The organism is Mucilaginibacter pineti (genome assembly GCF_900101875.1).
Classification (GTDB): Bacteria; Bacteroidota; Bacteroidia; order Sphingobacteriales; family Sphingobacteriaceae; genus Mucilaginibacter; species Mucilaginibacter pineti.
In genome coordinates, this window is record NZ_FNAI01000002.1 from 288,357 (window position 1) to 346,027 (window position 57,671).

The following is a 57,671-nucleotide window of genomic DNA, read 5'->3' on the forward strand; positions in this document are numbered from 1 at the left end:
TTAATGTACCGCATTTACGGCGAGGATTACCAGCGCAGCATTATAAGGCATAAAGTAAACTTTTTAAAAGAGTACGACCAGATGAGCATTTGCCGGGGCAGTGGTATGGATCTGTACAATGTTAAAACTGCTGGCCAGGATCTGCTGAATGTATCGGGCATGGAAAAAAGGATCTCGCGCCTGCTGGGCTTCACCAATTACAAACGGCAAACGCTTAGCGTGGAAGATTACCTTGTTTTTAAAGCCGACGCCCTGCATTATAACTGGAGCATATCGAAGCTCGGCGTGGTAAAGTTCAAAGGCAACGCCAATTACTTAAAAGAGATAGACGCCTATGAAGACCTCGGCCTTGTATCTGTACTGGCCTGCGACCGTGAAAATTACCGTATATCCCCGGGAGCAACCGCAGGTAAGGTTATTTACAATATAGCCAACGCCCAGGGCACGCTGCTTACCCTTAATGATATGGAGTTTGCACCTGCGGATGTAGAAAGTGCCATAGCCGATCTCATCAACTTTATGTGCAATGATTTTAAAATGGAAGGCATGTACGTAATTGAAAACATACTGCTGCGCCCGCCATTTGATTACACCGGCGATGATGCCACCCATCACCAGTTTATGCCAGCCTGTATTGATGTTAACGGCGAGTATTGTAAACCGCTTGATCCGTACTCGTTCAGGGTGTGTGTTATTATGCCGGGATATAGCATCCGCCTGCGGGATACCGCCTTCCGTACCTATGCGGAGCGTTTGGTGCGCATGGAAACGCCCGCCCATATTTTACCGCGTATTTGCTTCATAGGGCATGATCAGATGGTTGATTTTGAAGCCGCGTACAAGGATTGGCTGCAGGCTAAGCAAGCCTCTGTCCGTAATAATACCCCTATGGATGTTACCATAAACAATAAATTTATTGATATAGTTGAAAAATTGTACACCGTTTACCAGCAGGGTACTTTAGGCGATTGCAACGATGATACTACAGATATCAACCCAATTATATTGAACAGAAGCAGCCTTGGCACTTTGCAGGGCGGTACCATAAACACTACCAATAATACTTAACCTTAATACATTACAGCCATGTCATCAGTAAACAACATAAAACTCGACGATATAACTTTAGAATACAATTCGTTTGTTGACAGCCAGGTGCTTACCGCCAAGCAGCTGAACGATATTGTAGAGTTTTTTGAAGATCAACAGCGCTTAACCCGTACCTGCCTCGTTGGCGTTGGGCTGGTTTGCGGCTTAACTTTCAAAGGCGACCAAAATGGTATTACGGTAAGTAAAGGCTGCGGCGTAACCACCGATGGCGATCTGCTGTATGCGCAGGAAACTACCTATCAGAATTTCAGGCCGTATGATAACTCGCTTATTAAGTATGGGCCTTTTTACCCCCTGGGAACCGATCAGGCCCAAATGGATCTTTGGGAGCTGGTAATACCTGATGCCGACAATAATTTACCGGTTGATAGCCTGCCACTAACAGGTTTCGCCGCCAAAACAGGCAGCGATGTTAAGGACCTGGTAGGTATGCTGTACCTGGAATACTACTCCAAAGAGCCCGATGCCTGTACCGCCATCGATTGCGATAACCAGGGCCGCAAGCAGGTTGCTAAACCCAAAGTGTTGCTGCTTACACCCGCTAACATGGATCAGGTTATCAGTCGTACCGGTGCCGAACTTGTTGCCGATGATCTGTTTAAAAGCTATTTCAATGCTTACATCCAGTATTTTAACCTGCCGGTGATTGGCGCCGGGCGGGTGTTTTTAAAAGATACCGTAACTGTAAGTCCATCGGCATTATCACAGGCTTACGCCAATGTGGTAAAGGCGGGTGCCCCCGGGCTGGTAGGTGCCATAAAAAGCCTGTATGATACATTTAAGTTTGTGGTAGATCCCGATCCTTCAAAAAATGCCAACCTGCCGTTGGCTCAATTGAACGCCATACTTAACCAAACAATAACCACCTTAAAGGCGCAGTATTTATATGATTTTTATAAAGATGTGATAGCCAACTACAACGAGCTGCGCACCCTTTTGGCCGAAATTGTATACCAATGCTGCCCCGATGTTTATTCGTTTCCAAAGCATATTATGTTGGGTGCGCTTAACCCTGTGGTGCAGGCTAAACCGGCAAGTTACCGTCATAGGTTTTATCAATCGCCGGCAGTTACGCAAAATAAGGCCCGGTTAGATGATGCCGTGAGTATGTTGCAGCGTATGTTTTTGCTTATCAGTAACTTCGCAGTGCCAAATACGGGTGCGATATCTAAAATTACTCCCTCGGTAAATTATGATCGTGCGCTGGGCGAGCGGGCCATTCCGTTTTACTATAACAATGCCGCGCAGATAGCTGCCAAATGGAGCTATGGCCGCTGGAAAGTGGGTACAGATCAGCAGGTACTGGGCTACAACGCCAACCTGTATGCCCCGGGAAATGATATGGTAATCAACCCCTTGAGCTACTCTATCGATTCAAATAACTTTTTCAGGATAGAGGGCCACATGGGTAAAACATATACCCAGGCCTTACAGGATGTGGGCAAAATTCAGCAGGACTTTAACCTACCCTTTGATGTGGTGGCTATAGGGCTGGGCGATGTTAATTTAAGCGACATCAACGTAGATGATTACGCCTGCCAGTTTGCCGATCTGGAAGCGATACTGAAAGCTTTTAAAGCCGAGCAGAATTGCCTGTACGCATCGGCCAGTAAGTTTTTCTCCAACTTTGATACCAAAACCGGCTACGCCTATGCCGAAGCTCCTGAAATAGTGTTTAGCAAAGCCACCGAGAACACACGTCTGGCCGATGAGAAAGCCAACATAGACAGAATCACCAAAGAAAACGCGCGGGTTTTAAAAGCCACTAAACCAGGTGCTGCAAGGGCTGCGGAACCATCGGCTGCTGCCGGTATTACGGAAACGCAATATGGTATAAACGTTACCCAGGTAAAGGGTCGGGTACTTTCAGGTACCGATGTTATTGATAATAACGTAGTTTCAATTGAAGGCTCAACAGGCGCATACCTGGAAGCTATACGCATGAGTGGCGCTATGACCATTGCCGATTATGGTGATAAAGTAGCCGCTGCTACAAAAGACCTTGACCTGGGCGATGATGAAAAGATCATTGCGCTTGATATCCCCGTAAGGGTTATAGCCGGCACGCGCATCATTAGTGAGTGGCTGCCGGATAGACTGGTGGATATTGACGACGACGCACTCACAAATTTTTCATCGCGTTTGGATGATCTCTGTAAAGAGGTTAAAAATTCACTTAGTCGCAGCCGAGCCGTTTTTTCAAAAGACGGGTATGTGAAAAAGGGCTATGAAGATGACTACCAGCTTAACCTGCGACAAATAGCCGATAACTGCTGTGCCGGCGAAGCATTAGAGGTTATTATGCAAGAAATACAAACGCGCAAGCAAAACCTGTTAAAGCAGCTTACCTTTTCGGCCTATGCAGCCAGCCATCCGGGACTTGAGCATAAGGCAGGTGCGCCTGCTGGCGGTACCTTTGTAATGGTATATTCATCGGCAGCAGTAACTACCCCTGCACCCACTCAAAGTACTGATAATCCCGATATCCGGTTTAAGGACCTGGATAACAGCCGCGAGTTTTTGCAGGGCTTTGCCAGCGATGAGGATGCTGTAAAATACATCGCCAAAAACGTAGCACCCCAAGATGCCCGCGACGCACTCGTTTACTATCAAAAAAAGTCGGGCCGTAAATACAACCCTAAAAAGACGGAGGAACTGATCCTGGAGGTTCAACGGCTATCGGGCGAGCGCATCAGTACACGTGCCCAGCAAAGTAACGATGAAATAGCTCCCAATGTGGTATTTGCAGACTTTTGCCTGCCTTATATGTGCTGCTCTGATTGTCCGCCGGTTGCATTTATCATACCGCAGCCAAAGGTAACATTGAGTTTGCCAAAAGCGGTTGCCTGTTCTGATGATGGTTTGCAACTGTTTAAAGCAAACCCAACAACGGGCACTATAAAAGCTTCGGCAGGGTTTGAAAACACGGTGGTAATTAAGGATAGTGTACCTTATTTCGATCCAAGCCAGGTTGCCGCAGGTTTATTTGGCAAGGCAATTACATTTACGCTGGACGATCAGCTTACTGATTGCACCATCACCGTAATTAAACATCCTGAAATTAAACCGGCAGCAAAATTGTCTGACACCAACGATCAAATGGTTTTCATAGCCCTTGATGCCACTACCAACCAAAGTGATGGCGATACATTCACCTATACCTGGAGCCTGCCCGACGGGCGCGTGTTTGGTCCGCAAACTACGCCGCAATATGTGGTAACCTTCAATTACGACGATTTGCGCAAGTTGCCTAACGATGGCAAGATACCACCAAACGTTACGCTTACCTTTACGTTAACAGCAACCAACCAGAGTTGCAGCAACTCGCAACCGGTTGACTTTACCGTTACGCTGCCGCAGCAACAGGCTGCATTGGTACTGGCCGCCAGCGCGGTATGTTCAGATAACGGCGCGGTAGCATTCACCACCGTAAAACCCGATGGCGGTGTTGTAGCATCTAAAACAGCGGGTGCAGCCGTTAAGCAACTGGGCGATCAATGGGTGTTCGACCCAACAAACGGGCCTTACAATACGCCTATAAATGACTTTACGGTAGATGGTCAACTCGTTGACAGCTGCGTGATAACCGTTCATGAACACCCACGGCCATCCTTTACCTTTAAACAGGAGGTTGATCCTAAGAACAGGGCTGTAATTGTAGTATTTGAAAATACAACACCAAATGCCGGCAGCTTTAACTTTATATGGAACCTGGGCGATGATGATACTTCAAAAGAGGTGAGTCCTAAAAAAGTGTTCGATATGACCAAATACCCACGCGGCAGGAGTGTACTCATAGCCCTAAGCGCCGCCAATAAAGCCGACGAAAAGTGCCGTGCTGTATTTAACCCCAGAACACCGTTGGTATTACCTGCCGTGAACGGCGAATTTATAATAAAGGTACCAACCAAAGAAGATGTAGTAATACCAACCAGGGAAGTGGTTATACCCACCAAAGAGGTGGTAACCCCTGTTAAAGTTGTAAAAACTCAGAAACCAACAAACCTTAAAACAACCAAACCCGCCCCGAAAAAAGACAAGGGCAAAAAGTAACAGAAACAAAAGCGGTGGCTCTCGCGCGATTCCCCTCTTGAGAGGGGCGGAGGGGTGTATTTCTCGGCGTAATGCAGAGCACACCCCGCCACAACGCAAGCCACCGCACCCCCTCTCAAGAGGGGAATTGAAAAAGAAACTAACAGAAAACAAAAAGCGGAGGTCCTCGCGCGATTCCCCTCTCGAGAGGGGTGGAGGGGTGTGTTATCAGCGAAACGAAAAACAAACATGGCAACCAGCAACCATATCATCCACCGTGTAGTGTTTCATATAGAAATACCCCGGCGCAGTATGGCCAAAAAAGTGCAGGACGAGGTGTCCCGACATTTTGAGGAAGTGTTGCTAAAACAATTGAATCAACTGCTTGATCATATAGATTTCCCCGGCCATGTGCTGATCGATAAGCTCAACCTCGACCTTGGCACCGCGACGTTGGAAAACATCCATACCGGGTTGCCAGCCATTTTAAATAAGGCCCTGCAAGAGGTAATTTACCCGCAATCAATACCAGATACCGATACCGCCGAAATAAGTGTACTTAAACTTACGGAAGATCAAAAAGCTTTCCGGGTGTTTTGTCATTTCCTGCAAACCGGCAGCTTGCCCTGGTATGCGGTGGCAAATAGCTACTGGCTGCAACAGGAGGATGAATGGCTAATACCAATCAGCAAAGTAATGGTGGATAATATAGCCGCCAAAAGGCAATTATTGGATCTCATTAACAATACTCCTATAGCTTTAAGCAGGCTATTTATGCAGTTTGGGCAGGCGTTTATTAAAAAGCTTGTAGCAGTTTTACTGGGTGTTGCCGTTGATGAAGTGCAGCAATATATAGAACGCACTTTAAAGCTTATCCTAACCATGCAGCAAGGCGAAGTTTTGATTTCTGCGGATGAAGTGAAGGCATCGCTGCTGTTTTTTGAGAAATTACTTTTAACCATAACCCTGCTTACGGGTAAACAGGATCTTGCTTTTATGCCCCCTTTACAAAAGTGGATGGTGGCAATTGGCGATACCGTAAATTATACCACCATCAACCCAATTCAAATAGCTGCTGATCTGGTGCGGAGCGCAGGTATAACCCAAACCAGTTCTTCGGGCGAATTGCCAAAGATTAGTCCATCCGGGGTTGATGAGGCCTTCGGACTGGATAAACCATCAAAAATAAACAAGTCTGCCAAGCAGGAAACTCCAGGCGAGGATGATACCCAGGGCATATATGTAGGTCAGGCAGGGCTTGTGATCCTGCATCCTTTTTTAGAATACTTTTTTAAAGATTTTGGTTTGCTGCAAAATAATGATTTTGTCGATGAGCCCGCCAGACAACTGGCGGCGAATCTTTTGCATTACCTGGCAACCGGAAATACCAATTCGTTTGAACACGATTTACAGTTTGAAAAATTCCTTTGTAACTGGCCCCTCTCAAAACCTATTGACCGCCTACTGACGATTCCTGACGGCATGCTGACGGAGGCTGACGGCATGCTACGCACGGTGATAAAGTACTGGAAGTCGTTAAAAAACACTTCGCCCGATGGTTTGCGGGAAGCATTTTTGCAACGTAGCGGCAAGCTTTTGGAGCAGGAAAATCCCGCCCGTATCATCATCGAAAAGAAAGATATGGACATATTGCTGGGCACCTTGCCCTGGGGTTTAGGTGTCATCAAACTACCCTGGATCAGTGAACCTTTTTATGTGGAATGGGCATGAAAACAGCGCAAAAAGGCACACCAGCCAACACCAAACATTCGCCTGCCAATACGCAGGCCAATGGCGAAAAGGGCAATTTCTTCTCCCGTTCGCAGGATGCTGAACACGCTTCGGAGCAGCCTTTTTTTGAGAATACCCCCATCCGCCGCAAAATGACGGTTAATGAACCCGGGGATCATTTTGAAAAACAAGCCGACCAGGTTGCCGACCATGTGGTGCAGCAATTGAGTGCACCAAAACCTGCTGTACCTGCTGCTGCACAATCTGTTGCTGTCCAGAAAAAGGAGGAAAAGCAAGAGGATAAACAAGAAAAAGAGCAGTCAAATGCCGACAAAGAGCTGCAGCGCCAACCCATTTTTGATAGTGATGCCGACCCTAATGAGGGCGATACCTTAAAGCGAAGCGGTGAATCTGCCGCACCAGATGTATCGGCCCAAACCCAGCAACGTATTGAAAGCAGCAAAGGCGGCGGCGAACCCCTGCCCGCCAATACCCGCGAAGAAATGGAAAGCGCCATGGGGGCCGACCTCAGTTCGGTACGCATTCATCATGATAGTGAGGCTGCCGGTCTTAGTCATGATCTTAAAGCACAGGCATTTACGCATGGTAATGATGTGTACTTCGGATCGGGTAAGTATGATACGCAAAGTGCGTCGGGACAGCATCTGCTGGCGCACGAACTGGCGCATACCCAGCAGCAGGGTGCCGCCGCAAAACGTAAGGAAACACCTGCTATACAGCGCGACGGAACCGCGCCTGCTGGCGGCGCACCAGCCGCTGCCCCGGCCGCATCCGACAAGGTTTTTTCCGATCCGGCAATTGGATCCATTGATGTCGACACAAAAAAAATTGAACTGGCAACTTTAAAAGTACCTGCCTTTAAACGCATGTACCACCAGCCCGGCTTAACTGTTCCTCGTAATGCAACTGGCGAAGACAGGCCCAACAACCAAATCTCGGTTTGGAAAGCAGGGATCAGAAGTGAGGCCGAATTTAACGCCAAACTCGATGCGAAAATTCAGCGGGAAAACCCGCCTGCCATCAGGAGCCCGAGCGGTACGCCATTGTATTACATGAAGCTAAAACGGGCTAATAATTACGTGATAGGCTCGCGTACAGATATCAGGAATGCGGCTGTGGTACCTTCATGGAATATCAGCGGCAGCCAGGTAAGTTACGATGTTGATCATAAGAAAGAACTGCAATTGGGCGGCCTCAACGCTTTTGAAAACTTCTGGCTTTTTGATTCGGATGCCAATCAAAGCTCGGGCAGAAATATTAATGGGGAGTTTGTGCGTGCCTTTGGTGCGCTTAAAAACGCTGCTAAAGCCAGTATTAATGAAAGCCTGTTACCTGCCGATCTGCCTGCTGCAAAACAAGGATTTGAGATAAAAATAAACCAGTTTGCTTATAATTTGCCTTTTACCGGTAATCCCGAAAACGTTTGGCAATCATCAGAAGTTACCAGCGGTTTACCCCTTGATGGGTTGAATTTGTTAACGGCAGCGCAAATAGAGGCCGCTGGTCTGCGCGGGCGAAGCGCCGGCGGTACGGTTACACAGCTTACCATCATGTCAAAAAGTACGGGAGGCAGTCTTCAGCGTGTTCCCTGGCATGATGGTGATACGTCGAAGGAGGTGAGTTTTCGTTTCGGACAAAATTTTCATGTAACCAATGTAAATTACACCATTGGCAGCGGCGGTTCAATTACCGGTATCGCTTTTCGTGATCCGGAAGGGCCTGCATTGGTTGATCCGGCATCGTTAACGTTTCAGATAATCGACAGTAAAAATGTTGATTATGGCGGTTATGTATCTGAAGCCAGCGTTCAGCAGCAGGTGGCAAGTATTCTTAAATTAAAGGGTATGAGTCCAATAGTGCTGCAGCAAACCTCGTTTGATGAAAATGGTATCAGCGGTGTTGGTAAGGTATTGCCCACTATTAAACTGTTTGAAGGTGCCGATGTGGATATCGTTATCAATGGTTCAAGCGTCCGCTTGCGGAAGATATTTAATGGTAATGAGATTAAGTTACCACCGCCATTCGCCATAACAAACACCAGTTTGCAGGTATTTGTTGATTCGGCAGCGGGTTTTGGTGCCGAAGGCAACCTGCAATTTGAAATAGCCAATGTAGGTAAAGGCAGCGTAACAGCTTCCGCCTCTACCGGGCATGGTTTTGCTGTTAGGGGAACTTTTGAGTTAGATCCGCGCTATTTCGATTCGAACATAACGGTTGCTTATGCCAATGACCAGCTTACCGTTGAGGGAAACGCCCGCATAGGTGCCGGAAAAATAAAAGGTATAAAGAGTGCCAGTCTTCATTTTAACTATGAAAACAATGTGCTCACGGCAAATGGTACTGCCGAATCTGATATTAAAGGCATAAAAAGCGCTGCGCTCAATGTGTCATTTGGTAATAACCAGTTAGTTATAGGCGGTAGTTTTGTACTTGATGAAAACATACCCGGCATTCAAAGCGGCAGTGGTACAGCGCAGTTAACCCGCGGGGCCGATGGTATATACCACGTAACGGCAAGTGGTACGGCGGTGCCAAAAATACCAAAGATAAATACCTCGCTCTCTATTAATTATGATGATGGTGCGCTTACGCTTGAAGGCACAGCGGCCTATACTGCCGATAGGGTATCGGGTGATGTAAAAGTTGGGGCAACTAACCGTGCCATTGCACCCGATGGTACATTAACCGGACCGGCGGGAGAGCATTTTTCGGCTTATGGTTCAGGCTCGTTAACTTTAAAAGTAACCGATTGGCTGCAAGCCACTGCTGCCGTGAGGGTAACTCCGGCTGGTGAAATAGAGGTTGTTGGTCGTTTGGAACTTCCATCATCGGTTGATGTTTTCCCAAGAAAATCAATCAATAAAAACTTATTCAGGGCGCCAACTATCGAAATTCCGTTGTTTGCCATACCGCTTGGTCCGCGCAGTATTGGTTTAGTAGCCACCATAAATGGCGGGTTGGATTTTGAGGCCGGTGTAGGACCGGGCCAGCTGCGTAATGTTTTTGGGCAGATAGAGTTTAACCCTTCGCATCCCGAAAATACAAGGATCTCTGGTGGTGCTGAATTTGTGATCCCGGCCAATGCAGGCATAAAACTACACGCCGATTTGGGCATAGGCCTTAGCATAGGCGTAGCCAGCGTTACTGGTGGGGTTGAAATACGCGGCGGCCTTGGCCTTGAGGGCGAAGCCAAGGCGCAGGCCGATCTGGCATGGTCGCCAACCACGGGTTTTGAATTTAACGCGCTTGGCGAAATAGAGGTGCACCCCAAATTTACTTTCGATGTAAATGCGTTGTTGCGTGCATCGCTTGATCTGGGATTATTTGATATTTCAAAAGAATGGCGGCATAACCTGGCGTCATTTAGCTTCGGGCCAGAAATGCAGCTGAAAGTTTCGCTGCCGGTACATTATAAAGATGGTGAGCCGTTCGATGTTAAAACTGATGATATAAAAGTAACCTACCCGGATATCAGCATATCTGAAATAGCCGGAGGAATTGCAGACAAAGTTAAAAATGAAATGTTATGAGCAACCAAACAGAATTAACGGAACTAATTAACCTGGGCGCTATGCAGCAAATGCAAGGTAATTTTGATGTTGCCGAAATGTATTACGACAAGGCATCTGCCTTAAATAATCAAAACGTAACCCTGCTTAATAACCGAGGGATGTTGTTTTATCAGCAAAACCGCTTTACTGAAGCTTTGGTGAGTTTTGAGCAGGCTTTACAAATTGATACGCAAAATGCAACGGCCCAGCTTAATCGTGGCAACACATTGGTGCTGCTTAATGAACCCGAACTGGCGCTGAACGCCTATAAGCAAAGCATCCAGATACGGCCCGGCCAGTACGAAGCCTGGGAAGGACTGGCTAAATTGTACATGCTATCGGCCGATATGCAGAGTGCCGAGAACTGTTGGCACAGGGCCATTGAGGCAAATCCTTCAAACCCCGGTTTAACGATGGGGCTGGCACAGGTGTATTTAACGCAAAATAAGTTTAATGAGGCTTTGGAGATTGTTGATTTTGTACAATCGCAATATCCTAATAACCAGCGCGCCTTGCAAACCGCTGGTCTGGCGCATTTGATGCTTAAAAACTATGGACTTGCTATAAATTATCTTCAACGAAGCTTGCTTTTGGTGCCGGATGATACTGCCGTTCGTAACCACCTGGCCGTTGCGTTGCTGCAAAGCGGCGATATGGAGGCCGGGTATGCCGAGTACGAAATGATCCTGAAACTGGAGCCCGAAAATGAAGAGGCGCGTCTTAACGCAGCAATTCTTTGCCTCGGTTTTAACCGTTGGAATGAAACCGTGGCGCATTTAGATCAATTGCTTGAAAAGCATCCGCAGCACGGCAAAGCCGGGTTTTATAGGGGGATTGCATACCTAAAGTTAAATCGTAATGAAGATGCGCGTGAACAGCTTGAGGCGGTGATTAAAGATGATGGCGGCGAATGGGCTTTGCAGGCTCAAAAACAACTTAATATAATGAACAATTTAAATTGATGTACCATGAAAAGTACCAACACCCGTCAGCCATTGCACCAGCCTGCGGCAGATAAAACCGAAAAGCCGTTTTTTAGCGGCAGTCGTGAAAAACAGAAGCAGGGCGATGCCTTTTTTCAGGCTAAAAAGATAGATGGTAACCAGGATACAGCTATGGAACAGGAAGCTGATGCCGTAGCGCAAAAGGTGACCATGGCGCAACAGGCTCCGGTAAAATCATCGCAAAGGATGGGGCAAATGAGTGTACAGAAAAAGGGTGCCAATGAGGAAAAGGATGGAAAGGCCGCGCAAAAAAAGGATAAAAAGGACGAAAAAGACGAGGGCAAAGCCCAAAAGAAAGGCGACGAAGAAAAGAAGGACGAGGGCAAAGCCCAAAAGAAAGGCGACGAAGAAAAGAAGGATGAGGGCAAAGCCCAAAAGAAAGGCGACGAAGAAAAGAAGGATGAGGGCAAAGCCCAAAAGAAAGGCGACGAGGAAAAGAAGGACGAGGGAAAAGTTCAAAAAAAAGAAAAGGGCGACGATAGCGATAAAAAAACCGCCGCGCAGAAACAGGATGATCAACCGGCTGGCGGCGTAGATAAAACCGAGGGCAAAGCAGAAAGTCCGGATGCTAAGTTTGAGCGTTTGCTTAATAAGAGTAAAGATGGCGGCAGTCCGTTGCCGGCTAAGGTTCGTGCCCAGTTAGAGCACCAGATGAATGCCAATTTCGAAAAGGTACGTATCCATACCGGGCAGGAGGCTACGGAGCTTTGCAATATTTCAAAAGCGCAGGCGTTTGCCCATGGTACTGATATCTACTTTAATTCGGCCAGGTTTGATCCTGAAAGCAGCGCGGGTATGAACCTGCTGGCGCATGAACTAACCCATATTATACAACAAAACGGATCGGGGAAATAACGATGAGCGCTAATATTAATCAGCTTAAAACTTACCTGCAATATGTGGCCGGCTGTATGGAAGCCCGCCTGCAACAGGCATTTGGGCAAAGCAATACTTATTTGCCGCCCTTATTGCCGCGCGTTATTAAGCCAGAAGGTGCCATAGAGCAATTAATAGATAAGCATGGCCTTAGCAATACCGAAGTAGTGGTATTTATGTTAGCCTTAGCGCCACATCTGCAAATTGAACTTTTCGATAGTATTATTCAGCCTTATATGGTTAATAGCGGCGATTTTCAACAGATAGGAGGGGTGCGCAGTAAAAATGGCCGCAGTTTTTTACCAACCGGGCAAACCGCCGCGTTTATCCTGGCAGGAGATGACCTGGAGAAACGCCTGCAGGTTGCCGAGCTTTTTCATCATCAACATGTTTTCGCCAGGCAAAATATTTTATACCTGGAGGAGGTACCTGATGGTGAGCCGGCACTTTGTGGCCGCATAGTTTTGCAGCCGGAGTATATTGAGTTGCTGGTTACCGGCACACAAACCATTCCTAAATTGAGCATGAACTTCCCGGCGCAATATTTAGAAACTACGTATATCTGGGAAGATCTGATCCTCAATACCTCCACCCGCCAGCAAATTGTCGAGCTGGAAAACTGGGTAAATTACCAAAAGGTTTTAATGACCGATTGGGGTATGGACAGAAAACTTAAACCGGGTTACCGTGCGCTGTTTCATGGGCCGCCGGGTACGGGTAAAACACTTACGGCATCGTTGTTAGGCAAGTACACCAACAAGCAGGTTTTCAGGATTGATCTTTCGATGATCGTATCTAAATTTATCGGCGAAACGGAGAAAAACCTGTCGCAATTGTTTTTAAAGGCGGAGAACAAAAACTGGATCCTGTTTTTTGACGAGGCCGACGCACTTTTTGGCAAGCGTACCAACGTAAAGGATGCGCATGATAAATACGCCAACCAGGAGGCATCATATCTGCTGCAGCGTATTGAACAGCACGAAGGATTGGTGATACTGGCCACCAACTTTAAAAATAATATTGATGAAGCTTTTATGCGTCGTTTTCAGTCGGTGATCCATTTCCCGCTGCCCAATGCCGAAGAACGCCATGTGATCTGGAAAAAATCGTTTCCGCAAAAGGCTAATCTCAATGGGCATATCAACCTGGAACAAATTGCGCGCAAATATGAACTCAGCGGTTCGGGTATATTAAATGTAGTACAATTTGCCTGCCTGCAAATGTTAGCCAAAAAGGCCGCGCACGTTACCCAGGAAGTTATATTGGAAGGTATTGAACGGGAATATACCAAAGAGAACCGGGTATGGTGAGGCGGATAATCGGTCTTATTTCTTCGGTAACAGAATGCCTGTAATGTGATACACGTTGTGGCCCATTAACCTAACCTGTTGCGATTTATCTATCTGATAAGCCGAATCTGGGAAGTAGCTAAGCTTTTCGGATGTTTCGTACAGCAGGTTTTTGGTGTGATTGAATATCAGCACCCATTTTATTTTACCCTTATTTGTATTGATGATAACTTTGGTAGTACGCAACTCGGGGTCTTTAGCTTTGTAAATCGTTAAATCGCCAAAGTTTGTGGTCAAGTAGCTGTTTTTCCAGGCCGGGCGATTAATATCCGACTGAATGAAGAGGTTCAATTCCTGCCCCCAGTTTGTGATCTGTACGGTGTTATTTTCGCTTACACCGTTGTGGGTGACGGTTTTATCAATCTGGGGATTTAATTTTTTAAGCCTGGCGGTATCGGCTTTAAAGTAGCCAGCAAGGTCAAAGTACTTTTGTACGGCCCCCGTTTGCTTAATATCCGGCCTGCATGACTGCAAGCCGGATAGAAGCATGATGCCACCCAAAAGAGCGGTTATATGTGTTAATTTTAATTTACACCAATACATTACCTGTCATTTCAGGCGGAATAGCCACACCCAGTATATGTAATATGGTTGGTGCTATATCGCCCAGTTTGCCATCTTTTACGGCGGTTATATCTTTATCAATAACAATACAAGGCACCAGGTTAGTGGTATGTGCTGTATTAGGTGTACCATCCTCATTTATCATATAATCGGCATTCCCATGATCGGCAATAATGATGAACGAGTAGCCATTTGCCAGGCCGGCTTCAACCACAGCTTTGGTGCAGGCATCGGCAGTTTCGGCAGCTTTAACAACCGCGCTGAAAACACCGGTGTGGCCAACCATATCAGTATTGGCAAAGTTAAGGCAAACAAAATCGGGCCAGCCGGTTTCCAGCTCGGGAATGATCAGATCGCGGATACCAGCAGCATTCATTTCGGGCTGCAAATCATAAGTAGCCACTTTTGGCGATGGTGCCAGTAAACGTTTTTCGCCGTCAAACTCACGCTCACGACCTCCGGAAAAAAAGAACGTTACGTGCGGATATTTTTCAGTTTCGGCAATACGAATTTGTGTTTTACCTGCATTTTGTAGGATCTCGCCAAGCGTTTTGGTCAGGTCTTCTTTGTTAAACACCACCTGTACGTTCTTAAACGTTTCATCATATGGGGTCATGGTGATGTAACGGATGTTAAGCGGGTGCAGGTTATATTCGGGGAATGATTTTTGGGTTAATGCTATGCTGATCTCGCGGCCCCTGTCGGTACGGAAGTTAAAGCAGATCACCACATCGCCATCTTTAATAACAGCCAGCGGTTTGCCGTCCGAATCAACATTAACCAATGGTTTTATAAACTCATCGGTAACACCTTCTTCGTATGATTTTTTAATGGCATCGGTAATATGCTGTGTGGCTTCGCCTTCGCCATTAACCAGAAGATCATAAGCCAGTTTAACACGTTCCCAGCGGTTATCGCGGTCCATAGCGTAATAGCGGCCAATTGCCGAAGCTATTTTAACGTTTGTACCTTCAATATGCCTTTCAAGCTCAGTTATAAAACCCACGCCCGATTTTGGGTCGGTATCGCGGCCATCCAAAAACGCATGGATGAAAACGTTGTTCAGGTCAAACTGTTTAGCGGCATCGCATAAACCGATTACGTGCCTTATATGTGAGTGTACGCCACCATCAGATACGAGGCCCATGAGGTGTACATTCTTGTTGTTTTGTTTTGCGTATTCAAAAGCATCCTTTAATACCGGGATGGTTGGCAGTTCATTATCATCAACAGCTTTATGGATGCGGCCAAGCTCCTGGTAAACTACACGGCCTGCACCCAGGTTCATGTGCCCAACTTCTGAGTTACCCATTTGACCGGCCGGTAAACCTACGGCAGTGCCAGAAGCTTCTAACTTTGAATTTGGATACTGTTCAAGCATCGAATCAACAAATGGCGTGTTGGCAGCAACTATAGCGTTGGACTGATCATTGCGGCCATAACCCCAGCCGTCAAGAATAATTAATGCGAGTTTTTTTTTATTTTCCACGATGCAAATATAAAGGCAACCCTCACTTTATAATTATAATTTTTTTAATTTAGGTGAAGCATAAAAACAGGCCCGGTAGTTGTGTAATAAATTGCTGTAAAAACAGTTATATGTCAATAACTTCTATATCGGTTGTCCCCCTTTGCTTTTGCTGTAACATTGTTTGTTTTATTACGTCCTGTAAAATATGAAGCTGCTTTATCTGTCGTCATTTATCATCTTACTTATGTTGCCGGGCTTTATAGCTGCCGACCCGATTGATAACGTGGCCAATCTTATAAAACAGGGTAACACAAAGGAATTATCAAAACTGTTTGCCGCTACTGTAGAGATCACCGTGATGGATGATGAAAACAGCTATTCGCAAACGCAGGCAACGGTTATATTGGATAAGTTTTTAAGTGCTAATAAGCCTAAAGGCATAAAATTGTTACATAAGGTAAATTCAAGCGCCAGCTACCACTTTGGCGTATATATTTTAACTACAGATAAAGGCCTGTACCGTGTTGCCTTCACCCTTAAAGATATTGATCATAAAATGAGCCTTATTGAACTAAGGATTGAAGATGAGAAGGTGAAGTAGATGTGTAGATTTCATATGTGCAGATTTTAGATTAAAAAAATATGTGAACCTTGATTTTCCTGATTAAAGGATTGCCTGAAGCTTTTCAAGTCCTTTAATCGTTTAATCAGGAAAATCAAGGTTCAGGAATAATCTGCACATCTGAAATTTGCATATCTGAAATCTAAATCCCCACATCAAAAAAAACATTACTTTTGAAGCTTAAAAGTAATACACTTGGATAAGGAACTTATACACCAATTTATAGTAAACGCATTAGCGGAAGATGTAGGCGACGGCGACCATACTTCACTTTCAACCATCCCCGCAGGTACCATAGGCAAAGCAAAACTTTTAGTAAAGGACGAAGGTATATTGGCCGGCGTTGAACTGGCCGTTGAAATATTTAATGTTGTTGACGCCGGGTTAAAGGTTAACCTGTTTTTAAAAGATGGCGATGCTGTAAAGCCCAAAGATATAGCTTTTGAAGTAGAAGGCAGCGCCCAAAGTATTTTAATTGCCGAGCGTTTGGTACTTAATTGTATGCAGCGTATGTCTGGAATTGCTACAAAAACCCGAGAAATAGTTGATCTGTTAACAGGCACCAACACAAAAGTTTTGGATACCCGCAAAACTACGCCGGGTATGCGTTACCTTGAAAAACTGGCCGTGAAAATTGGAGGTGGTGTTAACCACCGCTTCGGCTTGTATGATATGATCCTGATAAAGGATAACCATGTTGATTACGCGGGAGGCATAAGACAAGCTATTGAAAGTGCGAATCAATATATTACAGATAATAACAAGCAGCTGGCTATTGAAATAGAGGTACGTAACCTCGAAGAATTAGACCAGGTTTTGCAAACCGGTCACGTAAACCGTATATTGTTGGATAATTTTGATTTTGCCACTTTAAGACAGGCCGTTAACATTATCCAGGGCCGTTTTATTACCGAAGCATCTGGTGGTATAACCATTGATAATATACGGGAATATGCCGAGTGCGGGGTTGATTATATATCGGTAGGCGCGTTAACACATTCGGTAAAAAGTCTTGATCTTAGCTTAAAAGCTATTAAGTAACCAAACAAAACGCTTAATAAATCCTTAGCTTTTAAATTAAATCTTAGCTTCAGGCTTATTTTAAAGCTTTAAGTATCGATTTTTTAATTTTATTCAACGCTTTGGCATTTAAAGTTTAGCATTTAAGAATGATTAGAATTTTAGTACCGTATCAATTTTGTAATATTGCAGGGAAATGATAACCGTTTATTCAGTTTCAGCACTTATACTGGCCTATCTCTGCGGGTCGATACCTACTGCCGTATGGATAGGGTTGGCCTTTTACGATATTGACGTAAGAGAATATGGCAGCGGTAACGCCGGTGCCACTAACACCTTCAGGGTACTGGGCAAAAAAGCCGGGATTCCCGTAATGCTGTTAGATATTTTAAAAGGGTGGACAGCCACCAACCTCGCTTATTTCATAGGTGTATCAACCACGGGTGCACAAAATTCAACCGCGTATACAAACTACGCGCTTGCCTTAGGCGTGGCAGCCGTAATGGGCCATTTGTTTCCGATTTTTGCCGGTTTCAGGGGCGGAAAAGGCGTTGCCACTTTATTTGGAATGATTTTGGCTATTCATTTACATGCCGCTTTATTATGCGTAGTGGTATTTATTGTGGTGTTATTAGTTACAAAATATGTATCGTTAAGCTCAATTGCGGCGGCATTTACATATCCAATAGGTGTGTCCTTTGTTTTTCCCACGCCTATACGATCCATTGTTATCTATGGTATGTGTATATGCCTGCTGATACTGGTAACCCACCAAAAAAATATCGAACGCTTATTAAAAGGCAAAGAATCGAAAGTTAATTTTTTTAAGAAAAAAACTGCCTGATCACCATGAAAAGAATCAAACCTGCATTACTGGCATTAACGATGGTTATTGCCCTATTCTCCTGTTCAACCGTTCCGCTAACCGGACGCAAGCAAATAAGCTTAGTTGGCGATGCCGAAGTAAATCAATCTGCTGCGGCCAGTTACCAGCAGCTCCTTTCCGATCCTAAAACTAAAGTTGTAGCCAGCGGAACCGATGCCCAGCGTGTTAAAACAATAGGTAACCGTTTAGCTGTTGCCATTGAACGTTATTTGAAAGATAACGGCTATGGCGATCAATATAGTTTTCAATGGGAATTTAACCTCATCCAAAGCAGCGAGGTAAATGCCTGGTGTATGCCCGGCGGTAAAGTTGCCGTATACTCGGGCTTGTTGCCTGTAGCCAATACCGATGCGTATTTAGCTGTAGTTATGGGCCACGAAATTGGGCACGCAATAGCAAGGCACTCTGCCGAGCGTATCTCGCAGCAAATGGTAGCACAATTAGGCGGTTCATTGGCCGGGGTAGCTTTGGCTAAACAATCGCAGATGATGCAGGGACTTTTTAGCCAGGCATATGGTGTTGGTACACAAGTGGCGCTGCTGAAATACTCCCGCGACCAGGAATCAGAGGCCGACCGCCTGGGCTTAACCTTTATGGCAATGGCCGGTTACGATCCGAATATGGCTGTACCTTTCTGGCAGCGCATGGCGGCCCAAAACAAAGGAGGTGCCCCACCTGAATTTTTAAGCACGCACCCATCTGATGCCACCCGTATAGCCAATATCCAAAGGCTGATACCCGAGGCGATGAAATATTATAAGAAGTAATTTTTTTGTGAAGATCGAAGTGTGAGGAGCGGAGAGCGGTGTTGGATCTAAATATCTAATTTACTCTATTGCCAGCACATGATGTTTAATTGAACTTTTCACCCGCACCTCGCTCCCGAAACCCCGCACCCCACTCATGCCCAAACGTCAGTTTTTAAAAGCGCAATGGAAAAACCTGGTAATGCTTAATTACGAGGTAGATCCTAAGATATTAGATGAATACCTGCCGCCGGGTACCGAGCTTGATCTTTGGGAGGGCAAGGCGTTGGTGAGCATGGTAGGCTTTATGTTTCAGGATACCAAGGTGCTGGGGATCAAATGGCCTTTGCACGTGAATTTTGAAGAGGTAAATCTTCGTTTTTATGTAAAACATTTTAACGGTACCGAATGGAAAAGAGGGGCCGTGTTTGTAAGCGAAATAGTACCCAAAAGCCTTATCGCGCTTATTGCCAATAATTTATACAAAGAACATTATAGTGCCATGCCCATGCGCAGTTCTGTCACGGCCACTAGCGACGGGCATACCCAATTTTTATATGAGTGGAAGCTGAACGGCTGCTGGAATAAACTGGGCGCTACCGCCAGCGATGAACTGCTTGATATAAAACCCGGCAGTGCCGAAGAATTTATTTTTGAGCATTATTGGGGCTATAACAAGCTAAGTACAATAAGCACCATGGAGTACCAGGTTGAACACATTTCCTGGCAAACCGGCAAAGTGCGGGATTATGTTTTTGATGCAGATGTGGAAACGCTTTATGGCAAAGCATTTGAACCTTTCCTTAAAAAGGAACCCGTGTCGGCTTTTTTTGCGGTTGGTTCGGATATTAAGGTAAGGATGGGGGATAAGATAGTGGTGAAGCAGTAAGGTTGGTTATAGTCGACCGTTAAAGCTTATTCAGCTCGTCCATTAGCACCTTACTCTCCTTATTGAAATAGCGCCTTACACCAAAGCCCATTACGGTTTGGATGCCGCGGGTGGCGTTGGTTAAAAATACTTCGTCGGCCTCGTATAATATGTCGGGGTTTATTTGGGCTTCGGTTATATCAATATTGTTTTCTTTGGCCAGTTTTATTACCACCTGCCGCATTACGCCTTCTACACAGCCTTCGCTTAGTGCCGGCGTATACAAGTGGTTTTGGTAGTTGATAAAGATGTTGGAGCTGCTGGCCTCGCATAAAAAGCCACTTTGATTAAGTAAAAAAACATCATCAAGCTTGTTTTGCATTTTATAGATACCCGCCATTACATAAATAAGCGAGTTGCAGGTTTTTATGTTAGACAGGTAGTTGGATGGCTTGGGCAGTTCCGTAAAAACATCCATTATTAAACCCTTCTCGTTCAAAAAATATCGCGGCTCATCTGATGGAGTAAGCTCCAGACAATAGCCCATTTTATTCTGACTCGGCGTGTACAGCCCCTCGGCATCGCGGTAAACGGTAAGGCGCAGGCGGCCGTGTTTTACTTTGTTGCGTTTGGCAAGCTCTTCCACAATCTCCTTTAAAAACCAGGTATCCATTTGCGAATAGCCGTCAATCTTAAGGGCTTTTATACCGCGTTGCAGGCGGTCGGCATGTAGTTCTGGGAACTTCAACTGGCCTTTTATCAGGCGCATACTCTCAAATAGCCCGTCGCCATACCTGAAAGCCCTGTTGGCTATGGTAAGCAGCTTACTGTTTTGCGGGAGTATCTCTCCATTAAAATTGATAAAAAAGGGCGTCATTTATGATGTGCAGGTTTCAGATGTGCAAATGTGCAGATTTTTAAATAAGGTAACGCTCATGGAGTTATTCATATTGCTAAACCAATGTAAAACTAACAATCGGTACTGTACAAAAATCATGCTTAATATAGCCGTTAAGCCATTTTTATTCTTCTGTTGCTGTATTTGCCTGAGCATTACCGGCTGTATACTTGCGCCATTTTTGCAGTACGCTTTCAAAATCTGCAGGCAGGGGCGATTCAAATAATACCTGCTTTTTTAGTGTGGGGTGCAAAAAGCCCAAAGTTTGCGCGTGCAACGCCTGGCGCGGCATCAGCTCAAAGCAATTATCTACAAACTGCTTGTACTTGCTAAACATGGTGCCTTTCAGGATCTTATCGCCGCCGTAAGTGGCGTCGCTGAACAGGGGGTGGCCGATATGGCGCATGTGTGCCCGGATCTGGTGCGTTCGGCCGGTTTCCAGTTGGCATTCTATCAGCGTAACATAGCCCATCCGCTCCAAAACCTTATAGTGTGTTACAGACCATTTGCCCTTTTCAGGATCATCATATATCGACATCACCCTACGATCGTTAACACTGCGGCCTATATATCCTGTCACGGTGCCATCCGTTTCCAGATCGCCCCAGGCAAGGGCTATGTATTTACGGGTAATAGTGTGGTCGAAAAATTGTTTGGCCAGCCAGTTCATGGAGCGCTCATTTTTACTGATGAGCAGTAAGCCAGAGGTATCTTTATCAATGCGATGAACAAGCCCCGGTCTGCCGTCGTTCCCCGGTAGGGTAGGCAATTGCTGAAAATGATAAACCAGCGCGTTAACCAGCGTACCGGTGTAATTGTTATAACCCGGATGCACCACCATGCCGGCTACCTTGTCAACCACCAGCACATCGTTATCTTCGTAAACGATGTTGATGGGCAAATCCTCGGGATAAACTTCCGTATCGCGCGGTGGATGTGGCAGTACTACCGAAATTACATCAAGCGGTTTTACCAGGTAGCTTGATTTGGTAGGCTTGTCGTTAACTAGCACATTGCCCAGTTCAATAGCATTCTGGATGCGGTTGCGCGACGCATTCTCCACCCGGTGCATTAAAAATTTATCAATACGCAGCAGAGATTGCCCTTTGTCAACCACTATGCGCAAGTGTTCAAATAAATCTTGTTCTTCCTGTTCTATCAGCTCGGTATCGTCTGCCATTTGAGGGCAAAAGTAATCGTTTTTTGTGGTAGGTTAAGATATTAGTAGCAAGTAGTTAGTATCAGGTATCAAGATTTTTAATTAGTTAATTCTGATCCGGCTATGTTGTTATCAGAAAACGATACTATTTTTGTTTACTATAACGCAGCTGTCTTGATACCTGATACTAACTGCTTGATACTATAACATGAATATTGATCTTGAGATTTTTAGCCCGATACATCAAGTCACAAACCCTTTGTTTGATGTGCATGGCGTAAAAGTTTATTTAAAACGCGACGACCTGATTCACCCCATGATATCGGGCAACAAGTGGCGCAAGCTCAAATACTTGTTAAAAGCTGCACAACATCAGCATAAAAATCATTTGGTAACGTTTGGCGGCGCATATTCTAATCATCTGCTGGCAACTGCCGCTGCCGCCGCGAGTTTTGGCTTTAAAGCAACGGGTATTGTGCGTGGCGAAGAAGTTGATAACAACACTTTGTTTTTGTGCAAACTGCATGGTATGCAACTCCAATTTACCGACCGGGAGAGTTACCGCGATAAACCTGCGCTGTTCACCAAATATTTCGGAGCCGACGAAAATGCCTTTTTTATTGACGAGGGCGGATCATCTGCCGAAGGTGTCCAGGGTTGCAGTGAATTGGTTGATGAACTAACCGACACCTATGATCACATTTTTTGCGCCTGCGGAACCGGTACCACTGCCGCCGGTATTATTAATGGCTTAACTAAACATCAGTATCAAACAAAATTTAATGCGGTGCCAGTTTTTAAGAACGGTGGCTTTATAAAGGATGAGATTGACAAGTTCCTTATCCCCCCGGTTAATTATGATCTGCATATCGACTATCATTTTGGCGGATACGGTAAGGCAACCGACGAATTGGTAATCTTTGTAAAGCAGTTTGTTGCCGCCACCGGGATTGTTATTGAACCTGTATATACCGGCAAAATGATGTATGCGCTATATGATCTGATTGGTAAAGGCTATTTTAAACCGGGCAGCAAAATATTAGCTATCCACAGTGGTGGCATATGGGGATTGCTGGGGATGAAGGATAGGTTTTAGATGTGCAGATTTCAGATGTGCAGATTATAAATTTTAGATGTGCAGATTATAGATTTTAGATGCGCAGTTTATAGGTTTCAAATGTACAGATTATAGGTTTCAGATATGCAAATTTCAGATTTCAGGCCACACACCCCAGGCCTCAGACCACCGATATTAATTTTTTGAAACAATTGATGTTCCGCGTGCTTTTATTAGTAAAACAAACAAGATCATGAAACATGCATTCATTTTTGGGACAACCATTTTTTTGAGCGAATACCCTTCACTCACATTTTCGGATGGTGCAAACAGTAATCGGTTTTTGCGGATACTTTCATTTAATCATCAGAAGAGACACCAGGATGATATATTAAGTATTGATGCCAGCATAACATCAGTTACAGGCGAGGCCGTTACTATTACCGGTAACCGTTTAGATGGGGGCAACGGCTTTAAGCTGGATGTTGCCGACAACCGTGTAAAACTTTATCAGAACGGACATGAAGAGCCGGTACTGGATGTTTACGAACTCAATGAATATGAGCACGCCGGTTTATCAAGCCACATCACAAATGAAATTGAAGCGCAACAACCGGATGTAGTATTAACCATAAAGGGAAACTTTAAGGTTAACGGCGCTCACTTTTTAATTGAAAACGAGAAGATGTTTGTTGGCGATAACGCTTACGCCAACGGCGTAGTGAACGCCCATCACGGCGTTATATTATCAGCTATCGATCTTCCTTCCTAAAAAAGCAATTGATTATTCGCAGTTGGCAGCTTGTTGCTACCAACTGCGAAATTATATAATTCCCTTAACCTGGGCCCGATTGCCTTAGTTCTATTTTAGCAGTTTATCTATTTTGCTGTACAGCATTTGTTTATCGCCAGGGTGCGGGCTGTTATTATCAACGATCTTTCCCTCCGTATCTATTAAAAAATAATGTGGTATCCCGTTTACGTTGTAGTTCTGGCACATTGGGTTTTTTGTCCAGCCTTCGGCTATAAGGTTAACACCGGTCAGGTTTAATTTTTTCAGGTTTTCCTTCCAGGTTGATTCATTACTATCGACGCAAACGTTTACAAATACAATGTTTTTGTCTTTATATTTTTCGTGCAGACCCGGCACTTCGTTTTTAATATCATAAACACAAGGGCCGCAGCCTACTCCCCAAAAATCGATATAAACTACTTTGCCCTTGAGCTGGGCAAGGGAAATTTGCTTGCCATTGTCATCTTTAAGTGTAAAGCCTGGTGCTGGTACACCCGGTTTTAAGCGCTGGATATTAATAAAAAATTGTTTCAGGGTATCAGCATATTGGGGTGTTAATACTTTACCGGAAAATTCTTTATATACCGTGGTTGACTCATTAAAAGGAACATATTGAAAATTGAACATAATTGTTTTGGTTATAAACCAGTCCCTCATTTCAAGCGTACGAAGACTTGAAAGGGCATTATAGCACTCAGAAAAGCCGTATGATGAAGGCGCGTACTTGCCGTTGCTAACTATTGATGAGTTAAAAGGGGTAAAGAACCGCAGGTAATCAAAAACGAAATCCCGATACTCGGCATTGTTCCTGTACCATTCATCATTTTCAACTGTATACGCTCTTCTATCCTTTAGTAAAGCGATATTTTTTGTGATTTCTTTTGGATGTTCAATGAACAGATCGTACGTAGGTAATAATCGCAGCATTAATAAATACCTTGCATAATGGAAATAAATATCCGTAGCCCTGTCAATGTAATTATCCTTTAAACCACTTGCCAGCAATATTTCAATTTCTTTATTATAAAGCCTGTTAAGTTTAGTGAACTTTGCAGAATCTGCGAGGTCTTTTCCGAATATATCATGCAATTCGTCAGATAGGTTATTTTCAAACTTTCGTAAAGCGGTAAACGTTTGTAGCTCCTTATCCCTATCGGCTTGCGCTGCGTGTATAGTAATGGTATTATAAATATCGTGGTTATCAAAATCAACCGTGATGGTATCGTTTTTTTGAATATTGACAACCAGGCCCTGGCCATCTCTGAAAAATATACTCCGGTATTTCTCATCAATTTTTAGGCGCTTAATAAAGTCGCCGTTTTTATCAACCGGAACAGAAAGCGTTTTAAAATCAAGATAAGTTGTTTCGCTGTAATCCCACATATCTTCGGTGTGGTTTTTAATATGCCCCTTAATTACGGCATAAGCGGCAGGTGCAGGTTTTTGGCTTTGTGCTGTTGCCTTAAGGCCAAACAGCGCGGCAGATAACAGGATAAGATATTTCATAAGGTTAACTGTGGTTATTGGTTTATTATTTATAAACATAAGTAAATACTATCCTCACTTATATTTATTTAACAATAACCTATCAAAATTTAACAATTGAACGCCAAAATTCTGCAATTGACGCGTCATCTGCACATCTGCAATCTGTACATCTATAATCTGAAATTTGCACGTCTATAATCCGTAATCTGCACATCTGTAATTTGAAATTCGCACATCTACCAAGTATACTATTTCAGGCTTTGGTACAAAAAGTAACTTTAGATTGTTTAAAGTTACTTTTTCGTCAATCGGTTCAAAAACCGCTTAAATTTGGTTTTTAGGGGCTTTTTAGTAAATTTGTATAAACCCAGTTATATGTACAACTTACTTGTTTCACCCCAAAACGTTCAGGCTTCATTACAGAAGCACGTACTTGCCGATGGCTTCGATCTCACTTTTGATATGGAAAAAAGTAAGGGGGTTTATATTTATGATTCAAAGCATAACCGCACCCTGCTTGATTTTTTTACCTGTTTCGCGTCGGTGCCTTTGGGCTACAATCATCCCAAGATGGTGAACGACGAAGAATTTAAGAAAAACCTGATGCTGGCGGCGTTAACCAACCCATCAAACTCCGATATTTACACTACGCAATACGCCCAGTTTGTTGAAACATTTTCGCGGGTAGGGATACCGGAATACTTGCCGCATGCTTTTTTTATAGCCGGTGGTTCATTAGCTATTGAAAACGCACTTAAAGTTGCTATGGACTGGAAGGTTCAAAAAAACTTTGCCAAAGGCTACACCAAAGAGCGCGGTTTTAAGGTGATCCATTTTGAACACGCTTTTCATGGGCGGTCGGGCTATACTTTAAGTCTTACCAATACATTGCCCAACAAAACCAAATGGTTTGCCAAGTTTGATTGGCCGCGTGTATCTATACCCTACATGAATTTTCCTTATAGCGATAATAACCACGAAGATCTGCTGCTGCGCGAACAGCTATCTGTAGCGCAGATAAGAAAGGCTTTTGAAGATAATAAAGACGATGTATGCGCCATTATTATTGAGCCCATACAATCAGAAGGGGGGGATAACCACGTGCGTAAGGAATTTTTAGAAAAACTGCGTGAGCTTGCCGACGAATATGAAGCCATGCTCATTTATGACGAAGTACAAACAGGCGTTGGCCTTACCGGCAAATTTTGGGCACATGAGCATTTTGGCGAAAAGGCCCGCCCCGATATTTTAGCATTTGGAAAAAAAATGCAGGTATGCGGTATACTGGCCAGTAACCGGGTTGATGAAGTGGAAGGCAATGTATTCCGTGTATCATCGCGCATAAACTCAACCTGGGGAGGTAGTTTGGTTGACATGGTTAGGTCATCAAAAATTATGGATATTATTGAAGAAGATAACCTGCTTGATAATGCCGCTCAAATGGGCGAATATTTGCAAAACCAACTACTTGATATTGCCGAGAGGTTGCCGGTGGTAAGCAATGTGCGGGGTAAAGGATTATTAACTGCCTTTGATTTTCCGGATAAAAATAAGCGGGATAAATTTATTCAACAGGGTATGGAGCAAAATATTATGTATTTAGGCTGCAGCGATAAAAGTGTACGTTTCAGACCAGCCCTCATCATGCAAAAAAAACATATTGATGACGGTTTGGCAATGCTCGAAAAAATAGTTAAAACCTTTTAGATAATACTATAAGGCATTTTAATAATAATTGCTTAGCGCTGTTTAAATGTCGGTATAACACTTTTATTTAGTTATTTAATATGTTGTAATGCGCTATCTGATAGTTGTAAAAGGAACAAAATATTAATATAGGCTATTTTTTTACCAAAATAGGCTATATTTTTAATTATTATTCCGTTTAGATTTGTACGATCCCTATTAGAGTAAATATATTAAATCATGAGCAAGCACATTGAAAAATTAAAGAAACAACTGGTTGAAGTAGCCGAAGTTGTAAACTCATTCCAGTCGGAAGCAGTACAAGTGAAAATTATTGAAAGACTGCTGGATGTAATGATTGAATCAGAAAAAGGCGATGCTGAGGGATCTGAATTATTTAGCAAAAAAGGCCGTAAAGTACGTTCAGATGACGATAATCTTTCGGCTGCGGGGCGTAAAAAACCAGGCGCAACTAAAATATTGAACCAGTTGTTATCAACAGATTTCTTTGATGTTACACGTTCAATTTCGTCGATAGCTAATTACTGTAAAGATCAATTCGACTCTGACTTTAAAACCTCTGAATTATCTGGCATCCTGTTAAAGCTTGCCAATGAGAACAAACTAAGAAGGGAAAGAAGTAATGAAAATAATCGGTTTGAATATATTAAAGCTTAATAATTAAATTCATAATATAAAATAAGTCGCTATTTTGTCTAAAAATAGCGACTTATTTATTTATAGTTAAATATATATTATTTAAGACTAAATAAATTATCTACGCCTAAAATTTTTCTACTGGTGAAACCCTCGGCATATTTAACCTGTATGCTTTTGCCAAATTCGGCCGCGCGGCCAGCTACTACATTTATAAATTCGGGTGTTGAAATATAGGTTTGCGGTTCGCCTTTCCAATCCGGATTGAAGAATTGCGAACCATATGCGTATATGCTTTCCACCTTTTTATCCCAGTATTCGGTAATGTCGATCACAACATCGGGCCTTATGTAATTATCCTGTATGAAGTGTAAAACCATATCTGGCCGCCATGCTTCCTGTAAATTGCCATCATCAAAGGTTTCAATTTTGCGCAGACCCGAAAGAAACGCCGAAGCTTCTACCAGTTCATTTGCACGGCCATGATCCGGGTGCCTGTCATGATAGGCGTTGGTAATAACAATAGCCGGGCGGTACTTGCGAATAGCCGCGATCACTTTTAACTGATATTCCCTCGTATTTTCAAAAAAGCCATCGGGGAGGGCAAGATTCTCACGTAGCGATAGTCCTAATATTTTTGCAGCAGCTGCCGCTTCCTCATCCCGAATCTCAGCCGATCCGCGCGTGCCTAATTCGCCACGGGTAAGATCAACTATGCCAACTTTATGGCCAAGGGCTATGTGTTTTAAAATAGTGCCCGAGCAACCAAGTTCGGCATCATCGGGGTGTACCGATAAAACTAAAATATCTAATTTCATGATTTGTGTTTGTGCTAATGAGCTGCCGTTAAAAGGCGGCCGATCTTTTTCCTGATCTTTGATGAAGTAGGTTTGGTAAAGGGATAGTAAAAGTCGGTTACATGCCCTTCTTTGTCAATCAGAAACTTATGAAAGTTCCACCTCGGTACAGATCGCAGGTTACCATTGCTCTTTTTATCTGCAAAAAACTGGTAAAGCGGATGCGCGTATGGTCCGCGTACCCTTATCTTGTCAAATACCGGGTAATTTGTGCCAACGTTTTCGCAAAAAGCAGCTATGCCGGCACCTTCCAGGGGTTCCTGCCCGCCAAAATCATCTGAGGGAAATGCCAGTATTTCAAAATCCTGGTCCTTAAATTCGTTTTTAAGTTCAACCAGGTCTTTAAGCTGAGGTGTAAAGCCACATTGAGATGCGGTATTAACTATTAAAAGTACTTTATTTTGATAGTTTGATAAGCTGATCTCATCGCCGTTTAACTTTTGAACATTAAACTTGTAGATGCTTGTATTATCCATTATTAGTTGTTAGTGGAAGTATATCCGGCATCTTTTAGGATAGCCTCGATATCTTTCTGCTCTTCAGGGTCATAGGTTTCTTTAAGGTTGTGGCCAAATATACTGGCTACTGACTGAAACATGAATGCTTTAAAACCGCCTTTCAAATCCTTAACCATAGCATAGCTGGTGGTGCCAGATTCGCGGTCTATCAGTTTAATTAAAACCTCACCCTGATTTATCGACAGATTTTTTATTTCCTTGTTGAATAAAGTTTTTATTTCGGTTTCGCAGGTATTCACTAATTCCTTCTGCTTCTTTTTGTCGGCGGTAAGCGCCAGATCGCGTTGTAACTGGCGGTACCTGTTGCCTGCGAAACGGGCATAAGGCAATACTTTAAATACATTGTATCTTAGCCGGCGGTAATTATCCCTGTCGGCATCGCTGGCAAATATGCGGCTATCTCTTATTTTTACCTCGGGGCAAACTACCCAAGGTATCAGTTCGCCGTCTACATTGGTAATGGCAACCCGGATAGTGTCATTTTTGCCGAGAACTACTGGCGCAGGTTTAGTTGATTGGGCATTTACCTCGCCCATTATGCAACAAAACAACAACAAAAAGCCAATAAATTTCATAATTTTACTTAATACAAAATTAACGCAATTTTTTGTGGTATTTCAATATAATCTGTAATAATAAATTTTATTACAAGTTTATATAAAATATACCGTACTATCATATATATGAAAGATTTAGTGATCGATCTGGAAGCCGAAAAAAATGAGATACTAAAGAGGTACCGGGCCCTGTTGCGCGCGTGTAAATCAACCCTGCAAAAGGGCGATAAGCGCATGATACGCAAGGCTTTTGATATGGCACTTGAAAGCCATAAAGATATGCGCCGTAAAAGCGGCGAGCCCTACATATATCACCCTATTGCTGTAGCCCAGATAGCCGCCGAAGAAATTGGCCTGGGTACTACTTCCATAGTGTGCGCCCTGCTGCATGATGTTGTTGAAGATACCAACATGACGCTGGATGATATTGAAATGGAGTTTGGTAAAAAGGTGGCCAAAATTATTGATGGCCTAACCAAAATATCGGGCGTATTTGATACCAATAGCTCGCTGCAGGCCGAGAATTTCCGTAAAATGCTGCTTACCCTGGCCGATGACGTAAGGGTGATATTGATAAAGCTTGCCGACCGCCTGCATAACATGCGCACAATGGAGTTTATGCCGCGCGATAAGCAGCTTAAACTATCGTCAGAAACCGTTTATCTATACGCTCCGCTGGCGCACAGGCTTGGTTTATACACCATAAAATCTGAGTTGGAAGACCTTTCCATGAAATACATGGAGCGCGAAACCTACAGTTTCATTAAAAATAAACTGAACGAGAAAAAGGCCGAGCGCGAAAAGTTTATCCGCGATTTTATTGAGCCGGTAAATAAAGTACTGGAAGGCCAGGGCTTACATGCCGATCTTTTCGGCCGCCCAAAATCTATCCACTCCATCTGGAATAAGATGAAGAAAAAGTCTATCCCTTTTGAGGAGGTTTATGACCTTTTTGCCATAAGGATTATACTGGATAGTACCCCTGAGCAGGAAAAGGCCGATTGCTGGAAGGCATATTCTATCGTTACCGATCAGTATCGCCCTAATCCAGACAGGCTGCGCGACTGGATTTCATCGCCGAAGGCAAATGGTTATGAATCATTGCATACCACGGTAATGGGGCCGCGTGGGCAATGGGTTGAGGTGCAGATTCGTACCAAACGCATGAACGAAATTGCTGAGAAAGGCTTTGCAGCGCACTGGAAATACAAGGAATCATCAACAGACAGCGGGCTCGACCAATGGGTGCAAAAGGTTAGGGATATGCTTAAAAACCCCGATTCAAACGCGCTTGACTTCCTTGACGATTTTAAAATGAACCTCTTTAGTGATGAAATCTTCATTTTTACGCCCAAGGGAGCCCTGATTCAACTGCCGTTAAATGCAACAGCGCTTGATTTTGCGTTTGAGATACATACCGATGTTGGCGCAAGCTGTATTGGTGCCAAAGTGAATCATAAGCTGGTACCCCTAAGTTACAAACTGCAAAATGGCGACCAGGTAGAGATCATCACCTCGGGCAAGCAAACCCCAAAGGAGGACTGGCTGAATTTTGTGGTTACGGCTAAAGCTAAAGCCAAAATAAAATCAGCCTTAAAGGAAGAAAAACGCAAAATTGCAGAGGACGGTAAGGAGATTCTGGAGCGAAAAATGAAATCGCTCAAGATTACCTATAATTCCGAAAATCTGCATAAGCTGAGCTATTTTTTCAAGCTGCAATCTACCCAGGATCTTTTTTATAATGTTGCCAAGGGCATTATTGATATGAAAGATTTGAAGGAATATCAGATCTCTGAAAAAACTGTCGAAAACAAACCACAGGATAAGATAGAGCAGGAGCAGGTGCAAAGCCTGATGCGTAACCTCAAATCAAAAGACAGCGATATGCTGCTTATTGGTGAGGATATGCAAAAGATTGATTATAAGTTGGCCAATTGCTGTAATCCCATCCCTGGCGATGATGTTTTTGGTTTTGTTACCGTGAGCGATGGCATTAAAATTCACCGTACCAATTGCCCTAATGCTGCCAAGCTAATGGCAAATTATGGCTACCGTATTGTTAAAGCCCGCTGGACAAATCAGCAGGAACTCGCGTTTTTAACTGGCCTGCGTATTACAGGTATTGATGAGGTTGGTTTGATAAACAAACTTACCACCGTAATATCCAATGATTTTAAGGTAAATATCCGGTCTATAACAGTTGATAGCGATAATGGCATTTTTGAAGGTTCATTAATGCTTTATGTGAACGATACCAGCCATCTTGATAACCTTATTAAAAACTTAAAACAGCTTAAAGGCGTTACCGGCGTACATCGGTTTGATTCGGTGATTGAAAAAGCGTCTTAAGGAAGAGAGTCAAGAATCAAGATCACATTTTTATCTTAATTCTTGATTCTTAACTCTTGATTCTCACTTCCATATTTTATTAATAACTTTGCCTGCTTAACAGACTATTATGCCCCAACAGGATACTATAGCATTGGTTAAAAAGATTTTTGAGGCTTACCTTGAAAATAAAAACCTGCGTAAAACGCCCGAGCGTTTTGCAATACTCGAAGAAATTTACTCGCGTACAGATCATTTTGATGTGGAATCATTGTATATCCACATGAAAAATAAAAAATACCGTGTTAGTCGCGCTACTGTTTATAACACGCTGGAGTTACTGGTATCGTGCGATTTGGTTACCAAGCACCAGTTTGGTAAAAACATGGCCCAGTTTGAAAAATCATACGGCTATAAACAGCATGATCATATCATTTGCATCGACTGCGGTAAGGTAGTTGAGTTTTGCGATCCGCGTATTCAGCAGATCCAGAGCATGATGGGCGATATATTAAAATTCGAAATAAAACACCACTCTTTAAATCTTTATGGCAATTGTGCTAAATTAAGAGCAGGTAATTGTGATAGAAAAATATAACTTTGCCCCCTTTCTTATATATAAATACTGAATTTAAGATAAATTAATGGCTGTTGACGTATTATTAGGCCTCCAATGGGGCGATGAAGGTAAAGGAAAAATTGTTGATGTGCTTAGTGCAGGTTATGACCTGATTGCACGTTTCCAGGGCGGCCCTAATGCCGGGCACACTTTGGAATTCGACGGTAAAAAATTTGTATTAAATACAATCCCATCGGGCATATTTTTTGAAAATACCATGAACCTTATAGGTAATGGTGTAGTAATTGACCCAATTACCCTTAAAAAGGAATTGGATAAATTAAAGGCTGCAGGGCACGATCTTTTAGCTAAAAAGAACCTGCTGATAGCCAAAAAGGCACATTTGATACTACCAACCCACCAATTGCTTGATGCCGCTTCTGAAAAGAAAATGGGCGATGGTAAAATTGGCTCAACGTTAAAAGGTATAGGTCCAACCTATATGGATAAAACAGGCCGTAACGGCTTGCGCATTGGCGATATTACCCTGCCGGATTTTAAAGAACGCTATCAGAAACTGGTTGATAAGCATGTATCTATGCTGCAATCATTATATGGCGATGTGGCCGATTTCAGCGAGCGCGAAGCTGCTTTCTTTGAGGCGCTGGAATACATTCGCCAGTTTCCGCTGGTTGACTCTGAGCACCTGGTGAACGACTATATTAAAAAAGGTAAAAAAGTATTGGCAGAAGGCGCACAGGGTGCCATGCTTGATATTGATTTTGGTTCATACCCATTTGTAACCTCCTCAAACACAACAGCAGCAGGCGCATGTACCGGCTTAGGTATTGCCCCGCAGCAAATTGGCGATGTAATAGGCATTTTTAAAGCATATTGCACACGTGTTGGCGGTGGTCCGTTTCCAACGGAGCTGGATAACGAAATGGGCGAAGAATTACGCCAGATAGGCCACGAATTTGGCGCAACCACTGGAAGGCCCCGCCGTACCGGTTGGATTGATCTGCCGGCCTTAAAATACGCTATAATGCTTAATGGCGTTACCCAGTTGGTAATGACCAAAGCAGATGTACTAAGCGGTTTCGATAAGATATATGCTTGTACCCACTACAACTACTTAGGCGAAAAGATAGATTATATGCCTTATGATATTTGTTCGGTTAGTCCGGAGCCTATCCTGAAAGAAATTGATGGCTGGAACGAAGATTTAACAGGCATTACCGAACTAAACGAAATCCCGGAAAAACTGCAAAACTATATTGATTATTTAGAAGCAGAGCTTGGTGTACCGGTTAAATACCTATCAGTAGGGCCAGACAGGAAACAAACTTTGGTATTACACTAATAGCCAATTTACAAGATTGGAAAAGGCAAATTGAATTTTCAGTTTGCCTTTTTTTGTTGGTCATTGTCATTTCGACGAATCTGGGAGGGAATTGTGAAAGGGGCATGAGGAGAAATCTTCTACACCCCAATTCCCACTATACATTCCGGCCTGGAAATCATATAAGATTTCTCACTATCGTTCGAAATGACAACTTTTTAATACGTGTTGAACCTTTAAGGTCGCTCCTTTACTTGGTATTGGCAATATTATCCCTCAATGCAAGCTGCTTGCCTAACTTGTAGGATACCGTCCAGATGCTGTATGACAGGCATATAGCCATCAGAATAATTATTTCTTTTCTTCCGAAGACGGTTTTTGTTTCGTTAGTATTCATATGGTAGGTTATATAATTTATGCTAACTGTTTGGTATTATAGCTAAGATAGATAAACTCAATCATTGTTACATAAAATACGCCATAAAGGTTAATTTTGCCCCGTGACCATTACCCCACCCAACATCAGTATTTTTAAGCAAAAGGCCCTGCAATGGGCTTCGGTATTTGATGCGGTTTGTTACCTGGATTCCAACGAGTTTACCGATCCGTACAGCAAGTTTGATACCCTTATAGCCGTTGGTGCCCGGGCTGAAGTAACCGCCTATACAGGCGATGCATTTGAGCAATTGGAAACCTTTCGCAAGGATAACCCCGGTTGGATAACGGGTTTTTTTGAGTACGACCTTAAAAATGAGGTAGAAAAACTATCGTCCCAAAATCCCGACGGGCTGGAATTTCCCGATCTGTATTTTTTTGCCCCACAATATCTGATCGTTATAAAGGGCGAAACGGTGGAGATAATTGCCGACGATCCACAGCAGATGCTGGAGCTGATTGAACATTCGTCAGTAGCCGTCAGTAGTGCGTCAGTAGCCGTCAGTGATCCGTCAGTAGCCGTCAGTAGTCCGTCAGTGGGCGTCAGTCTGCAATCGCGTTTCGGGAGGCAGGAATATGTGGATACCGTGGAAGAAATACGCGGGCACATCAATCGCGGCGATATTTATGTAACCAATTTTTGCCAGGAATTTTTTGCCGACGGCATGCAGATCAATCCGCTCACCATATTTTTCCAGCTCAACCAAATTTCGCCAAATCCGTTCGCCACATTTTTTAAATGGAAGAACAATTATATTATGGGTGCATCGCCCGAAAGATTTTTGGCAAAGCGGGGTTCTAAATTAATTTCGCAACCCATAAAGGGTACCGCCAAAAGAGAGGCCGACTCCCAGACCGATGAACTGGTAAAACAAGAACTGCGCAACCATCCCAAGGAATTGCAGGAAAACGTAATGATAGTTGACCTGGTACGTAACGACCTTACCAAATCGGCTAAACAAGGTACCGTTAAAACCGAGGACCTGTTCGGTATTTATAGCTTCAGGCATGTTCACCAGATGATCTCTACCGTGGTGTGTGAACTGCGCGATGAACTATCGGCGGTGCAGGCCATCAAAAACAGTTTCCCAATGGGCAGCATGACCGGTGCGCCCAAAGTAAGCGCCATGCAGCTGATGGAACATTACGAACGCAGCAGGCGCGGGGTATACTCCGGCGCGGTAGGGTACTTTAGTCCCGATGATGATTTTGATTTCAACGTGGTGATCCGCACGCTGCTGTATAATTCGGTAACGGGCTACCTGTCTTTCCATGTAGGCAGTGCCATTACTTACCATGCCGAAGCCGAAAAGGAATACGAAGAATGCCTGCTTAAGGCAAAAGCTATTTTAGAAGTTTTGGGCGGTGTGCTATAAAATTACTCCGCTACAGTAACCTGTGCTTTAATGCTGGTTAGGATACCATCCCAAAGGGCAATACGTTCCTGCAACGCTTCCTGTACGGCAACGGTTGCTTCCTGCCATTTGGTATCGTCATTGCCGCAAAGTTCGGCAGTCATTTCGTAGGCCAGGTGCGAGTGGTGATCACCATCTACCTCAATATGGCGTTCCAGGTAGTATAATAAAATATCAACCTTGCCAGGCAACTGGCGACTTAGTTCCTTCACTATACTTACAAACATATCTGGTATCAGATCTTCCCTGCCAAAGGTAAAAACTGCTGCCTGTACGTGGTTCTTATTGTTATTTATAACCTCGAAGGTGTGCTGTACAAAGTTACGGGCTGCCAGGGGGATATCGGCAATAATCAGTGCCTCATCTATATGTTTACCGAAGTTGAGTTCGTGAAAAAGGTTGTTGATTGCAATAGCCTCGCTGCCAGCTTGCTGCATGGCACGGAGGTACAATTCAAAGTGGCTGGTACGGTTGCCCAACTCGTCTACATCGCTTTCTTCGCCGGTAACAATTTCATTGATCAGGTAACGGGTATTGGCATTGCCGGTTGGCATCCAGGGCGTAGCGGTGCAGGTAAGTTTTTGCTGTAACGATTTTAACAGCGACATAAAATCCCACACGGCAAAAACATGATGATCCATAAAAACGGTAAGCTCATCAAGCGAGTTGATGTTTTTATAAAGCTCGTGCTGTATTAACTGCTCGCGTAAAGGCTGTATTTGGGTTTTTAAAAGTTCAATTCTGTCGCTATGATTTGCCATTGGTACTATAATATAAAGATTGCAAAAATAGTAAATGGACTTGGTAAACGGGAAAGTGTTGAGTTTTTTGACTTTATGTTGATGCTGGGGATTAAACTTTGAGCAGAGGACTCACCCATCATCGCTGCGCTCGACACCCTCTCTCTTCAGCTTCGCTGGAAAGAGGGATTGGGTTGGTTTAAACTATTACAGGATAAATATTAAAAAAACGTCTTAACCCTCTTTCCAGCGAAGCTGAAGAGAGGGTCGGCCAGCGAAGCGCAGCCGGGGTGAGTCGAATGAGTAGGCATAGCCGATCGTTATTTAGTAGATCTCCCTAAAAGGCACACCACCGTCGCTCGCTTCCAGCCCACAAGTGTTGGGAAGATAAAAAGCGTTGTCATTTCGAACGAGGTACGAGGAGAAATCTTCTACGATATGCAATTGAACTTAGCATTTCGTAGAAGATTTCTCCTTGCCGCTCACACGCAATTTCCATGCAGGCTCGTCGAAATGACAACCTTTTTATTAAAATTTAGTCTTCCCAACACTTGTAGGCTGGAGCCGAGCGACTGCAGGAGATTGCTTTGTGCCTCGTAAAGAGGTTTTATACCCCAACAGATTTCATCCCCACTACAACCTCACGCCCCTTAAAAAATCCTCGATACCCATGCGTTTCTTGCCTTCCAGCTGTACATCTTTAAGGCTGATGAAACCACCTTTGGCGGCAAACTTCAGGAACGTTTTATTGTCGGTTAGGAAACCGCCGGGTTGTATGGCAGGTTCGTCTATCAACAATTCCGATGCGTAGATCTTTAAAGTTTTACCGTTCAGATCGGTATAGGCGGTGGGCACCGGACTTAGCCCGCGAATTTTGTTGTATATGGCTTCGGCAGGTTGCAGCCAGTCGATAAGGCAATCTTCTTTGAATATTTTTGGGGCGTGTTTAAGCTCCTCGCCGGTAAGTAATTGCACCTGCGGATGCTCGTTATATCTGCCGCTTTCTACTGCCTTTACTGTTTTTACCAGCAGGCCCGCGCCTTTGTTCATTAGCCTGTCGTGCAGGTCGCCGGCGGCTTCATTGCCGGTGAGGGTTATTTTTTCGGTAAATAGCACATCGCCGGTATCAATTTCATGTTTCAGGAAAAAGGTAGTTGCGCCGGTTTCTTTTTCGCCATTAATAAGCACCCAGTTAATGGGGGCGGCGCCACGGTATTGCGGCAATAACGAAGCATGTAAATTAATGGTTCCCTTTGCGGGCATTGTCCATACCACTTCGGGCAGCATCCTAAAGGCTACCACCACCTGCAAATCGGCTTTCAATGCTTGCAGTTCGGCAATAAATTCGGGGCTTTTTAGTTTTTCGGGCTGTAGTATTTTAAGTCCATTGGCAACCGCGTATTGTTTCACTGCCGATTCACTTAGCTTTTTTCCTCTGCCTGCCGGTTTATCGGGCGCGGTAACTACGGCCACAATATCGCTGCCCGCTTTAATTAAGGCATCAAGCGATGCAACGGCAAACTCGGGGGTACCCATAAATACAATTCTCATGTTATATGCTTGTTAAATTTGCTTCTTCTTGTTATTGGTATAAAAGGTATTTACTACGTACGGTATTGAATTTTTTTAAGCCGGGTTGCCAGCTCTGCCTGATTTCGTCCTCGGTTTTACCGGCTTCAATTTGCTGCTGCAGCAGTGGTGTGCCCGCAAGCTTTGTAAAATAGGCTATAAAAAAATGCGGTTTATCCGGGAACACTTTATAAAAATCTATGAGCCATTTAAGGTTAATGTGGCCCATATCCCTTATGGCAGTGTTGCTATAATCTTTTAAACTAATGCCATAGCATACCTTATCTTTCTGCGGCGGATTTTCGCTCATGCCCGCAATGCTTACCGGCGTAAATGAAAAATCGTATTTGCCTTTAAGCGCGGGATGCCCCAGCACCAGGAAGGGAAAAAGCGTGCCACGCCCCAAGCTAAAAGTAGTACCCTCAAACAAGCACACGCTTGGGTAAAGCAGTATCGACTGCTCGGTATTTAAATTGGGCGATGGATTTACCGGCAACTTATAAGGTAAAGCATGGTTGTAGTTGGCCACCTTTACAATATTGAGCTTGCACTTTACGCCGTTTTTTAGCCAGCCTTCGCCGTTTATCATTTGGGCATATTCGCCAATGGTCATGCCGTGGCAAATGGGGATGGGGTGCATGGCCACAAACGTGCGTTTTACGGCCACGGTATCCAATATGGGGCCATCTACCAGGTTACCGTTGGGGTTTGGTCTGTCTAATATCATCAACTCTACATTGTTTTCGGCGCAGGCCTCCATAACGTAGTGCAGGGTTGATATGTAGGTATAAAAGCGCGTGCCAACATCCTGAATATCAAATATCATGAGGTTGATGCCTTTTAAATCATCGGGCGTGGGTTTGTAATGCTTGTTGCCATAAAGCGATATCACGGGCAGGCCGGTTTTGGCATCTACGGCATCGTTTACGCTGGCGCCGTTACTGGCGTCGCCCCGGAAACCATGCTCGGGACCGAATATTTTTTTAATGGTAATGCCAAGTTTCAACAGGCTATCAACACTGGGCGTAAGCTTGCTGCCGATAACAGAAGTTTGATTAACCACCATCCCAATATTTTTTCCCTTAATATAGTCAATATACAGGGGGATTTGATCGGCGCCGGTAATTATTTCTGCATTAACCTTCCCGGTTGACTTAACAGAATCGGCCTTTTGGGGGGGATGTGTTTTAAGGCTGCCACATGCAGTGTTCGACATTAAAACTGTAATTAAAGCACATTGAAAAAAAACACGCGTCTTTATCATAAAATAATGTGTTGAAACAATTTTAAAAGTAGCAGGTTTAATAGCAAAACCGCATATTTGCGAAGGTACAAAAAATCATTCTGCATTGAGTTTCGCCTCCTTTATATCCGCCCGTATAACATTTAAGTCAAAACGTACATTCTCAAAACTGATTGTGCGCATTGCCATTGTGGGTATTATGCTGGGTTTGGGGGTAATGATACTTTCCTTAGCCATTGTTAAAGGATTTAAACACGAAATACGCGAAAAGGTTCGCGGTTTTGCGGGAGATATAAGGGTGTTAAAATATGATTTGAACGGATCATACGAAAGCTCGCCATTTTTGGCTGATAGCAATTTTGTAAAACGCGCACTTAAAAGTCCGCTGATTACCCGGGTAATGCCCTTTGCCACTAAGCCCGGCATCATTAAAGCCAATAACGAAATTGAAGGTGTGGTGCTGAAAGGTGTAGATAAAAGTTACGACTGGAGTTATTTTAAGCGGATGCTGGTTGCCGGACAGGTTATTGATTTTACCGATTCTGTTGAGGCTCAAAAGGAGATCATGCTGTCGCAAACCACTGCCGACCGCCTTAAACTAAAGGTAGGCGATAAACTGCTGATGTATTTTGTGCAGGAGCCGCTGCGTAAGCGTCCCTTTAAAATAAAGGGTATTTTTAATATTGGTGTTGAAGAGGTAGACAAAACCTTTGTAATCGGCGATCTGTCGCTCATTAACCGCCTCAACGGCTGGAAACCCAACGAAATAGGGGCATACGAAATGCGCGTATCTGATTTTGAACGGGTAGATTATGCCGCCGATAAACTGGACGAGATATTGCCCATCAAACTAAAATCCTTCACCGTAACTGAGGATTACGCCACCATATTTGAATGGCTTAAGCTCATAGATGTCAACTCGGTAATTATGCTGGTGCTGATGATCGTTGTGGCCGTCATCAACATGATCTCGGCCCTGCTCATCATGATACTGGAACGTACCGCCATGATTGGTATGTTTAAAGCCATGGGCGCTTCTAACTGGAATATCCAGAAGATCTTTTTACTGAATGCCACCTACCTCATAGGCCTTGGTTTGCTGTTGGGCAATACGCTGGGCCTCGGCCTCGGTTACTTTCAGCAGCATACCCACTTTTTTAAGCTCGACCCGGCATCGTACTACATGAACTTTGTACCCGTACAAATAGAATTTACCGATGTGCTGCTCCTTAACATTGGCACGCTGGCCGTATGCTTGCTGGTGCTGCTTATCCCATCAATGCTGGTGAGTAAGATCTCGCCGGTAAAGGCTATCAGATTTAAATAGGGGGAATATCCAATACCGAATTTTGGATTTATTAAACAAGACAAAACAATGATTACAGCTACTTTAAAAGCGCTTTACACCCGGGACCTCCTTAAATTAAAACAGGAGATAACACTTTACAGCAACGAGGAAAATATCTGGCGTATAGATCAAAATATTTTAAATTCTGCAGGAAACCTTTGCCTGCATTTAATAGGGAACCTCAATACCTATATAGGCGCCCAATTGGGCAATACGGACTATGTAAGGAACAGGCCAGCAGAGTTTTCCTTGAAAAACGTCCCAAGGCAGGAGTTGATCAGCCAGATAGACAGAACTATAGAAGTACTTGAGCCTGTACTCGGTTCACTGACGGAAGATCAATTGAAAAGTGAATATCCGCGGCTTGTTGCTGAAGAAACCGTGTCCACCGAATATTTTCTTATCCACCTCGCCATGCATTTAAGCTATCATTTGGGGCAGGTAAATTATCACCGAAGACTGCTGGATCTGTAAGCTTAATATCCCAGCCCGGGCCGGTAATCAGTTTGCACAGTTTTCGCCCACTGGCATAATAAACGTAGGTAAGCATGTTCGCGCGGCACCGATGCTGGATATTTTAATGTCACACGCGACACGCTTGCGCCGGCGCGTGTGACATTATGCCAGTTTTAATGGCTATTGCAGCTAATCCTTAGCAGTGGTTATTTTTGCTAAAATCACGTTTAAAAAGTATCTTGTTATTTTGCTCAATATAGTCGCCCGATAGAATCAAATATGGATGATTAGGCGAATACCCCGCGCTGCGGCTTCTTACAATTATTTTGTCGTTAACTTTCAGGCTATTTAACTGCTCAAACTCCTTAGGAATAAATTGCATCATGTATTCTTCACCATCAATCCTGACTATAAGCCATTTTGGTCCTGATGAATTCGCGTTTGGGCGCTGAAAAGTAGTAGAAGTTACCACGGCCTCCATATTGGCAAAAGCCTTTATGTACTTCCTTATTTTATCAGCACTGGCATGCACCTTTTTACCTGCAGCAGAAACCTCCCATTCTTTGTACTTTATACCGTCAGGAGAAGCCTCCCATTTTTTCCTGTCATCCTCCATGCGGGCTTTCCTGTCGGCAATGGACAACGGTTTTGGAGATGGCTTAGTTTCATTTTTAATTTCACGATTGGCAAATACCAGTCCGCTCACCACCACCAGCGGTAAGATCAGCGCATAGATGAGAATTTTTTTATTTTTCATATCCTTTCAAATTGGTTCAGCAAATCTACTTTGATATTTTTCGGACGGAGTTATTTGGATTGTAAATAAAAATGTAAATTTTGTAAATAAATTATAAAATAGCAGTGGAATCGTCAGCCCCGGACAGATCTGGAATGAAAATCAGGTGTCACATATCCGCCGTCTTTGCCCGCAGTATCTTAACGCAATCAGTAGCTTTAGCACATTTGGCTTCGCTTTAGCTTTTCGGAATATATGGTGTCAGAAAATAATTTGATTCCCCGACTTCAACTAAAACTGTGTCTAAAAGTTGTTTTAGCCATACGATGTCTTCCTTACTATTTCCATCGATACCTATATCAAGTAGCATTACGAAACTGTCGTTAAAGAAATGGTCAGGGTACATAATGTCTATAAACTCATTTTCTAATCTTTTAAATACGCTCTCCGGGTTAGAGAGTCTTTTTATCTCGATATATTTGTTTAGTACTGTTGCCATATTCGCCGCCGGTCTAATTTTAGAAAACTTAGACTTATTACACCTAAGATATAAAAAGCACTTGACTTGCTTGCAAACAAAAAAGCCGCTCTACTTTCGTAAAACGGCTTTGTAGCCTATAGGGTTACATCGACCCAATTACTTCTCTTTTTGTATCAGCACTTTTTTTGACAGTTGATCGCTACCATCAATTTTTTCGGTGTATTTGAGGCCCAGCAGCTCGGTTATCAGCGGGTAAATATCCACATTGGGGAACGGGCCTATTTGGGTATGTTGCTTAAATGCCGGTCCCCAGGCTAAAAATATAGCGTGAACGTCTTTTACCAGGGCCGGGTCATAACCGTGTTGCCCGATGTCGAGTTTTCGGTTATAGATGTTAAACAATTTGGGCCAATGCGGTAATAATATGATGTCGCCTATCCGGTCAAACTTATCGTCGCTTGTTGAGCGGTGTAAATGTTCGGGCATATTGTCGCGAAGGTAAACGTCATAGTCGCCGCCTTCTTTTTTTAGCGCCTGGTAGGTTTTTTGTATGTCGGCCGGATCTTTAGCGATCAGTTCAACGATCATCCTATCGCCGGAGATGATAAATTTAGAGGTATCAAGCGCAGCCGGGGTAGGCAGTGGATGTTTGGTATCCGGCTGGCCCATGCCATGGTCAGATACGAAGATAAAATTAACATCAAGTTTTGTGGTTTTAACCGCTTTAGCCAGTTCGTAAACGGTTGAATCAACGTTATGAACGGCGTCTATCACCTGTTGTGAATTAGGGCCAAAATCGTGGCCGGCATCGTCAACAGGTGGCAAATAAAAGGTAATCAGGTGCGGGCGCTTATCGGCGGGCAAGTTCAGCCAGTTAACAACATCCTGTATGCGGTCATGGATGGAGATCTTTTCGTTGTGCGGGTAATAATAAGTAGAATAAATGCCCTTGATGGGCGTGTTGGAACCCACCCAATAAAAATTAGCGGCAAGCATTTGCTGCTGTTCGGCCAATACCCAAAGCGGCGTACCGCCGTACCAAACGGGGTTCTGAGTTTCTGCTTTTTCGCCCGAGTCATAATATCTTTTCAATTTTCGATCGTAAAAAATATTTTGAACGATGCCGTTGTGTGCAGGATATAAACCCGTTGCCATGGCATAATGGTTGGGGTAAGTGGATGAAGGAAGCACCGGTATCATTGATGATGACCTGACACCTTCCTGAGCGAACGCCAGCAAATGCTCAGCTTTATATTTATCGGCATAATCATATCGGAAACCATCGGCCGAGATAAGGATAACATAGGGTTTTTGCTGTTGCCCGGCGCTGTTTTTTCTGCCGGGTACGATGCGCTGTGTGGTGTCCTGGGCAAAGCTTTGTACTGTGCAGGCAATTAAGATGGCAAGTAATATTAATTTTTTCATAAGCTATAATGTAACAGGGTAAAGCTAACCGCACAACATTAGGCGAATGTTAATGGCTGGTGAATTTTATGTCGGCATTAATGGTTCGCCTGAGGGCTTTTTGGTTAATTTGCGGCTATGCGGCTCCCTTATAAATTTGGGTGGCGTATTAATTTTAATAATTTAGCGAAACAACAAATCAGGGGCTATTATCACATTAAATTCAACCTGACAGGATATACACCAAATGGATACGAACAAACCCACCGCTACAATTCTGCAAACAAAACAGCATTTTGAAATTCTGGATGGATTAAGGGGCGTTGCCGCCCTGGCCGTTGTAACCTTCCATTTTATGGAATGGGCTTACTCCGATTATAGCCAGAACTTTATAGGCCACGGTTTTTTAGCTGTCGATTTCTTTTTCTGCCTTTCGGGATTTGTGATCGGATATGCGTATGATGATCGTATTGCAAAAATGGGCATTCTCGAGTTTTTTAAATCGAGGATCATAAGGCTGCACCCGCTGGTTGTAGCAGGGTCGGTACTGGGCCTGCTGGCATTTTTGTTTGACCCATTTGGCGGCCATCCCGAATTGTACAGCACAGGTAAGGTTGTCCTCACATTTTTTTGCTCGTTACTGCTTATTCCCCTGCCCATAATAGCCGACCGTGGTTTTAACCTGTTCAGTTTCAACGCACCGGCATGGTCGTTATTTTGGGAGTATGTTGCCAATATTGTTTACGCATTTGTGCTTTATAAAATTGGCCGCACCTACCTGCTGCTGTTAACCATACTCGCGGCGGTAGCTATTTGCTATGTAGGTTACCATTCCGGTAATTTAATGGGAGGCTGGAGCGGCCCAACCTTTTGGGACGGCAGCGTCCGGATCTCGTATTCTTTTTTAGCCGGATTGCTTATTTACCGATCTAACTGGATCATCAAAAACAAGCTGGGATTTTTCGGCCTGGCCATATTATTGTTCCTGGCCTTTGTATTCCCATTCTCAAAATGGAACTGGTTATCTGAACCATTAATAGTACTGTTTTACTTTCCATTGCTGATAGCTTTGGGGGCTGGGGCTGCGTTAACGCCAGGCTTAAAAAAGGTTTGCATATTTTCCGGAAAAATATCTTACCCATTGTACATGACGCATTACGCGGTGTTATGGATGTTTGGTAATTATTATGCCAGTAATAAACCGGGGCCTATGCAGCTGGCTTTCATTATCATAACCAGTTTAATTCTGCTGGTTGCAGCAGCATACTTAGTAATGGTGTTTTACGATATCCCCGTAAGGAAATATTTAACCGATAAACGGAAGGCAAGGCTTGCCAAACAAAAGGCAGGCGGGGTTTAAGCTCCGGATTTATTAATAATATTTACCTTGAGGTACAGAGAAAGCAAAAGCCCCGCAGACATGCGGGGCTTTTGCTTTCTCTGTTATTTGATGTATATAAGTGTTACGGCAATAACACCAGTCTAATTCAATCAGATGCCTGCGCGGGGCTCTTCATGCGGTACATCTGGAAAATCAAAGAACTGATAATTAATACCAATCCGGTATAAAATCCGGCTGTAAACTCACGGCCTTCTTTGTAAATGATAACCGCCAATAAAATGGTATACAGCGGTTCGAGGTTAAAGGTAAGGCTTACGGTAAATGAAGATATTTGCTTCAGCGCCCCGTTGATCAGGAAATAAAGCAATACTGTACAAAAAGCCGACAACACCAGCAGCCACCAAAAATCTGAAGCCGACGGAATGATATAGGTTGTTGGGGAAATCCACAGTAATAAGGGCATCAAAAGTGTTAAGCCAACACAGCCACCGCTCATTTGATACAGCACAAACGCGCCGCCATCGTAATGCTTTACAATACGCTCGCTGTACAGTGTATATAAAGCCGAGAACATAGAGGATACAACACCCAAAATAATTCCGGTGCGGTAACTGGCGTCCATACCAAAGATGAAAGCGATGCCGCAAAGTGTTAATCCACTCAATAGTAATTCCTGGAAAGATAGTTTCCTTTTATTAATGATGGGGCCTAAAATGGCGTTGAAGAAGCTGCTGAGCGCAAAGCACACCACACCTACCGAAATATTTGAATATTTAATACTGCCGTAAAATAGCAGCCAATGAATCCCCAATAAGGTACCGGTGAACCCGATCTTTAGTTTATCCCGCCAGGCGATGGCCGGAAATTTGCCTCTAAAAGCAAATATGAGGAGCATAATAATGGAGGAGATGAATAAACGGTACCAGCTGATAAGGCCGGCATTAAGCGTAATAAGTTTACCGAAGATACCTGTAAAGCCGGCAATAACCAGCGCAATATGTAATTTGATATATGCTTGTTTCATTTTTTAAAAGCTAAAAGTAATTGAATAGGAAAGCCGGCAACCTGTTGTAAAACAGATTGTACAGGCCAATTAAAATATAGTTGTTAAGCTATAAAAAATGAGGCAGGAGGAGGAAGACTGCTGATATTGTGCATAATCAAAGCAAATATAAAAGAATTGGTTGGGTTTGCACCGGCTGTTTTTTTTAAATATGGAAATGTTGATTTTAATAAAAACAGTACCCGATGCTACCGCAAGGCTCGCAAAATAATTAGTAACAATAGGCAAGGGGTTTAATCTAATTGACAGTTTATAAACCTATACTTTAAACAAATGATCAAGAAATATTCAGTTTTAATCGGGGTAGTAATCTCATTGATTTTAATAATGACAGCCATCTCAGTTTACCCGGGCGGCACAATGTTCAATGAATATTCTAACGGCTTCGACTGGACAAAGAATTTCATGAGCAACCTGTTTGGAACAAGAGCGTTGAATGGTGCTGAAAACCCTTCCCGGATTTGGGCATGCTTAGGAATGATTGTCCTTCCCATTACCTATGCGGTATTTTTCATTAACATGGCAAAAAAAATACCTGATAAAAATGCTGCCACTATGCTAAAATACGGCGGCGTAGCTAATGTTTTTTTTACGTTTTTAACTATAACGTATTTGCATGACATCATGTTAATTATATCAACCACTTTGTTTTGGACATGTTTAGTTGTTATCACTGTTTTTATCCTGAAATCAAGACTTCATTTATTTAAATTCTTTTGCATAATTATTCTTTCGATTTTTTATTACAGCGTTTACTTATGGGGCATAAGTGATTGGAGTTTATTACCAATAATGCAAAAAGTGAATTTTGCCAGTTCAACGTTATTAATTTTAGGGCTTGAGTATTTTACCAATCAGGAAGATTTTGCTCATATTAAATCAAGAACACATAAAAAATTAGCTACGAATAACTAAATTGTTATTTTCAATAATAAGGCAAACGGAAATTGAGCCTTGTGCTTCCAATTCCGTTGACCTTAATGCTAATGCTATTTTTTAGTAGTAAAATTCAATTTTAAATTTAAACCGCCGGCTCCAAACTTAATTTGCTGGGCACCCAGGCCAGATAGCGGGTATTTCAGGAATGGCTCAATAATTAAACGGTTGCTTTTGCCCAGCGCCGTGCCAATACCAAACGATACGTTGAGGGTTTTGGCAAAGTAAAATCCGTCGAAACTTTTGCGGGTAACATCATCTGTTGTTTGCTGCGATACACCCGCTGCCAACGATTTATCGGGCAAGCCATAGCTTGTGGTATAGGCCTCATTAATGAACGTTCCCGAACTTAAACCTGCCGATATATAAGCATCGCTTTTGTTGGGGGTAAACTCATATTTAATATTCATCGGAATATCCAGTCCAACCAAATTAGCATTATAGTTTTTATAAACCGGGAACGCTGCGCTGGCGGCAAAAGCCTCGGTTTTTTGCGGTACGCTGGCAACATCAGCAGCCATGACCCTGCTATTTGGCGTAGGGGGCAAGCTGCCGCTATAGCTCAGCGTGTTTTGAGCAAGCGCCAAACCGGTAGAAAATTTAATGTTTTTACTCAGCTTAATATCTGATGTAAAACCCGCGCCAGCGTTTACCTGGTTGGCGCTGCCTTTTGCATAGTTAAAAAACGTAGCTGCGTAAATGCTGAAGCGTACCCTTTTCTCATTATCATCTTCCTTAATTTCTTTTTTAGGCTGGTTGGTTTCGGCAGCAAATATGGCGGCCATTGAATTGGCCGGTACTTGTTTTTTTGCAGGCGGCGCAATGGTACTTGTTTTGGTAGCGCTTGCTGCTGCTACAGTGGTGGGGCCCTGCACAGCTGGTTTTGTAACTGCGTACTGCGGGGTTTGAACGGCCGATTTGACACTGTCGGTACCTTTTGCAGCAGGTGTGTTTGTAACAGGATTGGTTGCCGGTTGCCGTACAGTTGGTTTAACGGCATTTGCATACGCAGGCTGCCCGGCCGGGTTATTTACCGGTGGGTTGTTGCCGGTTGCCACGCTTGCCGGTTTATTAAAGGCAAAAGTATTTGCCGGTACTGTTAATGTTGGCGCGGTATTATTATTTACCGGTGGGTTGTTACCGGTTGCCACGCTTGCCGGTTTGTTAAAGACAAAAGTATTTGCCGGTGGTGTTAATGCCGGCGGCGTGTTATTATTAGGTGTATTATTAATTACAGGTTTTTGGGTTGATGCAGGTTGTTTTGTTTGGGCAATACTTGTTTGGGCAATACTTGTTTGGGCCGGTGCAATGGCATCGGCAGGGGTATTTTTTGTTGCAGGCGTTTGCGCTGGTGCGTTATTTGCATCGGCAGTAGTGGGTTGTTGTTTTTTTACCGGATTTACAGCAACAACATTAGTTTGCTGCGGGTTTTTATTAAGCAGCCAAAAACCAATGCCCAGGAACAGCAGCAAAGCGGCAGCAGCGCCTGCCCGCCAAAGCCAGGCAACGGGGCGCTTTTTCTGCTCAGCCGGGAATCGCTCCCGCAGCAGCAGCCAGCCTGCATCAGCAGATGGGTCTTCGAAGTTATCGAACACCTCTATGATGCGGTTCTTTAAATCGTTATCCAGCTGATCGTTCATGGTTTTGTGCTTCGTGCCTTATTATTTTTCTTAATCGTTCCTTTGCCCTGCTCAGGTAAACCCTTGACGAGCTAACTGGTATGGTTAACATGTTTGCAATTTCATCGTGATTGTATCCGTCTATCTCGTATAAGTTAAAAATGGTAAGCTGAATAGCGGGCAGTTCGTTCATCATCTTTAAAATGTCCTGCGCGTTCAGGTTATCAACCGTACCCATGTGGCTGCTCAGGGGCGCAGCGTTATCCAGCTCCACATTAAGCTGAAATTTTAAATCCTTGCGCCTGCGGTCAATGGCGGTATTCACTACAATGGTGCGCAGCCAGGCTTTAAAGGGCTTATCGGTGTTGTAATTTTTTATAGCGTTAAATACTTTTATAAAAGCATCATTTACAGCCTCCAGCGCATCGTCGCGGTTTAGGCTGTAACGCAAACTTATACCCATAGCATAGCCATAGAATAGCTTATACAGCACTTCCTGGTATTTTAAGTTGCCTGTTTTGCATTGGCTGATGATCTCCTCTTCAGTAATGCGTGGGGTTGGATGCATTAAGTAGTTTTAGTTCCGCTTTAATTGATGTTGTTGGTTTTAAGCCTTTACGCAGCAAATAACCCGATTGATACAGTAAAAAAATATTTTTATTGTATCAATCAGTTGCGTTAGCAGCCACGGTTATACTTTAACCCCTGTTTAACTGAAAAAAGCCGCCGCTTTAAAAACGACGGCCGTAATTAAAACAGTAGGATCTTATTGTTTTAAAAGATCGTAACGGTAAATTGTATCCGGACTAACATTTTTGTTGCCCGCTATCATTTTAAAGTTAACACCATCATAAAGATACTGATATACACCCGCCAAATGGGTTTTTGTTTGCACACCAACTTTATAAGTGCTATCTCTAAACTGGATAAAGTTACCATCATAAATATACAAGCCCTTGCTGCCAGCATGTTTGGTAGTATCGCCGGTTACGGCGTAGTGAGCACTTGACGTAGTTGTTAATACAATGTTCGATTTTGCAGTATCATATCCTGTACCGGTTGTTTTTTTGGTGATAAGTTTAAATGTTCCGGTAAAAGCCCCAGTAGGATTAGGAATAACAACAGGATCTGACTTTGGCGAACATGCCACGCCCAACGTTAATAAAAGTGGTAGTAAGTAAAATAAATTGCGTTTCATAATCTTTCTCTTTTTAACCATTACGCTAATAATTATCTAAACGCTACAACAGGTACCAATATTTTTAAAGTTTTTTGGCTTCTTCCCAAAAAATATCCATTTCGGCAAGGCTCATATCCTGCAGCTGTTTGCCGTTTTCCTGTGCCTTTTGCTCTAGGTATTGAAAGCGTTTGATGAACTTTTTATTGGTTTTTTCAAGCGCATTCTCGGGGTTTATGTTGATGAAACGGGCGTAATTAATGAGCGAGAACAGCAGATCGCCAAACTCGCCTTCGGCTTTTTCATGGTCGATAGTGCTTTCATTCTCGGCGTTAAACTCGTCCTTAAATTCCTGCATTTCTTCTTCAACCTTGGCCCAAACCTGGTTTTTCTCCTCCCAGTCGAACCCCACACCGCGTGCCTTCTCCTGTATGCGTGATGCTTTTACCAATGCCGGTAAAGATGCCGGCACCCCGCCAAGAACTGATTTATTGCCTTCCTTTAATTTAATCTGTTCCCAGTTGCGTTTTACATCTTCCTCGTTTTGTACCTCAACATCCCCATAAATATGGGGGTGGCGGTTAATGAGTTTTTCGCACACGCTGTTCAGCACATCGGTAATGGTAAAATCATTGGTTTCGGAAGCTATTTTGGCGTAAAAAACAAGGTGCAGCATAATATCGCCCAATTCTTTTTTTACCTCCTGCATATCGTCGCCCAAAATGGCATCGCTAAGCTCATAAGTTTCTTCAATGGTGAGGTGCCGCAGACTTTCCAGCGTTTGCTTTTTATCCCAGGGACAATTTGCCCGCAGGTCGTCCATAATTATGAGCAGGCGTTGAAATGCTATAGTAGATGTAGGTGCAGTTTCGGGAGCTTTTAAAGGCATGTTTTTTTGTTTTTGCAAAGATAGGATTTTGGGAGGAAGGATTTGGAGAGCAAGGATTTTTGGAATAAGGAGCAAGGAATCCCCGTAGAGACGCATAATTGCGTCTCCCGCATGCAAATCACCCGTGTAGATGCATCATGCAAATCCGACCTGTATGGTGGGAGGCGCAATTATGCGCCTTTACATTGAAATTTTCGTTCCCCTGAGCATTTCCCTTTTGCCGGCTGCGCCAGGTACTTTTTCTATTTTAAGGTTCAGGGCTTTCAGCATACGTTTAAGGTTGCCGGTTATGGCGTAGGTAACAAATACGCCGCCCGGTTTTAAAAAGCTGATAACCTGGCTTATGGCTTCCTGCGCCCACATTTCGGGTTGATGGGCGGATGCGAAGGCATCAAAATATATAACATCATACTGCTCGTTAGCAGTAAATTGCCTGAGTGTGGTATGGGCTATCTGCAGATTGCAATATTCATTTAGCTGGACTTTGGAGGTTAACGCGGTGGGGTAATTAATGAGGTAGCTATCCCACAAACCGGCGGTTGTATAATCTTCATAGCCGGTTTGCGCCATCATCTCCGGCGTAAGCGGATAGGCCTCTATACCGGTGTAATTAAGCGCTATTTGGTTATCAATGCAATCATCGGCACTAAGCAAAAAATTAAGACCGGTGCCAAAACCAACTTCCAGTATACTTACCGCTTTAGTATCGTTATTAGTCAAAAAATGCCGCATGCCCGCGTTTACAAACACATGGCGGCTCTCCTGTAAGGCGCCGTTGCGCGAGTGGTAATGCTCGCCAACCTGGGCATTGTAAATAGTTTTTGAGCCGTCGGCGGTGGTAACTATGGTTAGGTTTGTCATTGAGTCATTGAGTCATTAGGTCATTGTTGCTTTGGCAGGGTAACTGACCAGGTATCGTATGCTTAATGAACAAAGTATTCGGTCACCACTTCGCCGAGGTCATATACCAACACGTTGTGAATTTTAGCGGCAACAATGCTCACTGCCACTGCCGAGCGATAGCCCGCAGCACAATGGATCACGATGGGCTTGTCGGTCGGGATCTCGTTTAAACGTTCGCGAAGCTCGGGTAGGGGAATGCTGATGGCGCTTTCAAATATTTTACCGTCGCTCACCTCACCATGGTTACGTACATCAACAATGGTATAACTACCCGGGTTAACCCTGAAGTTCTCCAGATCAAGCGCGGGCAGGGTAACCGTAGCGTTTGCCGGGGAAAGCAGGGTAGCTTTAATGTTGTTTTCGTAACCTATTTTGGCTGCTTTTTTTATGAGGATCTCCAGTTTTTCGGGGTTTTCGCCAATCAGATAAAAAGGCTCATCGGGGGCAAGGATGGAACCTAACCAGGTTTCAAATTTTTCGCCGTCCTGCAGGTTAATAGCGCCAGCTACATGGCCGTTCCTGAACTGCTGTTTAGGGCGACTGTCAATTATAATAATATCTTTTTGTAACGATGTGCCGGTAGCTAATTTTTCAACCCCGTAAACACTTTGCTCAAATGCCGGCGCACCGGTTTTGTTAAGCTCCACATCGTACCCAAAATACTTGGGCACAAATGGCTGATCGGTGGTGAGGGTTTTGATGAATGTAAGTTCGTCCATTAGTTGCAGCGCATAGTTTTCGCGCAATTCGCGCCCAATAGTACTCTGCAAATCCGGACTCATATTTTTGCCGCATAACGAACCAGGGCCGTGCGCTGGGTAAACCACAACGCCCTTTGGCAGGGTCATGAGTTTTTGGCGGGTGCTCTGGTACATTTGCCTGGCCAGCTCTTCTTTTTTTGCGGTGATATTGCCCACGTTTTCGCGCAGATCAGGCCTGCCTACATCGCCCACGAAAAGGGTGTCGCCGGTAAAAATGGCGGTTTCTTTTCCCTGTTCATCTTCCAGCAAAATACAAATAGAATCGGGCGAATGGCCAGGTGTGTTGAGAGCCTTTAACTTTACATCGTTAAGCTGGATAACGTCGCCATCATCAAAAGTTTCATGTGGATAAGCCGCGCCGGTAAGCTTGCTGGCATAAATGACCGCGTTGGTAGCCTGGTGAATTTCCAGGTGCGAGCTTACAAAATCGGCATGGGGATGGGTTTCAATCACGCCCACGATATCGGCATCATGCTGCGCCGCAAAATCATAATACGGCTGCGGGTTACGCGCCGGATCAATAACTATCATTTTACCCGTGCGGATAACCGCATAAGAGGCATGCGCCAAACCTTTATCGTAGAACTGCTGGATAATCATATTCGGCGCAAAGATAGCAGTTTGAACGGAATTGGATAAGTGCTTAAGTTATTGGAAAGTAAAATGATGGGGTGGGGAGATATGTTAAATCACAATCGGCTCTGCATAGCGATTCGACTCACCCCGGCTACGCTTCGCTGGCCGACCCTCTCTTCAGCTTCGCTGGAAAGAGGGTTAAGACAGGTCTACATTATCTTTTGCGTTCGTTTGTAACTACAAGTGTTGGGAAGAGTAAATTTTAATAAAAAGGTTGTCATTTCGACGCGCCTGCATGGGAATTGCGTGTGAGCGGCAAGGAGAAATCTTCTACGAAATGCAATGAAGTCCTGTATTCCGCAGAAGATTTCTCTTTCGCGCCACGCTTTTTCCCTCCCTGGCTCTATCGAAATGACAATTTTTATAAAGCTTTTAGTCTTCCCAACACCTGTCGTTGCAAACGAGCGCAAGGATGTACTTTTTCAACTCCCCCCTTCCAGCGAAGGCGAAGAGAGGGGGTCGAGCGCAGCGTAGCCGGGTGAGTCCTCTGCTCAAAGCCACCCCACAAAACTAACAAAGCCCGGCATACGCCGGGCTTTGTCTTGATACCTGATACTAATTACCTGATACTTTCAAAAACCTACCAAACTTTGGTTCTGTCCTCAGGTTTTTTGTAGAGTTTATCGCCGGGTTGTATGTTGAAGGCTTTGTACCATGCGTCGATATTGGTTAGCGGGGCGTTGGTGCGGTAATTTTCTGGCGAGTGCGGATCTGTAAGGATGCGTGATGCGGCCGACTCGGGACGCTGCGCGCTGCGCCATACCTGTGCCCATGATAAAAAGAAACGCTGATCTGCCGTAAAGCCATCTATTTTAGCGGTAGACTGGCCTTGCTTTGTTTTCTTGAATGCTTCATAGGCAACGTTTAAACCACCTAAGTCGGCAAGGTTTTCGCCGAGGGTAAGTTTGCCGTTTACGTGCAGGGTATCAAGCACTGTAAAAGCATTGTATTGGTTTACCACCTGGTCTGCACGTACCTGGAATTTATCGGCATCGGCCTTTGTCCACCAGTCGCGCAGGGTGCCATCGGCATCGTACTGTCTGCCTTGATCATCAAAACCGTGGGTCATTTCGTGGCCTATAACCGCGCCAATACCACCGTAGTTAACAGCATCATCCGCCTTAAAATCAAAGAAGGGGAATTGCAATATCCCCGCAGGGAAAACTATCTCGTTATTGGTTGGGTTGTAGTAAGCGTTAACGGTTGGCGGCGTCATTCCCCAGCGGGTTTTATCAACCGGTTTGCCCAGCCTGGTTACGTTAAAGTTGTAGCGCCATTTTGATATAGCACGCATATTGGCCACATAATCATTACGATCAATTACAATACCATCGTATTTTTCCCAGTTATCCGGGTAGCCAATTTTTACGGTGAAGGCGTTGAGCTTTTTCAGTGCGCGCTCCTTGGTTTCGGGACTCATCCACTCCAGGCGTTTAATGCGGTCGCCCAGGGTAATTTTAAGGTTATTTACCAGGCCTACCATGTATTGCTTTGCTGCCGGGGTAAAGTATTTTTCAACAAAAAGCTGACCCAGCAATTCACCCAAGCTGCCATCAACCAGGCTGCTCATGCGTTCGTTGCGCGGGGTTTGTACTTTTTGCCCGCTTAAAATGCTGCCGTAAGCAAAGTTGGCATCAACAAAAGCCGAGCTTAATAAGGCCGATGATCCTTTGAGGATATTCCATTTAAGGTAAACCTTCCAATCGGCAACCGGGGTAGCGGCTAATAACGAATCGGCGGCTTTAAAGAAGGATGGCTGCCCCACCAATATACTGTCCTGTCCGCTTGCTTTCAGCATAGGCAAAATTTTGGTCCAGTTAAGGTGCGGGGTTACTTTATCAAAATCGGCAATTAAAAATTTGTTGTAGGTAACATGCGGATCGCGCATGGCAACGCGGCTAAGCTGCGCTTTTGCCAAAGTTGTTTCAATGGCGTAAATAGTGGCTGCGTTTTTGGCCGCATCATCGGCATTGCTGCCGGTTAAGGTAAACAGGGTTACCGCCAGTTTTTTTAGCGCATCCTGTGCTTTTTTTGATCGCGGGTCGTTTTTTAAATAGTAATCACGATCGGGCAGGGTAGTGCCGGCCTGGCCCAAACCTACAATGTATTTCGATACATTTTTATCATCCTGATCTACCCCAAACCTAAACAGGGGCGAACCCATGCCGTTAACGCGTTCGGCTATCATTTCGTTAATGATGCCGTCCAGGCTGTTTATTTGGTCGATGCGTTGCAGGTCGGGTTTAATGGGGTCGTAGCCGCGTTTTTCTATGGCTATGCTGTCCATTCCGCTGGCGTATAGGTCGCCCACGCGTTGTTTTAAGCTGCCTTTTGGCTGCGAAGCCGAAGTTTGGCTTACCTCTTTGAGCAGGCCTAAAAGTTTATCGGTATTTTCCTGGCGAAGGATGTTGAAGCTGCCCCAGCGGGTTTCTTTGGCTGGTATGGCATTTTGCTTTATCCAGTTGCCATTGGCGTAATCAAAAAAATCATCACCGGGCTTAATGGAAAGATCCATATTGGCGGGGTCGATAAATTTTTTTGGTACGGCTTTATGTTTGGGTTTTGGATGGGGGCCGCTGCCTGCGGCAAAAACATTGGCCGACAAGACTAAGGCGCCCGCCAGCATACAATAAGAAATCTTAAACTTCATGTCAAACTAATTTAAAAATGAAGTTAAGGAATAAGGCCTGAGCCCACAAACCGGTTGGAGGTCGCCGCTTAGTGGTTAAACCAGTTTATGATAAAGTGAAGCTTTGATTTTTTTAAAACATCAAGCCAAAAGCGATGTAAATGCATTGTTTTCATGGCTGTTACGGTTAATATAGTATTATAACTTTTTAATTGTAAAAATATTGTGGCAGGAGGGGCCTCACCTAAATCCTCTCCAAAGTAGAGGACTTTGAAAATCATATTCAGACAAAATGATTTATAAAAAAATGCATAAAAAACCCCTCTCCTTTGGAGAGGGGTTTGGGGTGAGGCTTAAAATACTTATTTTTGCGCGTTATGAGTATTTCTAAAACATATTTGCCCAAGCAAACCGAAGATAAATGGTACAGTTACTGGTTAAAACACGAGTTTTTTAAGAGTGTGCCAGATGAGCGCGAGCCTTATACCATAGTTATTCCGCCGCCAAACGTTACCGGGGTTTTGCACATGGGGCATATGTTAAACAATACCATACAGGATGTGCTGGTTCGCCGCGCCCGTATGAAAGGCAAAAACGCCTGCTGGGTTCCCGGAACAGACCATGCCAGCATTGCTACCGAAGCTAAGGTAGTTGCCATGCTTAAAGAGCAGGGACATACCAAAGAATCGCTTGGAAGAGAGAAGTTTTTGGAGAAAGCGATGGAGTGGAAGGAGAAGTATGGAGGCATTATTCTTGAACAGCTTAAAAAGTTAGGCGCTTCATGCGACTGGGATCGAACAAAGTTTACCATGGATCCTGAAATGTCTGAAGCTGTTATAGATACCTTTATCAAGCTGAACAAAAAAGGCCTAATATACCGAGGTGTACGGATGGTAAACTGGGATCCGCAGGGGAAAACTGCGGTTAGCGACGAAGAGGTTATTAGGAAGGAAGTAAATCAAAAACTATATTATATAAGATATCCGATTTTAGGAGATGGAACTGTAAAAGTTCCCAATCATGTTGCATCTCCTATTCCAGCATTCATAGTAGTTGCAACAACTCGTCCAGAAACTATAATGGCGGATGAAGCTATTTGCGTAAATCCCAATGATCCTAATTACTTTTATTTACACGGAAAAAGGGTACGTATACCTTTATTGGATAGATATATCGGCGTAATCACAGACGATTACGTAACAATTGATTTTGGTACAGGTTGTTTGAAAGTTACGCCAGCCCACGACCAAAACGACTATGAGTTGGGATTAAAATATGGACTCGACCTTAATAGAGATATTTTAAATGATGATGGGACCCTTAATGAAATGGCTGTCATACCAGAGTTAATTGGTATGGATCGTTTTGATGCGCGAAAAAGAATCGTAAAAATGCTCGACGAACAAGGCTATTTAGATAAAGTAGAAGAATATAAATCGCAAGTTGGCTTTTCTGAACGAACAAATGCTGTTATCGAACCAAAACTATCCATGCAATGGTTTTGTAAAATGGGTGAGATGGCAAAACCAGCTTTAGATTATGTTATTAACGGCGATGTAAAGTTGATCCCAGAAAAATTTGTTAATACTTATCGTCATTGGATGGAGAATGTACGCGATTGGAATATTAGTCGACAGTTATGGTGGGGACAACAAATTCCGGCTTGGTATTACAGAGCGAATTATTCACCGATAAATAGAATAACTGGGGAAACAATAAATCTTCTGCTTGATCAAAATGAAAGAGTATTAATCGCGAAAACCAAGAAAGAAGCAGTTAAATGTTTTGCGGAGATATTTGTAAAGAGAGGGTTGGATGAACCCACAGCGTTGACCCACGCCGATAAATATATTGAACAAGATCCAGATGTATTGGATACTTGGTTTTCATCGTGGCTATGGCCGATATCTGTTTTTGACGGTGTACGTAATCCCAACAATCCTGAGATAAATTATTATTACCCAACAAATGATCTCGTAACCGCTCCTGAAATACTATTCTTTTGGGTTGCAAGGATGATTATGGCGGGCGATTTATGGCGACAAGAGGCACCATTTAAAAACGTATATCTTACCGGTATTGTTAGAGATAAATTGGGCCGTAAAATGTCGAAATCGTTGGGCAACTCGCCAGATCCAC

The 57,671-nt window shown here is 43.8% G+C and carries 48 protein-coding genes (2 of these 48 cut by a window edge); 25 read left to right on the top strand and 23 right to left on the bottom strand.

All coding sequences use genetic code 11. The features are described 5' to 3' along the window. From BLS59_RS05585 to BLS59_RS05625, 7 genes are all read left to right on the top strand, one after another. A protein-coding gene (locus BLS59_RS05585; RefSeq protein WP_091145899.1) for a hypothetical protein crosses the window boundary here: on the top strand, positions 1–1,068 show its 3' portion. The gene continues 1,653 nt to the left of window position 1, outside the view; only the last 1,068 of its 2,721 coding nucleotides appear in the window; its start codon lies beyond the left edge, outside the window; it ends in the stop codon at positions 1,066–1,068. Between the two features lie 18 nt (positions 1,069–1,086). Then, positions 1,087–5,163 (top strand): hypothetical protein, encoded by a 4,077-nt coding sequence (locus tag BLS59_RS05590; protein WP_091145903.1) that lies wholly within the window; start codon positions 1,087–1,089, stop codon positions 5,161–5,163. A 228-nt stretch (positions 5,164–5,391) separates the two neighbouring features. After that, the gene (locus BLS59_RS05595; protein ID WP_091145906.1) at positions 5,392–6,873 is read left to right on the top strand and encodes a contractile injection system tape measure protein; all 1,482 of its coding nucleotides are present in this window, start codon (positions 5,392–5,394) and stop codon (positions 6,871–6,873) included. Further along, the gene (locus tag BLS59_RS05600; RefSeq protein WP_162842556.1) at positions 6,870–10,424 is read left to right on the top strand and encodes an eCIS core domain-containing protein; all 3,555 of its coding nucleotides are present in this window, start codon (positions 6,870–6,872) and stop codon (positions 10,422–10,424) included. Before BLS59_RS05595 ends, BLS59_RS05600 begins: the two co-directional genes overlap by 4 nt. Beyond that, positions 10,421–11,407 (top strand): tetratricopeptide repeat protein, encoded by a 987-nt coding sequence (locus BLS59_RS05605; protein ID WP_091145913.1) that lies wholly within the window; start codon positions 10,421–10,423, stop codon positions 11,405–11,407. Before BLS59_RS05600 ends, BLS59_RS05605 begins: the two co-directional genes overlap by 4 nt. A 6-nt stretch (positions 11,408–11,413) precedes the next feature. Next, positions 11,414–12,304, top strand: coding sequence for an eCIS core domain-containing protein (locus tag BLS59_RS31495; protein WP_162842557.1), 891 nt, complete (start codon positions 11,414–11,416; stop codon positions 12,302–12,304). A 2-nt stretch (positions 12,305–12,306) separates the two neighbouring features. Then, entirely contained in the window at positions 12,307–13,635 is a 1,329-nt protein-coding gene (locus tag BLS59_RS05625) for an ATP-binding protein (RefSeq protein ID WP_205411191.1), read from the top strand. Between the two features lie 15 nt (positions 13,636–13,650). Here BLS59_RS05625 and BLS59_RS05630 read toward each other — a convergent pair whose 3' ends face one another. Beyond that, on the bottom strand, positions 13,651–14,163 hold the full coding sequence (locus BLS59_RS05630; RefSeq protein ID WP_091145924.1) for a hypothetical protein: 513 nt from the start codon (positions 14,161–14,163) through the stop codon (positions 13,651–13,653). A gap of 40 nt (positions 14,164–14,203) precedes the next feature. After that, complete coding sequence (gene gpmI, locus BLS59_RS05635) at positions 14,204–15,727, bottom strand: 2,3-bisphosphoglycerate-independent phosphoglycerate mutase (protein ID WP_091145929.1); 1,524 nt, start codon at positions 15,725–15,727, stop codon at positions 14,204–14,206. Positions 15,728–15,914: 187 nt separating this feature from the next. On the opposite strand from gpmI, the gene BLS59_RS05640 reads away from it, so the two are divergent. From BLS59_RS05640 to BLS59_RS05660, 5 genes are all read left to right on the top strand, one after another. Next, positions 15,915–16,310 (top strand): DUF4783 domain-containing protein, encoded by a 396-nt coding sequence (locus tag BLS59_RS05640; RefSeq protein WP_091145933.1) that lies wholly within the window; start codon positions 15,915–15,917, stop codon positions 16,308–16,310. A gap of 216 nt (positions 16,311–16,526) precedes the next feature. Then, positions 16,527–17,372: a carboxylating nicotinate-nucleotide diphosphorylase gene (gene nadC, locus BLS59_RS05645; RefSeq protein WP_091145936.1), complete on the top strand. Its 846-nt coding sequence runs from the start codon at positions 16,527–16,529 to the stop codon at positions 17,370–17,372. A gap of 175 nt (positions 17,373–17,547) precedes the next feature. Beyond that, positions 17,548–18,195 (top strand): glycerol-3-phosphate 1-O-acyltransferase PlsY, encoded by a 648-nt coding sequence (plsY, locus tag BLS59_RS05650; protein ID WP_091145940.1) that lies wholly within the window; start codon positions 17,548–17,550, stop codon positions 18,193–18,195. 5 nt (positions 18,196–18,200) lie between these two features. Next, on the top strand, positions 18,201–19,004 hold the full coding sequence (locus BLS59_RS05655; RefSeq protein ID WP_091145942.1) for a M48 family metallopeptidase: 804 nt from the start codon (positions 18,201–18,203) through the stop codon (positions 19,002–19,004). A gap of 136 nt (positions 19,005–19,140) precedes the next feature. After that, entirely contained in the window at positions 19,141–19,872 is a 732-nt protein-coding gene (locus tag BLS59_RS05660; protein WP_091145945.1) for a YqjF family protein, read from the top strand. 19 nt (positions 19,873–19,891) lie between these two features. On the opposite strand, the gene BLS59_RS05665 is transcribed toward BLS59_RS05660, so the two are convergent. Next, on the bottom strand, positions 19,892–20,728 hold the full coding sequence (locus tag BLS59_RS05665) for an aminotransferase class IV (RefSeq protein ID WP_091145949.1): 837 nt from the start codon (positions 20,726–20,728) through the stop codon (positions 19,892–19,894). A 145-nt stretch (positions 20,729–20,873) separates the two neighbouring features. Then, positions 20,874–21,929: an RluA family pseudouridine synthase gene (locus BLS59_RS05670; RefSeq protein ID WP_091145952.1), complete on the bottom strand. Its 1,056-nt coding sequence runs from the start codon at positions 21,927–21,929 to the stop codon at positions 20,874–20,876. 187 nt (positions 21,930–22,116) lie between these two features. Between BLS59_RS05670 and BLS59_RS05675 the strand changes: the two genes are divergently transcribed. After that, entirely contained in the window at positions 22,117–23,004 is an 888-nt protein-coding gene (locus BLS59_RS05675; protein ID WP_091145955.1) for a 1-aminocyclopropane-1-carboxylate deaminase/D-cysteine desulfhydrase, read from the top strand. A gap of 214 nt (positions 23,005–23,218) precedes the next feature. Beyond that, a complete protein-coding gene (locus BLS59_RS05680) occupies positions 23,219–23,737 on the top strand; it encodes a hypothetical protein (RefSeq protein WP_091145958.1) in 519 nt (172 codons plus the stop codon). Between the two features lie 90 nt (positions 23,738–23,827). On the opposite strand, the gene BLS59_RS05685 is transcribed toward BLS59_RS05680, so the two are convergent. After that, positions 23,828–25,264 carry a TlpA family protein disulfide reductase gene (locus tag BLS59_RS05685; protein ID WP_162842558.1) on the bottom strand — a complete coding sequence of 479 codons (1,437 nt, stop codon included), beginning with the start codon at positions 25,262–25,264 and terminating at the stop codon, positions 23,828–23,830. 357 nt (positions 25,265–25,621) lie between these two features. Between BLS59_RS05685 and lat the strand changes: the two genes are divergently transcribed. Next, a complete protein-coding gene (gene lat / locus BLS59_RS05690) occupies positions 25,622–26,953 on the top strand; it encodes an L-lysine 6-transaminase (RefSeq protein WP_091145967.1) in 1,332 nt (443 codons plus the stop codon). Positions 26,954–27,172: 219 nt separating this feature from the next. After that, positions 27,173–27,610: a hypothetical protein gene (locus BLS59_RS05695; protein ID WP_091145970.1), complete on the top strand. Its 438-nt coding sequence runs from the start codon at positions 27,173–27,175 to the stop codon at positions 27,608–27,610. Positions 27,611–27,687: 77 nt separating this feature from the next. Here the strand turns inward: BLS59_RS05695 and bshB1 are convergent, their stop codons facing one another. Genes bshB1 through BLS59_RS05710 form a run of 3 tightly spaced genes read right to left on the bottom strand, consistent with a single transcriptional unit; the run spans position 27,688 to position 29,539 of the window. Continuing rightward, the gene (gene bshB1 / locus BLS59_RS05700; protein WP_091145974.1) at positions 27,688–28,407 is read right to left on the bottom strand and encodes a bacillithiol biosynthesis deacetylase BshB1; all 720 of its coding nucleotides are present in this window, start codon (positions 28,405–28,407) and stop codon (positions 27,688–27,690) included. Positions 28,408–28,421: 14 nt separating this feature from the next. Continuing rightward, the gene (locus BLS59_RS05705) at positions 28,422–28,922 is read right to left on the bottom strand and encodes a glutathione peroxidase (protein WP_091145978.1); all 501 of its coding nucleotides are present in this window, start codon (positions 28,920–28,922) and stop codon (positions 28,422–28,424) included. 2 nt (positions 28,923–28,924) lie between these two features. Then, positions 28,925–29,539 (bottom strand): DUF4294 domain-containing protein, encoded by a 615-nt coding sequence (locus BLS59_RS05710; protein WP_091145981.1) that lies wholly within the window; start codon positions 29,537–29,539, stop codon positions 28,925–28,927. 108 nt (positions 29,540–29,647) lie between these two features. Here BLS59_RS05710 and BLS59_RS05715 point away from each other — a divergent pair, with 108 nt between their 5' ends. The 3 genes from BLS59_RS05715 (at position 29,648) to BLS59_RS05725 (ending at position 33,771) form a co-directional block, all read left to right on the top strand. After that, on the top strand, positions 29,648–31,870 hold the full coding sequence (locus BLS59_RS05715; RefSeq protein ID WP_091145985.1) for a RelA/SpoT family protein: 2,223 nt from the start codon (positions 29,648–29,650) through the stop codon (positions 31,868–31,870). Between the two features lie 109 nt (positions 31,871–31,979). After that, positions 31,980–32,447, top strand: a complete 468-nt coding sequence (locus BLS59_RS05720) for a Fur family transcriptional regulator (protein ID WP_091145988.1) — start codon at positions 31,980–31,982, stop codon at positions 32,445–32,447. Between the two features lie 46 nt (positions 32,448–32,493). Beyond that, a complete protein-coding gene (locus BLS59_RS05725; protein ID WP_091145990.1) occupies positions 32,494–33,771 on the top strand; it encodes an adenylosuccinate synthase in 1,278 nt (425 codons plus the stop codon). Positions 33,772–34,000: 229 nt separating this feature from the next. Here BLS59_RS05725 and BLS59_RS31500 read toward each other — a convergent pair whose 3' ends face one another. Continuing rightward, positions 34,001–34,147 (bottom strand): hypothetical protein, encoded by a 147-nt coding sequence (locus BLS59_RS31500; protein ID WP_162842559.1) that lies wholly within the window; start codon positions 34,145–34,147, stop codon positions 34,001–34,003. Positions 34,148–34,250: 103 nt separating this feature from the next. Between BLS59_RS31500 and BLS59_RS05730 the strand changes: the two genes are divergently transcribed. After that, a complete protein-coding gene (locus tag BLS59_RS05730; RefSeq protein ID WP_317039750.1) occupies positions 34,251–35,561 on the top strand; it encodes an anthranilate synthase component I family protein in 1,311 nt (436 codons plus the stop codon). A gap of 2 nt (positions 35,562–35,563) precedes the next feature. Here the strand turns inward: BLS59_RS05730 and BLS59_RS05735 are convergent, their stop codons facing one another. From BLS59_RS05735 to BLS59_RS05745, 3 genes are all read right to left on the bottom strand, one after another. Continuing rightward, the gene (locus BLS59_RS05735; protein WP_091145994.1) at positions 35,564–36,361 is read right to left on the bottom strand and encodes a DUF3050 domain-containing protein; all 798 of its coding nucleotides are present in this window, start codon (positions 36,359–36,361) and stop codon (positions 35,564–35,566) included. Between the two features lie 612 nt (positions 36,362–36,973). Continuing rightward, the gene (gene fmt / locus BLS59_RS05740; RefSeq protein WP_162842560.1) at positions 36,974–37,891 is read right to left on the bottom strand and encodes a methionyl-tRNA formyltransferase; all 918 of its coding nucleotides are present in this window, start codon (positions 37,889–37,891) and stop codon (positions 36,974–36,976) included. A gap of 31 nt (positions 37,892–37,922) precedes the next feature. Further along, a complete protein-coding gene (locus BLS59_RS05745; RefSeq protein ID WP_091146000.1) occupies positions 37,923–39,125 on the bottom strand; it encodes an exo-beta-N-acetylmuramidase NamZ family protein in 1,203 nt (400 codons plus the stop codon). A 133-nt stretch (positions 39,126–39,258) separates the two neighbouring features. Between BLS59_RS05745 and BLS59_RS05750 the strand changes: the two genes are divergently transcribed. Together BLS59_RS05750 and BLS59_RS05755 are read left to right on the top strand one after the other, a co-directional pair. Next, a complete protein-coding gene (locus tag BLS59_RS05750; protein ID WP_091146004.1) occupies positions 39,259–40,479 on the top strand; it encodes an ABC transporter permease in 1,221 nt (406 codons plus the stop codon). Between the two features lie 48 nt (positions 40,480–40,527). Continuing rightward, positions 40,528–40,974, top strand: coding sequence for a DUF1572 family protein (locus BLS59_RS05755; RefSeq protein WP_205411192.1), 447 nt, complete (start codon positions 40,528–40,530; stop codon positions 40,972–40,974). Positions 40,975–41,152: 178 nt separating this feature from the next. Here BLS59_RS05755 and BLS59_RS05760 read toward each other — a convergent pair whose 3' ends face one another. The 3 genes from BLS59_RS05760 to BLS59_RS05770 form a co-directional block, all read right to left on the bottom strand. Continuing rightward, a complete protein-coding gene (locus BLS59_RS05760; protein ID WP_091146007.1) occupies positions 41,153–41,713 on the bottom strand; it encodes a hypothetical protein in 561 nt (186 codons plus the stop codon). Between the two features lie 217 nt (positions 41,714–41,930). After that, the gene (locus BLS59_RS05765) at positions 41,931–42,191 is read right to left on the bottom strand and encodes a hypothetical protein (RefSeq protein ID WP_091146010.1); all 261 of its coding nucleotides are present in this window, start codon (positions 42,189–42,191) and stop codon (positions 41,931–41,933) included. A 138-nt stretch (positions 42,192–42,329) separates the two neighbouring features. Then, a complete protein-coding gene (locus BLS59_RS05770) occupies positions 42,330–43,598 on the bottom strand; it encodes an alkaline phosphatase family protein (RefSeq protein WP_091146013.1) in 1,269 nt (422 codons plus the stop codon). Positions 43,599–43,824: 226 nt separating this feature from the next. On the opposite strand from BLS59_RS05770, the gene BLS59_RS05775 reads away from it, so the two are divergent. Further along, entirely contained in the window at positions 43,825–44,937 is a 1,113-nt protein-coding gene (locus BLS59_RS05775; protein WP_091146017.1) for an acyltransferase family protein, read from the top strand. Positions 44,938–45,064: 127 nt separating this feature from the next. Here the strand turns inward: BLS59_RS05775 and BLS59_RS05780 are convergent, their stop codons facing one another. Beyond that, on the bottom strand, positions 45,065–45,943 hold the full coding sequence (locus tag BLS59_RS05780) for a DMT family transporter (protein WP_091146023.1): 879 nt from the start codon (positions 45,941–45,943) through the stop codon (positions 45,065–45,067). A 312-nt stretch (positions 45,944–46,255) separates the two neighbouring features. Between BLS59_RS05780 and BLS59_RS05785 the strand changes: the two genes are divergently transcribed. Further along, on the top strand, positions 46,256–46,897 hold the full coding sequence (locus BLS59_RS05785; protein ID WP_205411193.1) for a hypothetical protein: 642 nt from the start codon (positions 46,256–46,258) through the stop codon (positions 46,895–46,897). A gap of 74 nt (positions 46,898–46,971) precedes the next feature. On the opposite strand, the gene BLS59_RS05790 is transcribed toward BLS59_RS05785, so the two are convergent. The 7 genes from BLS59_RS05790 to BLS59_RS05820 all read right to left on the bottom strand — a co-directional run bounded on the left by BLS59_RS05790 (position 46,972) and on the right by BLS59_RS05820 (position 55,553). Then, positions 46,972–48,558: a hypothetical protein gene (locus tag BLS59_RS05790; protein WP_091146025.1), complete on the bottom strand. Its 1,587-nt coding sequence runs from the start codon at positions 48,556–48,558 to the stop codon at positions 46,972–46,974. Continuing rightward, positions 48,539–49,105, bottom strand: a complete 567-nt coding sequence (locus BLS59_RS05795; protein ID WP_091146028.1) for an RNA polymerase sigma factor — start codon at positions 49,103–49,105, stop codon at positions 48,539–48,541. The genes BLS59_RS05790 and BLS59_RS05795 overlap by 20 nt, the downstream gene beginning before the upstream one ends. A gap of 198 nt (positions 49,106–49,303) precedes the next feature. After that, a complete protein-coding gene (locus BLS59_RS05800; protein ID WP_143014048.1) occupies positions 49,304–49,735 on the bottom strand; it encodes a hypothetical protein in 432 nt (143 codons plus the stop codon). Between the two features lie 64 nt (positions 49,736–49,799). Beyond that, complete coding sequence (gene mazG, locus BLS59_RS05805) at positions 49,800–50,603, bottom strand: nucleoside triphosphate pyrophosphohydrolase (protein ID WP_091146035.1); 804 nt, start codon at positions 50,601–50,603, stop codon at positions 49,800–49,802. Positions 50,604–50,783: 180 nt separating this feature from the next. Beyond that, positions 50,784–51,464: a tRNA (5-methylaminomethyl-2-thiouridine)(34)-methyltransferase MnmC2 gene (gene mnmD / locus BLS59_RS05810; protein WP_091146039.1), complete on the bottom strand. Its 681-nt coding sequence runs from the start codon at positions 51,462–51,464 to the stop codon at positions 50,784–50,786. A 62-nt stretch (positions 51,465–51,526) separates the two neighbouring features. Further along, entirely contained in the window at positions 51,527–52,867 is a 1,341-nt protein-coding gene (locus BLS59_RS05815) for an MBL fold metallo-hydrolase (protein ID WP_091146043.1), read from the bottom strand. Positions 52,868–53,483: 616 nt separating this feature from the next. Further along, positions 53,484–55,553 (bottom strand): M13 family metallopeptidase, encoded by a 2,070-nt coding sequence (locus BLS59_RS05820; RefSeq protein WP_091146046.1) that lies wholly within the window; start codon positions 55,551–55,553, stop codon positions 53,484–53,486. A 356-nt stretch (positions 55,554–55,909) separates the two neighbouring features. On the opposite strand from BLS59_RS05820, the gene BLS59_RS05830 reads away from it, so the two are divergent. Further along, positions 55,910–57,671, top strand: the 5' portion of a protein-coding gene (locus BLS59_RS05830) for a valine--tRNA ligase (protein WP_091146053.1). Its footprint extends 1,016 nt past the window's final position; only the first 1,762 of its 2,778 coding nucleotides appear in the window; the start codon lies at positions 55,910–55,912; its stop codon lies off the right edge, out of view.

What these genes read in the sequence shown, in the direction of transcription:
- BLS59_RS05590 (WP_091145903.1), top strand. Translation starts at nt 1,087, where the DNA reads ATGTCATCAGTAAACAACATAAAACTCGACGATATAACTTTAGAATAC.
- BLS59_RS05595 (WP_091145906.1), top strand. Translation starts at nt 5,392, where the DNA reads ATGGCAACCAGCAACCATATCATCCACCGTGTAGTGTTTCATATAGAA.
- BLS59_RS05600 (WP_162842556.1), top strand. Translation starts at nt 6,870, where the DNA reads ATGAAAACAGCGCAAAAAGGCACACCAGCCAACACCAAACATTCGCCT.
- BLS59_RS05605 (WP_091145913.1), top strand. Translation starts at nt 10,421, where the DNA reads ATGAGCAACCAAACAGAATTAACGGAACTAATTAACCTGGGCGCTATG.
- BLS59_RS31495 (WP_162842557.1), top strand. Translation starts at nt 11,414, where the DNA reads ATGAAAAGTACCAACACCCGTCAGCCATTGCACCAGCCTGCGGCAGAT.
- BLS59_RS05625 (WP_205411191.1), top strand. Translation starts at nt 12,307, where the DNA reads ATGAGCGCTAATATTAATCAGCTTAAAACTTACCTGCAATATGTGGCC.
- BLS59_RS05630 (WP_091145924.1), bottom strand. Translation starts at nt 14,163, where the DNA reads ATGCTTCTATCCGGCTTGCAGTCATGCAGGCCGGATATTAAGCAAACG.
- BLS59_RS05640 (WP_091145933.1), top strand. Translation starts at nt 15,915, where the DNA reads ATGAAGCTGCTTTATCTGTCGTCATTTATCATCTTACTTATGTTGCCG.
- plsY (WP_091145940.1), top strand. Translation starts at nt 17,548, where the DNA reads ATGATAACCGTTTATTCAGTTTCAGCACTTATACTGGCCTATCTCTGC.
- BLS59_RS05655 (WP_091145942.1), top strand. Translation starts at nt 18,201, where the DNA reads ATGAAAAGAATCAAACCTGCATTACTGGCATTAACGATGGTTATTGCC.
- BLS59_RS05660 (WP_091145945.1), top strand. Translation starts at nt 19,141, where the DNA reads ATGCCCAAACGTCAGTTTTTAAAAGCGCAATGGAAAAACCTGGTAATG.
- BLS59_RS05665 (WP_091145949.1), bottom strand. Translation starts at nt 20,728, where the DNA reads ATGACGCCCTTTTTTATCAATTTTAATGGAGAGATACTCCCGCAAAAC.
- BLS59_RS05670 (WP_091145952.1), bottom strand. Translation starts at nt 21,929, where the DNA reads ATGGCAGACGATACCGAGCTGATAGAACAGGAAGAACAAGATTTATTT.
- BLS59_RS05675 (WP_091145955.1), top strand. Translation starts at nt 22,117, where the DNA reads ATGAATATTGATCTTGAGATTTTTAGCCCGATACATCAAGTCACAAAC.
- BLS59_RS05680 (WP_091145958.1), top strand. Translation starts at nt 23,219, where the DNA reads ATGAAACATGCATTCATTTTTGGGACAACCATTTTTTTGAGCGAATAC.
- BLS59_RS05685 (WP_162842558.1), bottom strand. Translation starts at nt 25,264, where the DNA reads ATGAAATATCTTATCCTGTTATCTGCCGCGCTGTTTGGCCTTAAGGCA.
- lat (WP_091145967.1), top strand. Translation starts at nt 25,622, where the DNA reads ATGTACAACTTACTTGTTTCACCCCAAAACGTTCAGGCTTCATTACAG.
- BLS59_RS05695 (WP_091145970.1), top strand. Translation starts at nt 27,173, where the DNA reads ATGAGCAAGCACATTGAAAAATTAAAGAAACAACTGGTTGAAGTAGCC.
- bshB1 (WP_091145974.1), bottom strand. Translation starts at nt 28,407, where the DNA reads ATGAAATTAGATATTTTAGTTTTATCGGTACACCCCGATGATGCCGAA.
- BLS59_RS05705 (WP_091145978.1), bottom strand. Translation starts at nt 28,922, where the DNA reads ATGGATAATACAAGCATCTACAAGTTTAATGTTCAAAAGTTAAACGGC.
- BLS59_RS05710 (WP_091145981.1), bottom strand. Translation starts at nt 29,539, where the DNA reads ATGAAATTTATTGGCTTTTTGTTGTTGTTTTGTTGCATAATGGGCGAG.
- BLS59_RS05715 (WP_091145985.1), top strand. Translation starts at nt 29,648, where the DNA reads ATGAAAGATTTAGTGATCGATCTGGAAGCCGAAAAAAATGAGATACTA.
- BLS59_RS05720 (WP_091145988.1), top strand. Translation starts at nt 31,980, where the DNA reads ATGCCCCAACAGGATACTATAGCATTGGTTAAAAAGATTTTTGAGGCT.
- BLS59_RS05725 (WP_091145990.1), top strand. Translation starts at nt 32,494, where the DNA reads ATGGCTGTTGACGTATTATTAGGCCTCCAATGGGGCGATGAAGGTAAA.
- BLS59_RS31500 (WP_162842559.1), bottom strand. Translation starts at nt 34,147, where the DNA reads ATGAATACTAACGAAACAAAAACCGTCTTCGGAAGAAAAGAAATAATT.
- BLS59_RS05735 (WP_091145994.1), bottom strand. Translation starts at nt 36,361, where the DNA reads ATGGCAAATCATAGCGACAGAATTGAACTTTTAAAAACCCAAATACAG.
- fmt (WP_162842560.1), bottom strand. Translation starts at nt 37,891, where the DNA reads ATGAGAATTGTATTTATGGGTACCCCCGAGTTTGCCGTTGCATCGCTT.
- BLS59_RS05745 (WP_091146000.1), bottom strand. Translation starts at nt 39,125, where the DNA reads ATGTCGAACACTGCATGTGGCAGCCTTAAAACACATCCCCCCCAAAAG.
- BLS59_RS05755 (WP_205411192.1), top strand. Translation starts at nt 40,528, where the DNA reads ATGATTACAGCTACTTTAAAAGCGCTTTACACCCGGGACCTCCTTAAA.
- BLS59_RS05760 (WP_091146007.1), bottom strand. Translation starts at nt 41,713, where the DNA reads ATGAAAAATAAAAAAATTCTCATCTATGCGCTGATCTTACCGCTGGTG.
- BLS59_RS05765 (WP_091146010.1), bottom strand. Translation starts at nt 42,191, where the DNA reads ATGGCAACAGTACTAAACAAATATATCGAGATAAAAAGACTCTCTAAC.
- BLS59_RS05770 (WP_091146013.1), bottom strand. Translation starts at nt 43,598, where the DNA reads ATGAAAAAATTAATATTACTTGCCATCTTAATTGCCTGCACAGTACAA.
- BLS59_RS05775 (WP_091146017.1), top strand. Translation starts at nt 43,825, where the DNA reads ATGGATACGAACAAACCCACCGCTACAATTCTGCAAACAAAACAGCAT.
- BLS59_RS05780 (WP_091146023.1), bottom strand. Translation starts at nt 45,943, where the DNA reads ATGAAACAAGCATATATCAAATTACATATTGCGCTGGTTATTGCCGGC.
- BLS59_RS05785 (WP_205411193.1), top strand. Translation starts at nt 46,256, where the DNA reads ATGATCAAGAAATATTCAGTTTTAATCGGGGTAGTAATCTCATTGATT.
- BLS59_RS05790 (WP_091146025.1), bottom strand. Translation starts at nt 48,558, where the DNA reads ATGAACGATCAGCTGGATAACGATTTAAAGAACCGCATCATAGAGGTG.
- BLS59_RS05795 (WP_091146028.1), bottom strand. Translation starts at nt 49,105, where the DNA reads ATGCATCCAACCCCACGCATTACTGAAGAGGAGATCATCAGCCAATGC.
- BLS59_RS05800 (WP_143014048.1), bottom strand. Translation starts at nt 49,735, where the DNA reads ATGAAACGCAATTTATTTTACTTACTACCACTTTTATTAACGTTGGGC.
- mazG (WP_091146035.1), bottom strand. Translation starts at nt 50,603, where the DNA reads ATGCCTTTAAAAGCTCCCGAAACTGCACCTACATCTACTATAGCATTT.
- mnmD (WP_091146039.1), bottom strand. Translation starts at nt 51,464, where the DNA reads ATGACAAACCTAACCATAGTTACCACCGCCGACGGCTCAAAAACTATT.
- BLS59_RS05815 (WP_091146043.1), bottom strand. Translation starts at nt 52,867, where the DNA reads ATGATTATCCAGCAGTTCTACGATAAAGGTTTGGCGCATGCCTCTTAT.
- BLS59_RS05820 (WP_091146046.1), bottom strand. Translation starts at nt 55,553, where the DNA reads ATGAAGTTTAAGATTTCTTATTGTATGCTGGCGGGCGCCTTAGTCTTG.